We start from the raw sequence: 40,637 nt of genomic DNA, 5'->3' as shown, positions 1-40,637 counted from the left end.
CGGAAGTTAAGCTTCCCAGCGCCGATGGTACTGCACTCGGGAGGGTGTGGGAGAGTAGGTCACCGCCGGACAATTTTTGTTCGGGAAGGGCTCCACGTTTACGCGTGGAGCCCTTTCTGCGTTTACGGGGTTATAAGGGCTTTGCTGGAGACTCACCGCCTGCTCTGGTCGCCCGGACACGGCGTGCGGTTGCGCCACGGCTCAGTAGCGAGCCTTTCTGGAGCAGTGTGACGGCGTCGAGCGGTGAAACAGCCGTGGCCGTTCTCGCCGTACACCGTCTCGCCGGGGACAACGGTGATGGCATAACGACCTCCACCGACGACATCGCGCGGCACGAACTGAACGGCAGCCACTACGACTTCGGCCGCTGGAGCCACGATGACGCGGTGTACTGGAACGGCAGCGTGACCGCCACGTCCAACAGCGGCCACGCCGGTGGCAGCTTCGGCTGCAAGACCGGCACGTTCGACTGCTCCGGGCCCGGAAAACCGGCCAACGCCTACGCGCGCGACACGATGTCGGGCCGCGCCCGCGTCCCCGTCCAGATCGGCTGCGCCGTACTCCGCCCGCGTTTCCGTCCGGATCGGCTGCGCCGTACTCTGACCGCACGACTGTGCGGGGCCGGCCTGGTACGTCCAGGCCGGCCCCGTGGCATGTACCGCTCTGTCCGGCCATGCTCGACAGATCAGATCCGTCTGCTCACCCGCTAATCGCGCCGCGGATCCGTGCGTACACCTCGATCTCGATGCGCATCCGGGGATCGGAGAGGCCGCACACGAGCATCGTCGCCGCCGGGCGGATCTCGCCGAAGTGGCGGCGCAGGGTCGGCCAGCACGGCTCGAAGTCCTCCCGATCGGGCAGCAGGTAGCGGACCCGGACGACATCGGCGAACGTACATCCTGCTTCGGTCAGCGCCGTCCCGATGTTGCGCAGGCACTGTTCGGCCTGTTCGACCACGTCGGCGGAGATCGTCATGGTCGCGTAGTCGAACCCGGTGGTCCCCGAGACGTGGACCCAGTCGCCGTCCACCACGGCCCGGGCATATCCGATCTGCTCCTCGAAAGTGGAGCCGCTCAAGATCGCGCGTCGTTCTGTCATAGGTGGAACGGTAGGCAAGCTGCGATGATATGTCTAAGACGCTTCTTCGGATGATGTGATATCTCTGCACGTATGGAACGTCCTCAGCTCGCGCTGCATCAGCTCTACGCGTTCGCCGTTCTGGCCGAGGAACTGCACTTCGGGCGGGCCGCCATCCGGCTGGGTGTCGCGCAGCCGCCGCTGAGCCAGCAGATCAGGCGGCTGGAGGAGAGGGTCGGGCATCCGCTGTTCGAGCGAAATCCCGGAGGGGTCGTCCTGACGTCGGCGGGTCACGAACTGTTGCCCGCCGCCCGGCGTGCGCTCGGCGAGATCGCGGATGGGCTGGAGGCGGCGCGACGTGTCGGTGGGGGAGAGGCCGGTCGTATCCGGGTCGGGTTCGCGGCGTCGCTCGCGCTGACGATCCTGCCGGGAATGCTGCGGGCCTACCGTGATCGCTATCCCGAGGTCGAGATGGATATCAGGGAGATGACGACGGCCCCCCAGACGGCCGCGCTCCTGGAGCGTTCGATCGACGTCGGGCTCCTGCGGGAACCGCCTGACGATCCGGGGCTGGCCGCCGAGCCGGTGTTTTCGGAGGAGTTCGTGGCGGTTCTGCCGGTTGGTCATGTTCTCGCCGGTCGGCGGGTCGTTCCGGTCGCGGAGTTGGCGGCGGAGCCGTTCGTGCTGCTGAACCGGGCGGCGGGGCCGACCGTGCACGATCGGATCGTTGGTCTGTGCCGGTCGGCGGGGTTCGAGCCGCGCATCGGTCAGCACGCGGTGGAGTGGGCGACGGTCTCCGCGCTGGTCGAGGCGGGGCTCGGGGTGTCCCTCGCCCCGGCGAGCGTGCGCCGGATCCGGCTCAAGGGGGTGGCCTATCGCCGGATCGAGCCGGACAACGCCCGCACCACGGTCGCGATGTGCTGGCGGCTGGGTGATGAGAACCCGCTGGTCGCGCGCTTTCTGGAGGTTGGTCGCAGGCTTTCCGGAGGAGGGCAGGGCCGCCCACGCACGTCCTTGGCGCCCGGCAGCGCGCTGGCGGACCGCGCCGCAGGCTGATCAAGCTGGGACAAAGCCGCCCACCGGCGACCAGATCTGGCCGGGGTGGGCGGCAACGACGGCTACTTCGGCAGTACCAGCAGTGCGTCGCCGACCCCGCGCTCCACGCCGTCGGACGGCCGGTTGACGAGCTTGTTGCCCACCACCATCGCGGTGGACCCGCCGCCGTCCAGGTTGACCGCCTGCTTGGCGCCCAGCCAGCGCATGAACTGGGCCGCCTCGATGAAGCTGGCTCCCACCGTCACACCGGGCTGCCGGCCGTCGATGGTCGCCAGGATCAGGCTGCCGTTGCGCGTGGTGCCCAGCAGCGTGCGCGGGTGGCGGCGGAGGATCATGTTCACGGAGTCCTGGCCGTCAAGCTTGGCGGTGATCTTAGCGTGCCCGTTCCTGACCAGGCCGACATTGCCCCCGATCACCCCCAGGTCGGGCGTCAGCTTGAGCGCCTTGCCGGTCCGTACGTCCACGACCTTGGTGTCGACCTTGACGGTCACGCCTTCGGCCGCGTGCGCGTTCAGCCACTCGGCGGCGACCCCGGCGACACCGTGCAGGACCCGCGTCCCCGCCGCCACCGCGGCGCCCGGCGCGCGCAGCGCGACGACCTTGCCATTGGCGTCGAGCACGGCGTCGGCGCCGTTGTCCGCGGGCGTCTTGGCGCCGTACTCCTCGGTGTAGAGGACCAGCTCGTCCGCAGCCGCGGTGCGGTTGACGCCGTTGACCGTCAGCTTCTGGCCGTCCTGGGCGATCGCGGTGACGGTCGACTTGAGTTCGGTGATGCGGGCCGTACGACCCTTGAGGACGACGGCGGAGCGGCCCGGCACGGCCTCGCTGAGCAGCTTGCCGCCGACCACCGAGATGCCGACCGGCTCACCGCGCAGGTTCTTGGCGGTGTGGATGTTGAAGAAGCCGCCGTTCACGGCCGCGAGCGCCTGGCCGGCCTTGGCCATCGAGGAGACGGTCTCGCGCTTGGCGACGCTGGTGCCGAGGGTGGCGGCGTACGAGCCGCGGAACGTCTTGGCGTCGATCATGACCACCTTGACGTCCCAGGGGCCGGTGGTCTTCATGCCGTCGTCGCCGAGGTAGTCGACCTTGACCTTCAGCCCGGCGTCCTTGAGCTTCTTGGCCGTCTCGGCGGCCTTGTCCTTCTCCTCTAGCTTCCACAGCCCGACCCGCACCATGTAGACGATCTGGGCGTCGGCGTCGGCGACCTTCGGGCGCACGACCTTCTGCAGGCTGGCCGTCTCGCCCGTGGCCTCGACCTCGGCGACCTTCGCCTCGGCCGTCTGCTGCATGCCGTAGTCGCGGCCGCTCGGCATCAGGACCGTGACGGTGTAGCCGTCGGTCGACGTACCCGATTTCACGTCCCAGAAGTCGATGCCCGGCGCCACGCTGGTCATCGTCTTGGTGGGTACGGCCGGCACGCCCAGGGGGAACTTGGCTGAGGGGAACGTCACCGAAACCCGCTCGGCGGCTGCGACGGGTACGGCCGTCCCAGTAAGGACCGTGGCCATCGAAAGGCCAATGGCGAGGGTGCGTCGAGACATGAAAACTCCAGAGGGCGGACAAAGGAACCGCCCTATCCTGGCGAGATCATGGTCGTGGAGGCAGGCAAACACGCTAAACGGCCTGAGAGGTTACAAGATTGACATCCCTCAGGGGGTTTTCCTGCGCGCACTGTGGGGGCGGCGTTACGGTGCGGTAGGCCGCGAGCTGAGCGGCATACCAGTCCGAGAGGCAGCCGTTATGGGGCTGAGCATCCTCATTGTGATCATCGCGAGCGTGGTCCTGGGGTTCATCCTGGGCGCGTTCGTCACCCGCCCCCGCGGGTGGGTGATGTACGCCCGCCCCGAGGATCGGTCCCGCGCCGACGTGACGCGCGATCCTCACGAGTGAGTACGAGTCGAGTACGAGTCGGCGAAAGCCGCACAGCTTCTGGGGTTCTGTGCGGCTTGCGCCTATGATGAGTGGCATGACACGCGTCAGCATGTGGTGGCGGCCGACAGACGGCCGCTGATCTCCGCATGCGCGGGCCGTCCTCAGGACGGGCCCGGCGCGGGTTCTTCTTCAGGGCGGCATGACCTGAAGAAAGGAACCCGTGATGAACCACGTCGTGCTCACCGGAGACCGCCCGACCGGGCCGCTCCACCTGGGCCACTACTTCGGCACGCTGGCCAACCGCGTCGCCTTGCAGGACGTCCACCCGATGTACGTGCTGGTCGCCGACTACCAGGTGATCACCGACCGGGACCTGCCCGGCGCGATCCAGCGGAACATCGCCTCCCTGCTCCTCGACTACCTGGCCATCGGGCTGGACCCCGCGAAGGTGACGATCTTCCAGCACAGCGCGATCCCCGAGCTCAACCAGCTGCTGCTGCCGTTCCTCAGCCTGGTGTCGGTGGCCGAGCTGGGCCGTAACCCGACCGTCAAGGACGAGATCGCGCACAGTACGCAGCAGGCGGTCAACGGCCTGATGTTCACCTATCCGGTGCACCAGGCGGCCGACATCCTGTTCTGCAAGGGCACGCTGGTGCCGGTCGGCAAGGACCAGCTCCCGCATGTTGAGATGACGCGGCTGGTGGCGCGGCGCTTCAACGAGCGCTACGGTCCCGTTTTCCCGGTGCCGGAGGCCATGATGGGTGCCCAGCCGCTGCTCAAGGGCCTCGACGGTGGCAAGATGAGCAAGAGCCGGGGCAACGCCGTAGCCCTGTCCGCTACCGAGGACGAGACGGCCGCGCTGATCCGCGGGGCCCGCACCGACGCGGAGCGGCTCATCACCTTCGACGAGACGAACCGGCCTGAGGTGTCGAACCTGCTCACGCTGGCCGGCCTCTGCCTCGGCCGCCGGCCCGAGTCCATCGCCGACGAGATCGGGAACGGCGGCGCCTCCACGCTGAAACGGCTGGTCACCGAGGCGGTCAACGAGTTCCTGCGACCGATCAGGAAGCGCCGCCGCGAGTACTCGGAGGCCGACGCCAGGCAGGTGCTGAGTGACGGCAACGAGCGCGCCCGCGAGCGGGCGATCGTCACCCTCGGGGAGGTGCGGGCCGCGATGGGCTTCTAATGGGGAGCTCTGGCGATGGCGAGCTCCGTGGCCGGGGATCTCAGCGGGCGGCGGTGGCGCGGCCTGGTGAAGCCCGCCTCCTTGAGCAGGCGGGCCACCTCCTTGTAGCCACGGATCCTGCCGCCGCCCGCCACCAGGTAGTTGAGATGGAGCAGATCGACGAGGGTCCGGCTGGCCCGCCCGGGCATGACGCTGTCGCCGAACTGGTCGCCGATCGCGATCGTGCCGCCGGGGTTGAGCGCCTTGGCCAGCCGCCCCAGCAGGGTGACCACCTCCTGGTCGTCCAGGCAGTGCATGACGTTGAACAGCAGCACCACGTCGTACCCACTGCCCAGATCCTCGTCGAGGAACGAGCCGGCCCGCAGCGTCAGCCGGGGGTGGGCGGCGGCCGATTCGAGGGCCTGAGGCAGGTCGATCACGGTGCCCCGCAGCTCCGGGTGGCGTCGCAGCAGTTCCACGCTGTAGCGGGCGTGGCCGCCGCCCACGTCGAGCATCCGCGTCGCGCCCGCGGGGACGGGGATGGCGCCCGCGGCGGCGGGGGCCTGGCGGCCGGCCACGGCGGCGGTCCACGCCTGGAACGAGCGCGACAGCTCCGGTTCGCTCTCGGTCAGCGCGTACAGCGAGGTCATCGGCGACCCGTCACGTACGGTCCTTTCGAGCTGCGGCCAGATCACGCAGGCGGTGCGCTCCCAGAAGTACAGCCCCTCGGCCAGGCAGGCGGGGGAGCCGGTGGTGAGCCAGATCCGCGCCGTGCGGGTCAGCCGGTAGCGGCCGCCTCGCGCGCGCAGGTAGCCGAGCCCGGTCAGGCCGCGCAGCAGCACGTCCGTCGCGTGCCGGTCCAGGCCGAGCGAGCCGGCGAGATCGGCGGCGGTCGCGGGGCCGCCGCGCAGGGCGTCGAAGAGGCCGAGCCGCATCCCCGCGATCAGCGCGTGCAGGCCCATGACGCCGAAGTAGTCGAGCATCGGGGGCAGGATCGACAGGCGGTGCGCCGCCGCTTCCAGGGAATTGCCGAATAGGGGCACATCGCGACGGTAAGCCCCGAGGGGCGGAAATGTTACCTGTGCTCCCTGCGGAACGACTCCAGCGCCAGCAGCGCCACGTGCAAGGACAGGCACGACTCGACGTCGTCCAGGTCGGTGTCGAGGATGCGTTCGAGGCGGCGCAGCCGGTCGTAGAAGGCGGGCCGCGACAGGTGGGCCTTCTGGGCGGCCACGGCCTTGTTGCGGCCCGCGTCCAGGTAGATGCGCAGGATGCGGGTCAGGTCGCCGCCCCGCTGAGCGTCGTGCGCCAGTAGCGGTCCGAGCTCCCGCTCGGCGAACGTCTGCAGCCTGGCGTCGTCGCGCAGCAGGTGGAGCAGCCCGCGCAGCCGCAGGTCGGGCAGCCGGTAGAAGGCCCGGCCGTCGGGCTGGCGGACCGCCACGTCGGCCACCTGCTCGGCTTCGAGGAAGCTGCGCCGTACGTCCCTGATCGACTCCACCACCGAGCCCGAGGCCAGGACGAACGCGGCGCCGGGCTTCCACAGCATGCGCAGCCGCTCGGCGAGCGCGGTCAGCGCGGCCTCGGCGCCCGAGCGTGGCGGCAGGGGGAGCAGGACGCCGACCCGGTCCTGGTCGAGCGCGCCCACCAGGGCGGGCAGCCGGGCGTCGCGGCAGGCGGCGGCGGTGGCCTCGGCCAGCTCGCCGAGCTGCGCCTGCCCGTCGAGTGCCTGCTCGATGGGGTCGGTCGGGCGGATGACGACGCTGACCAGCTTGCGCCCGGTGAGCGGCACGCCCACGGCACGGGCGCGGGCGGCGGCCTCGTCCGGATCGGCGTAGGCGTGCGTGAGGATGCCGGTGATGATCGTGCCGTGCGCCTGGCGTTCCAGGGACTCCTGGTGGCGTTCGAGCAGACGGCCCAGGGCGAGCGTGGTGGCGGCGCGCTCGGCGAGCACCAGGTCACGGGGCGACGGCGGGCTGTCGCAGAGCAGGATCAACCTGCCCCAATCCTGCCCGCGCGCGCCGACCGTGGTGACCAGCCAGCCGGAGGCGGCGTCGTAGGCGGTCCGCTCGGCCGGCGCGACCGCGCGCGACCTGGTCTCCCATCCGGCCAGCAGCGCGCCGGTGTCGCGGCCCGCGGACTCGCAGGCGAGCACCTGGTGGGCGAGGTTCTCCAGCAGGACCGGGCGGTTCGACAGCCGGGCCACCTGGGCGAGCACCTCGGCGGGCGACGCGCCCTCGACGGAGAGCTCGGTGAAGACCTCGTGCAGCTGCTCGGAGGCCCGCAGCTCCTCCAGCTGGATGTCGATGATCCGCGCGTGCACGGACTCGGTGATCTGCACGAACGGCGTCTCGCGGGTCAGCACGATCAGCGGCAGGCCGTGCTCCTCGGCCGACTTGACGACCGCGCTGGGCAGCTCGCGGACGAACCTGCGGCCCAGCTCGACGATCAGCCCGGAGGCGCCGACGGCCGAGAGCTCGCCGATGTAGTCGGCGAGCTTCTGGGGGTCCTCGGGCAGGGCCACCCCGGTGGTGAGCACCAGCTCTCCGCCGCGCAGCAGGTGGGCGAGGTCGGCGATCTCGCCGACGTGCACCCACCGCACCTTGGTGTCCAGCCGGTCGCCGCCCGCGACCACGCGCGGACTCCCGCGACGGACGGTGTCCAGCGCGAGGACGTCGGCGATGGTGGGCAGCACGCGCCCGAGCCTAGCCGATCAGCCTGTAAGATCGGATAGGCACCCATTTACAGACTGCTCATCACGAGCCCAGTTCGTCCTCTCTGAACTCCCGGATGGGCTGCTGCACCCGCAATTCCACTCGCCGGATCTTGCCGGAGATGGTCTTCGGCAACTCGCCGAACTCCAGCCTGCGCACCCGCTTGTACGGAGCCAGCTCGCGCCGCGAGTGCTCGAAGATCGAGCGGGCCGTCGCCTCGTCCGCCTCGAACCCGGGCGCCAGCGTCACATAGGCCTTGGGCACCGCCAGGCGCACCGGATCGGGCGCGGGCACCACGGCCGCCTCCGCCACGGCCTCGTGCTCCAGAAGTACGCTCTCCAGCTCGAACGGCGAGATGCGGTAGTCGGAGGCCTTGAAGACGTCGTCGGTCCGGCCGACGTAGGTGATGTAGCCGTCGGCGTCACGGGTCGCGACGTCGCCCGTGTGATAGTGCCCACCCCTCATCGCTTCACTAGATCCACCGACATATCCGGACATGAGGCCGAGGGGGCGGTCGGCCAGCGGCAGGCAGATCTCCCCGTCGTCGCCCGCCTCGCCGGTGATCGGGTCGAGCAGCACGATCTCGTAGCCGGGCAGCGGCCGGCCCATCGATCCCGGCTTGACCGGCTCGCCGGGCACGTTGCCCACCTGGGCGGTGGTCTCGGTCTGGCCGTAGCCGTCCCTGATCGTCAGCCCCCACGCCTTGGCGACCTGGTCGATGATCTCCGGATTGAGCGGCTCGCCCGCGGCGACGGCCGTGCGCAGCGGCAGCCGCCACGCCGCCAGGTCCTCCTGGATGAGCATCCGCCACACGGTCGGCGGCGCGCAGAACGTGGTGACCCGCTCGTCGCGCAGCACCTCCAGCAGCGCCACGGCGGAGAAGCGCTGGTAGTCGTGGATCAGCACGGTGGCACCCGCGTTCCACGGCGCGAACACGTTGCTCCACGCGTGCTTGGCCCAGCCGGGCGAGGAGACGTTGAGGTGCACGTCGCCGGGCCTGAGCCCGATCCAGAACATGGTCGACAGGTGGCCCGCCGGATAGGAGGCATGCGTGTGCTCGACCAGCTTGGGCTGCGAGGTCGTACCCGAGGTGAAGTAGAGCAGCAGCGTGTCGCCGGCCCTGGTCGGGCCGTCGGGGGTGAAGTGCTCGGCCGCCTCGCGGGACTCGGCGTAGGGCAGCCAGCCGTACGCGTCGCCGACCGCGATCCTGGTGTAGCCGCCGTCGTCGAACTTGCCCGAGTCGGAGGCGTTCGCGATCACGTGTGAGACGCCGCCGCGTTCGACGCGCTCGACGATGTCCTTGGCGGTCAGCAGCGTGGTCGCCGGGATGATGACCGCGCCCAGCTTCATGGCCGCCAGCAGCGACTCCCACAGCTCGGCCTGGTTGCCCAGCATGAGCAGGATGCGATCGCCACGTTGTACGCCCTGCTCGCGCAGCCAGTTCGCGACCTGGTTGGACCGCGCGGACAGCTCGGCGAACGTGTAGGAGACCCTGCCGACGATCTTCAGTGCGACCGCGTCGGGGGTCTCGGCGGCCAGCACGCCGTCGAACCAGTCGAGCGCCCAGTTGAAGTCCGTCAGCTCCGGCCAGCGGAACTCGCGGCGGGCCGTCGGATAGTCGGCTCCGAGAAGGAGATCGCGTGCGGCGCGGAAATCGCTCATGCCCCGGATCCTGCTACGTCCCCAGCCGTCTCTCAAGACCGTCGAGCACCGACACGAGGCCGAAGTCGAAGCTCACCTCGCGCATCACCTGCGGATTGTCGTAATCGATGGCGTTGATCCGCTCCACGAGCTCGGGGTAGCCCGCGGCGGCCTTGGCGACGAACTCGCGCAGGCGGTCCTGGTCGTAGTCGTGGTCCTTCGCCGCGGAGTCCCAGGCGACCTGGGGGATCGTCATGCCGAACACATAGGCGGTGAGCGTCGAGTTGGCGTAGTCGATGTCCAGCCCGGTGAATCCGGCCAGCCTGAACGCCTTGTGCATCTGGTCGGTGACCCGGAGCGCGTTGGGGCCCAGCGCGGGCATGCGGCCGATGAGGTCGGCCGACCACGGATGCCGCAGGATCACCTGGCGCATGCTGTGGGACATGACCGAGCAGGTCTCCCGCCAGCCCATCACCTCGGCGTCGGGGACCATCATCTCGCCCCAGACCTCGTCGTAGACCAGCTCCAGCAGCTCGTCCTTGTGGGCCACGTACCAGTAGAGGCTGGTCGCCCCCGCGCTGAGCTTCGCGCCGAGCTTGCGCATGCTCAGCCCGGCCAGGCCCTCGGCGTCGAGCAGCTCCACGGCGGCCATGACGATCTCCTCGCGGCTGCGGCCGGGGCTGGCCGCCTTGCGCGGTTCGCGGAACCACACGGAGTTGTACTGCCTGCTGGTCACACCTCTAGGATAAATCCACTCGCACGCTGTACGAGTCCTGTCGTACAGTGTGCGAGTGGAATCGAACACTGTGCGAGACCCCCGCCGCTGGTGGATTCTCGTCGTACTCTGCCTGTCGCTTCTGGTGCTGGTCGTGGACAACACCGTCCTCAACCTGGCCATCCCCAAGCTGATCAAGGATCTGGGCGCGAGCCCGGGTGACATCCAGTGGATCATCGACGCGTACGTGCTGGCCTTCGCCGGGCTGTTACTGACCGCCGGGAGCCTGTCCGACCGGTTCGGGCGCAGGCGCTTCCTGATCGTCGGGCTGGCGTTCTTCGGCGGCGCGTCGCTGCTGGCCGTGCTCTCGACCGAGCCGTGGCAGCTCATCGGCGCGCGGGCCCTCATGGGCGTCGGCGGGTCGGTCCTGATGCCGTCCACGCTGTCCATCCTGATGACCGTCTTCGACGAGGGCGAGCGGCGCAAGGCCATGGCCGCGTGGAGCGCCGTCGCCATGGTGGGCGTGATCGCGGGGCCCACGCTGGGCGGCTTCCTGCTCGACCACTACTGGTGGGGCTCGGTCTTCCTGCTGAACATCCCCATCGCGGCCGTCGCGATCATCGCCGCCGTCACACTGATGCCCGAGACCCGCAGCGCCGGGCGGAAGATCGACCCCGTGGGCGTCCTGCTGTCGATCGTCGGACTGACGGCGGCCGTGTACGTCATCATCGAGCGCGAGTGGAACCCGGTCGGCATCGCGATCGCCGTGGTCTTCCTCGGCGCCTTCGTCATCTGGGAGCGGCGCTCGGAGCACCCGATGCTGCCGCTGGAGCTGTTCAGGAACCGCAACTTCAGCGGGGCGTCGTTCTCCATCCTGCTGATGTCGTTCGGGGCCGGCGCCGTGATGCTGATGCTGACCCAGTACCTGCAGTTCGTGCTGGGGTACGGGCCCATGCGGGCGGGCTTGGCGCTGCTGCCGTACGCGGTCGCGGCGGCGGTTTTCAACGGGCTCGGCGCCGCGCTCGGGCAGAAGGTCAGCAATCGGACGCTGATCGCCGCGGGGCTGGTGGTCATGGCCGGTGGGTTCGTCGTCCTCGCCACGACCTCCGGTTACCTGCCGCTGCTCACCGGTCTGCTGGTCATGGGGGTGGGCGGCGGTCTCGCGGGGCCTGCGGCCTACGCGTCGCTGATGGGGGCCATCCCCATGGAGCACGCGGGCGTCGGCTCCGCGCTGAACGACACCGTGCAGCAGGTCGGCATGGCCATGAGCATCGCCATCCTGGGCAGCGTGCTGGCCGGGGTGTTCACCTCGGCGATGCCCGCCGACGCGCCCGAGGCGGCCAGGGAGTCGATCGGCGGTGCCTTCAAGCTGGGCATCGTGGAGCCGGCCCGCGCGGCCTTCACCGACGCGATGCACTTCGGCTGCTGGGTCGGGGCCGGGTTCTGCGTGGCGGCCGCGCTGCTCGCGCTCGCGGTGCTGCGACCGCCCGCTCCTGTGGAGACCACCGAGCCCGCCCGGGTCTAGCGGACGCGGGGGTCGCGCATGGCCTCCAGGCTGTCCAGTTTGTGGGTCCGCTCGTCGTGGCCGACCTGCCGCAGCAGGTCGGCCACCGACCGGTAGCGGCCGTACTCGGCGGCGTAGGTGCCCGGGTCGGGGATGAAGTCAAGGTCCGGGTTCTCCGCCACGAACGTCATGTACTCGTGCTCCGCGTGGTCCTCGAACTCCGCGTTCAACCGGTAACTCCAGTCGGGCCTGACCAGGAACAACACCCACGACACGTGGTAGTAGAAGAACGCGATCAGCCACGGCGCCGCCTTGTGCAGCACCCAGTTCTGCCTGAGGCCGTGCCGCTGGACGAGGTCCTGCATGATCAGCAGGTGCCACTGCTCGTTGTCCTGGTCGGCGCGGGCCTCCACGATGCGCTCGAAGACCCGCCTGGCCAGGCCCGAGCGGCCCGCGTGGCGGTGCACGGCCCAGTAGCCCATCCGCTCCCACGCCTGGTAAGGCACGCGGGCGATGATCTCCAGCATGGCGAACTTGGTGAACGAGCCCTGCTTGCCGTACATGAGGTCGACGGGCTTGAACATCATCCTGGCCAGCAGGCTGTACGTCATGCGCGGGGTGTCGAGGGTGTCCCGCTGGGCCTGGAGCAACTGGTCGCGGCCGAGCTTCGGCGGGCCCGGATGGACGTCGGGCCGGTGGTCGACGGTGATGGTCATGTCCGCTCTCCTTGAGTCGTTCCTGGTGATGACTCGATGGTGGGGGAGCGGGGGGTGGCCGGTCGTCGGCCGCCGGTGGGCAATCGCCGTGCTTCCCGTGGCGTACCGACCAAGGCGGCCGTACGCCCGCAGGCGCACGGGAGATCCCCTAGGGTATGTGACACCATGTAAGGGGATTTTGTGTCATGCCAACAGGTTGGAGGCGGGTGGCGCGATGACAAACCGGGATACTCGTAGCATGTCGGAGCTTCTCGCCCGCCACCGGGCAGTGATCCCCAACTGGGTGGCACTCAACTACAACGAGCCCATCGAGATCGTCAGCGGCAAGGGCAACCGCGTCGTCGACGCCGATGGCAAGAGCTATCTGGACTTCTTCGCGGGCATCCTCACCAACATGATCGGGTACGACGTGCCCGAGGTGCGCGAGGCCGTCGAACGCCAGCTCGCCACGGGAGTCGTCCACACCAGCACGGTCTACCTGCTGCGCGGCCAGATCGAGCTGGCCGAGAAGATCGCCAGGCTCTCCGGCATCCCCGATGCCAAGGTCTTCTTCACCAACTCCGGCACCGAGGCGAACGAGACCGCGCTGCTGCTGGCCACGTGCGCGCGCAAGAGCGACCAGGTGCTCGCCATGCGGCAGAGCTACCACGGCCGCAGCTTCGGCGCGATCAGCGTCACGTCCAACCGGTCGTGGAAGAACAACTCGCTCTCCCCGCTGAACGTGCACTTCCTGCACGGCGCCGACCGGCAGCTCACCCAGTTCAAGGGTCTTTCGGACGCCGACTACATCGCGGCCTGCGTCGACGACCTGCGCCATGTGCTGGCCACGGCCGTCTCCAACGACGTGGCGGCGCTGATCGCCGAGCCGATCCAGGGCGTGGGAGGGTTCACGATGGCCCCCGACGGGCTGTTCGCCGCCTACAAGGAGGTCCTCGACGAGCAGGGCATCCTGTTCATCTCCGACGAGGTGCAGACCGGCTGGGGCCGCACCGGCAGTGCGTTCTTCGGCATCCAGAACCATGGCGTGACGCCCGACATGATGACCTTCGCCAAGGGGCTGGGCAACGGGTTCGCGGTCGGCGGCGTCGTGGCCCGTGGCGACCTCATGGACAGTCTGCCCGCCGTGGGCCTGGCCACGTTCGGCGGCAACCCGATCTCCATGGCCGCCGCCAACGCCACGCTCGACTACGTGCTCGACCACGATCTCCAGGCCAACGCCGCCAGGACCGGCAAGATCATCATCGACGGCCTGCGGGCGGCGGCCGAGCGGCTGCCGATCATGCGGGACGTACGCGGCAAGGGCCTGATGTTCGCCATCGAGCTGGAGAGCCCCGCGCAGGCCGCGCGGTTCATGGAGGAGAGCAAGAAGGCGGGCCTGCTCGCGGGCAAGGGCGGCCTGTACGGCACCGCCATCCGCATGGCCCCGCCGCTCACCCTCACGGTGGACGAGGCCACCGAGGGCTTGGGCATCATCGTGCACGCACTGGAAGTCATCAACGCAGAGGCAACGCAGTGAAGTCTGTCAAGCACTGGATCAACGGAGCTCTCGCGGACGGCGACAGCCGGACACAGGAGATCTTCGACCCGGCGACCGGCGAGGTCAGTGGGCACGTCGCGCTGGCGTCGGCCGCCGACGTCGACGCGGCCGTGGCCGCCGCCGTGGCGGCCTTCCCCGCCTGGCGCGACGCGTCGCTGACCAAGCGGGCGCAGGTGCTGTTCCGCTTCCGCGAGCTGATGTACGCCCACCGCGACGAACTGGCCGCGCTCATCTCGGCCGAGCACGGGAAGGTGCACTCCGACGCGCTCGGCGAGGTCGCCCGGGGCCTGGAGGTCGTGGAGTTCGCCTGCGGGATCCCGCACCTGCTCAAGGGCGGCTTCTCCGAGGGCGTCTCGACCCGGGTCGACTCCTACTCGCTGCGCCAGCCGCTCGGTGTGGTGGTGGGCATCACGCCGTTCAACTTCCCGGCCATGGTGCCGATGTGGATGTACCCGATCGCGATCGCCTGCGGCAACACGTTCGTGCTCAAGCCGTCGGAGAAGGACCCGTCCGCGTCGCTGCTCATGGCGCGGCTCTGGCAGGAGGCGGGGCTGCCCGACGGCGTCTTCAACGTCGTACAGGGCGACAAGGTCGCCGTCGACCGGCTGCTGGAGCACCCCGACGTGCGCGGTGTCTCCTTCGTCGGCTCGACCCCCATCGCCAGGTACGTCTACGAGACCGGCACGAGCCACGGCAAGCGGGTGCAGGCGCTCGGCGGAGCCAAGAACCACATGCTCGTGCTGCCCGACGCCGACCTCGACCTGGTCGCCGACTCGGCCGTGTCGGCGGGCTTCGGCTCGGCCGGTGAGCGGTGCATGGCGATCTCCGTCGTGCTGGCCGTCGATCCGGTGGGCGACGAGCTCGTCCAGAAGATCGTCGAGCGCGTCGACAAGCTGGTGATCGGCCCGGGTGACGACCCCAAGTCCGAGATGGGGCCGCTCGTCACCGAGGCGCACCGCGACAAGGTCGCCTCCTACCTCGACCTCGGCGTCGAGGAGGGCGCCAAGCTCGTCGTGGACGGGCGCGAGACGACCCTGCTCGGCGGCGGCAAGGCGCTGGAGTCGCCCGGCTTCTGGCTCGGCCCGACCGTGCTCGACCACGTGCCCGCGGGCTCGCGGGTGCACACCGAGGAGATCTTCGGGCCGGTCCTGACGATCGTCCGCGTCGGCTCGTACGAGGAGGGGCTGGCGCTCATCAACGGCGGCGCGTACGGCAACGGCACCGCGATCTTCACCAACGACGGCGGCGCCGCCCGGCGCTTCCAGAACGAGGTCGAGGTCGGCATGATCGGCATCAACGTGCCGATCCCGGTGCCGATGGCGTTCTACAGCTTCGGCGGGTGGAAGTCGTCGCTGTTCGGCGACACGCACGTGCACGGCACCGAGGGCGTCCACTTCTACACCAGGGGCAAGGTCGTCACCTCGCGCTGGCTCGACCCGTCGCACGGCGGCGTGAACCTGGGCTTCCCCACGAACGGGTAACCGACGTCCACCAGGCGTCCCTCTCTCCGTGTGCCCGATAAACTCCAGCACACGGATGAGAGGGGCAACGTGGATCGCCGTATACCTGCCATGGCACTGGCCGTGACGGCTCTGGTCGCCAGCATGGGCGCGGCGGGCCCGACACCGAAGAAGACGCCCAGTTCGAGCCCCACCCCCACCCCTTCGGCGAGCCCGACGCAGGGCGACGGCACGCTGCAGATCCTCACCTACCGCGGCTACGCCGAATACGGCGGCACCAGCCCGAGGGTCAACTGGGTGGGCGACTTCGAGAAGACGACCGGCTGCCGCATCGCCCGCCTCGACACCGTGCAGACCGCCGACGACATGGCCCGCGCCGTCGCCGCGCGCCCCTACGACGTGATCTCGGCGGGACCGGTGCTGGCGGCCTCGATGATCAAGGCCAAGCAGGTGCAGCCCATCGACCCGGCCAAGGTCACCGGCTACGACGACCTCACCAAGCGCTTCCGCGACATGACCAAGGTGTCGAGCAAGATTTACGGCGTGCCCTACCTCTGGGGCTACCACGAGTTCCTCTACGACTCGACCAGGGTCAAGAGCGCCGACCTCAAGAAGGTCTTCCAGTCCGACCACGTGGCGCTCAAGGACAGCCCGCTGACCATCGCCGACGCGGCGCTCACCGACAGCGGTGTGGACGACCCCTTCGAGCTGACCGAGAGCCAGCTCGACCGGGCGGTGGCGCTGCTGGGTGAGCACAAGGACCGCACTTACTGGAAGAACCCGCTCGACCTGGTCAAAGGCTTCGCCACGGGCTCGCTCGACTACGCCCAGGCGACTCCGTACTATCGCCTGCTCCTGCAGAAGGCGGGAAAGCCGATCAAGGCGGTCACCGCGCGCAAGATGACCGGATGGCTCGACTCCTGGATGCTCGGCGCCAACCTCCCCAACACCGACTGCGCCTACCGCTGGCTGAGCTGGATGGCGGCGGCGCCGGCCCAGCGTGACGCGGCCGCCTGGGTCGGGCAGGCCCCGGCCAACCCCAAGGCGTGCAAGGGGCGGGCCAAGCAGATGTGCGACGCGTACGGGGCCGACAAGCCGAAATGGCTCGACCGGGTCGCCTTCGCCGTCCGGCCGCCGGGGGATTGCGAGGGTTCTGATGGGGAATGCACTGATTACGACCTCGCTTGGACCAAACGGTGGGGTGCACTGGTGAACTGAGCGGGGGATGTCAGCCCATACGTGACCTGAGCCGCGGGCGCGCCCCGTCCCCCCGCTGGGCCGCGCCTGCAGAGACGCCCCGGGCCTTCCCCCCGCTCCGGGGCGTCTCGCTGTTCCCGGTCGGCTGATCGTGATTTTGACTGAATGGCCAATCAGCGAAAATTCGACTGAATGACCAGTCAGTGAGTAAGGTCGCACCATGAGAATCCTTCTGGTCGGGGCCGGCGGCGTCGGCTCCGCTGTCGTGTCCATCGCCGCGCGCCGAGATTTCTTCGAACACATCGTGGTCGCCGACTCCCAACAGGGCCGGGCGGCGCGGGCCGTCGACGGCGTGGACGATCCACGGTTCACCGCCATCGGGCTCGACGCCGCCGATCGGGCGGGGGTCGAGGCGGCGCTCCGGGAGCACCGGTGCGACGTGCTGTTCAACGCCGTCGATCCGCGGTTCACGATGCCGCTGTTCGAGGCGGCGCTGGCGGCCGGGGCCGACTACCTGGACATGGCGATGTCGCTGTCCAGGCCGCACTCCAGCCGGCCGTACGAGCAGCCCGGGGTGAAGCTGGGCGACGAGCAGTTCGCCCGCGACGGCGAGTGGCAGGCGCGGGACCGGCTGGCGCTCGTCGGGATGGGCGTGGAGCCGGGACTGGCCGACGTGTTCGCCCGCTACGCCGCCGACCACCTGTTCGACGGCATCGACGAGATCGGCGTCAGGGACGGCTCGAACCTCGTCGTGGACGGCTACGACTTCGCGCCGACGTTCTCCATCTGGACGACGATCGAGGAGTGCCTGAACCCGCCCGTCGTCTGGGAGGACGGAGGGTGGCACACGACCGAGCCGTTCAGCGAGCCCGAGGTGTTCGACTTCCCCGAGGGCATCGGGCCCGTGGAGTGTGTGAACGTCGAGCACGAGGAGGTGCTGCTCGTGCCCCGCTGGATCCCGGCCAGGCGGGTGACGTTCAAGTACGGGCTCGGCGAGGAGTTCATCGGCGTGCTCAAGACCCTGCGCAAGCTCGGGCTGGACAGCGCCGACAAGATCAGGGTGGGCGGTGCCGACGTGGCGCCCCGCGACCTGGTGGCGGCGAGCCTGCCCGACCCGGCCACCCTCGGTGACCGGATGCGCGGCAAGACCTGCGCGGGTACGTGGGTGAAGGGCACCGGCAAGGACGGCGCTCCTCGCGAGGTCTACCTTTATCACGTGGTCGACAACGCCTGGTCGATGCGCGAGTACGGCTCACAGGCCGTCGTCTGGCAGACCGCCGTGCACCCCGTCGTCGCGCTGGAGCTGCTGGCGAGCGGTGTCTGGAAGGGCACGGGGGTGCTCGGGCCCGAGGCGTTCGACGCGGTCCCGTTCCTCGACCTGCTGACCGAGTACGGCTCGCCCTGGCGGATCCGCGAGGCCGCCGCCTAGGACGAGCGGCCCCGCGAGCCCGCCGCCTAGGACGAGCGGCCCCGCGAGCCCGCCGCCTTCAGCCGCGGACCCGCCGTTTTCATCCGCGGGCGTTCAGCGCGAGGGGAAGGCGACCACCGTGGCCAGGGGCGCGGGAATGAGCGCTTCGGCGCAGTCGGCGCAGGCCATCACGGGCGCGTCGTCGGGGAAGCGCCCGACGCGCACCCGCGGCCTCGGCCACCTCTTGTGGCAGACGACGCACGCGTCTCCGTCGAGCTGCGCGCAGCTCAGGCCATCAGGGTCGAACGTCAACATGTCCTGTGCCGTTCCTGTCGGACCCCAGTTCATCACGCTCCCAGCTGCGGTGGGCCAGTCGTCTACCGGATCCGTTATAACCCCGGTCGCGCTCCTGATCGTCAAGTGGAGCGTCAAGCCCGGGTGAATTCTCTACCCGCTCCACGCCCCGTACACCTACAAAAACGGGCATCCAGCCGCAAGCTGGATGCCCGGTTCGTACGCTTTTCCTACAGGCTGGCGAACGCCTTCTCCAGGATGCCGAGACCCTCCTCAAGCAGGTGCTCGGGCATGACCAGCGGCGGCAGGAAACGCAGCACATTGCCGTATGTGCCCGCGGTCAGCACCAGCAGGCCCTCCGCGTGACAGCGCCGGACGACCTCGGCGAGCGCGGCCGGGTTCGGCTCCTTCGTGCCCGGCTCGACCAGTTCGACCGCGATCATCGCGCCACGGCCGCGCACGTCGCCGATCACGTCGAAGCGCTCGCGCATCGCGTGGAGGCGGGGGAGCATGATCTCGCCGATGCGGCGGGCCTTGGCGACCAGGTCCTCCTCGGCGATGGTCTCCAGCACGCCCAGCGCGGCCGCGCAGGCGACCGGGTTGCCGCCGTACGTGCCGCCGAGACCGCCGGGGTGCACCTTGTCCATGATCTCCGCGCGGCCGGTGACGGCGGCGAGCGGAAGGCCGCCCGCGATGCCCTTGGCGGTGGTGATGAGGTCGGGCACGACGCCCTCGTCCTCGCAGGCGAACAGGTGGCCGGTGCGGGCGAAGCCGGTCTGCACCTCGTCGGCGACGAACACGATGCCGTTCGCCCGGCAGAACTCGGCGATCCTCGGCAGGAAGCCCTTGGCCGGCTCGATGAACCCGCCCTCGCCGGCGATCGGCTCGATCACCACGGCGGCGACGTTCTCCGCGCCGACCTGCTTGTTGATCATGTCGATGGCCTGCGCGGCGGCCTCCTTGGCGCAGTTCTCCGGGCCCGTCGGCCAGCGGTACGGGTAGGCCAGCGGGACCCGGTACACCTCCGGCGCGAACGGGCCGAAGCCCTGCTTGTAGGGCATGTTCTTGGCCGTCAGCGTCATGGTCAGCAGCGTGCGGCCGTGATAGCCGTGGTCGAACACGACGACCGCCGGGCGGCCCGTGGCGTGGCGCGCGATCTTGACGGCGTTCTCGACGGCCTCGGCACCGGTGTTCAGCAGGACCGTGCGCTTCTCGTGGTCGCCGGGGGTCAGTTCGTTGAGCTTCTCGCAGACCTGCACGTACGACTCGTACGGGGCGACCATGAAACAGGTGTGGGTGAACTCGGCGACCTGCTTCTGGACCCGCTCGACCACCTTGGGGGCGGCGTTGCCGACACTGGTCACGGCGATGCCGGAGCCGAAGTCGATCAGCGAGTTGCCGTCGGCGTCCTCGATGACGCCACCGCCGGCGCGGGTCACGAACACCGGCAGCACGGTGCCGATGCCCGGCGGCACGGCGGCCTGCTTACGGGCCAGCAACTCCTGCGATTTCGGGCCTGGGATCGCGGTGACGAGACGACGCTCCTGCGGAATGCTCATACTTCTGACGGTACGCCGGGCACCGACCTGGCCCGATGTGTCGATATGGCACACTGGGGAGGCCCGTCTTTGCCGGAATGGACAACTCGTATGGCGCCTTCGCTGCGGACCGTGGTGCGACGGACAGGGCTGCGGCCGCTGGTCGGGACCTTGGACTCGGTCGTGCGCTGGGTGGCCGTCAGCGAGCTGGAGGATCCCACGCCCTACCTGGAGGGCGACGAGCTGCTGCTGACCACCGGTATGCGCCTGGAAGGCGACTTTTCGCAATATGTCGCCCGCCTCGTGGCGCGTGGTGTGGCCGGGCTCGCCCTCGGTGTCGGGCTCTCCCACGAAGAGATGCCGCCCGCCCTGCTGGAGGCGGCCACCGCGGCCGGGCTGCCGCTGCTGGAGGTGCCGCGCGAGACGCCGTTCATCGCGGTCGGCAAGGCGGTCAGCGAGTTGCTCGCCGCCGAACAGTACGAGGAGATCACCCGCGCCTTCGCCGCCCAGGGCCGCCTCACGCGGGCCGCGCTGCGGCCCGAGGGCCCGCAGGCGGTCATCGACCGGCTGGCCAAGGAGGTCGGCGGCTGGGCCGCGCTGCTGGACGAGAACGCCGAGGTACGGCACGCCACCCACGGCTCCAGGGCCGAGGGGGTGGCCCGCGAACTGGCCCGCCTGCGCGGCGAGAACGGGGTCTGGCGGGAAGGCACTTCGAGTGGGCGGCAGGGCGCTCCGAGCGGGCGGGAAGGCGCTTCGGGCGGGCGGCAGGGCGCTACGAGCGGGCGGCTGCCTGCGAGTCTGGCGCTCTCCGGGCCGGACGAGCACGTCGTCGTGCAGCCGCTGGGTGGCGGGCCGCGGCCACGCGGGTTCTTCGCCGTCGGGGCGTCACGGGCGTTCTCGCCCGTCACGCAGACGGTGATCAACGCGGCCGGGTCGCTGCTCACGCTGGCCGTCGAGCAGGGTGGCGCCCAGCGGGAGGCCGAGCGCCGGGTGCGCTCGGCCGTTCTGGGACTGCTGCTGGCCGGTGCGAAGGAGCGGGCAGGCGAGGAGCGGGCGCGTGCGGTGCTGGCGCCGCTCGGCGAGCGGCTGCCGGAGGAGCCGGTGGTGGTGCTGGCGATGGCGGGCGACGCGCTCGAAGCGACGGAACCCCACGCCTTCACCGCCCGCCTCACCGCCCCCGCCCCAGACGCCGCCGACCCAGACGCCGCCACCACCGGCCTCGCCGAAGGCGGCCAGCACGCGTTGACCGCCCGCTTCGCCGAAGCCGACTCGCCCAGCCCCGCCGACCGGCGGGGTGTCGCTGAGCGGTCGAAAGGCCCTGGGGCGGCCGTGGCGGTGCTCGTGGGGGTAGAGGAGGCCGAGAAGGTGGCGGCGCTCGTTGGGGGGACCGTTGGGATGAGCGCGCCCGGTGTGTACGGCGAGTTGCCCGGTGCGCTCGACCAGGCCCGGCGGGCATTCGAGAGCGGCCGTGACGGCCTCGTCAGGTTCGCCGACCTCGCCGGGCAGGGGCTGCTGGGTCTGCTCGACCCGGCCACCGCCCAGGCGTTCGCGTCGGCGCTGCTCGCGCCCCTCACCAAGTACGGCTCGCGGCCCGACCTGATCGAGTCGCTGCGCGCCTATCTCGGCAGCAACGGGCACTGGGACGCGGCGGCCCAGCGGCTCGGCATCCACCGCCACACGCTCCGCTACCGCATGAAGCGGGTCACCGAGCTGCTGGGTCGTGATCTGGACGATCCCGGAGTGCGCGCCGAGCTCTGGATCGCGCTGGCGGCTACGGCTTCGGCTTCGGCTTGTGCACCAGATAGCAGCAGATCGTCGCCATCGTGACCGCCTCGTAGGTGCGGCCGTCACGCAGGTGACCGGCGCGCTCCAGGCTGATCGCGCCCTGGGCGGCGGCCCACAGCGCGTCGGCGATCTTGCGGGGCTGGGTCGGGATGAGGTACCCGGCCGAGATGCAGTCGGCGATCACCCGGTCGAGGATGTTGAGCGCCGCGCGGGCCAAGGTCCTGGCCCGCTCGCTGGGTTCGAACCCGGGGATCGCCCGCTCGAACATCAGGCTGTAGTAGCCGGGCTCGGCCAGGCACGCCTGCCGGTAGGCGGGGCCGAGCGCGGTGAGGTTCTCGAGCGCGTCGCGCCGGTGCGGGACCGCGTCCAGAAACCTCCGGAAACGCTCGAATCCCTCCAGGTAGAGAGCCTCCGCCAGTCCTTCCCTGTTGCCGAACATGGTGTAGATGACGGTGGTCGTGCAGCCGGCCTCCGTGGCGATTCTGCGCATGGTGAGGCTCTCTGGACCATCGCTCATTAGGAGGTTCACCGCGACGTCGAGGAGCCGCGAACGCAGTTCGTCGTGGGTGGCCCGCTCACCGAGCAAGTAGGCCCCTTGGAGCCCGAGCGGCGCCGAGGAGGTCATGGGGCCACGCCTTTCTGCTGGGGGGCCCGCCGCGCTGAGGGACCCGCACACGATGACTTAGCCAGACGAGAGAACGTTCAAACCGCTCTGCATGGTAAACATCCCGAATTAGGTCTACTTCTGTTACATCGTGGGTAGGCAAGGGAGGTTGTACTTAACGGTGAGGTCTGTCGGGAGTCTTGTGCACGCTGGTGTACGTCCCCGATCTCCGAAGTGGCATAACGTCGTGAACATGGACGTGCGTACCTTCTGGCTCGCGGGCCGCCCCGCCACCGGCGACTCCGAGCTCACCGTGACCAATCCCCACGACGGTCGCGAGGTCGGCCGCTGTTCCGTGCCGACCGACGGCCAGATCGAGGAGGCCGTCGCGGCCGCTCACGCGGTCGCCGGGCAGGCCGCCGCGCTCCCCGTGCACGTGCGCGCCGAAGCGCTGGCCCACGTCTCGCGCCGCCTCTCGGAGCGGGCCGACGAGATCGCTCACCTGATCACCGCCGAGAACGGCAAGCCGATCTTCTGGGCGCGCGGTGAGGTCTCGCGGGCGATCGCCACGTTCCGCTTCGCCGCCGAGGAGACGCGCCGCTGGTCCGGCGACGTACAGCGGCTGGACACCGAGCCCGCCGCCGCCGGCCGTCTGGCGTACGTGTCCCGCGTGCCGTACGGTCCGGTGCTCGCGATCACGCCGTTCAACTTCCCGCTGAACCTGGTGGCCCACAAGGTGGCGCCCGCCATCGCGGTAGGCGCGCCCGTCATCGTCAAGCCCGCGCCGGCCACGCCGCTCACCTCGCTCCTGCTCGGCGAGATCCTGGCCGAGACCGACCTGCCCGCCGGGATGTTCTCCGTGCTGCCGGTCGAGAACGAGCGCGCCTCCGGCCTGGTGCTCGACCCGAGGCTGCCGGTGGTGTCGTTCACCGGTTCCGCGCCGGTCGGCTACGCGATCGCCGACCAGATCCCGCGCAAGCACGTGACGCTGGAGCTCGGTGGCAACGCCGCGGCGGTGGTGCTGGCCGACGCCGACCTCGACTGGGCGGCCCAGCGGGTGGCTCTGTTCTCCAACTACCAGGCCGGTCAGAGCTGCATCGCGGTGCAGCGGGTGATCGTCGAGCGGCCCGTCTATGACGCGTTCGTCGAGCGCCTGCTCCCGGCCGTCGACGGGCTCGTGACCGGTGACCCGGCCGACGAGAAGACGCAGGTCGGGCCGCTGGTCTCGGTGCACGCCGCCGAACGCGTCGAGCAGTGGGTACGGGAGGCGGTGGACGCGGGCGCCCGCGTGCTGACGGGCGGCACCCGCGAGGGCGCCACGATCGCGCCGACCGTGCTGGCCGACGTGCCCCACGACGCGAAGGTCCTCCTTGAGGAGGTCTTCGGTCCTGTCCTGGTCCTGCAGCCCGCCGCGTCGATCGACGAGGCGTACGCGATGGTCAACGACTCCAAGTACGGGCTGCAGGCCGGCGTGTTCACGCGGTCGCTGGACGCGGCCTTCCGGGCCAACCGGGAACTGGAGGTGGGCGGCGTGATCATCGGCGACGTCCCGTCGTACCGGGCCGACCAGATGCCGTACGGCGGCGTGAAGGACTCCGGCATCGGACGTGAGGGCCTTCACTCGGCGATGACGGACTTCACGTACGAGAAGGTCATGGTGTTGACCGGACTGTCGCTTTAGCTCTACGCCCGCTGGGCGGTGTCGAAGAGGGCCTTGGCGGCGTCACCGAAGTACGGGCCGTACATGGTGCGCTGGTCGTCGCTGTACTTGAAGCTGCTCAACGACGTGATCTCGCCGACGCCCGTGGCCGGGTCGAAGCCGGACAGCCACGGGCCGCCGCTGGAGCCCGCCGTCATGTCGCAGCCGAGGCCCTGGTCGCGGGTCTGCTTGTAAGGGTCGCCGTGCAGGCGGCCCGCGCAGTAGACCAGGTGCTCGCCGTTGTAGGGCGGGTCGGCCGGGTAGCCGAAGCCGAACGTCTGGCCGCCACGCGGGACGTTGAAGGCGATCCGCTGGGCACCCACCACGTCGGTGACGTGCTGGCTGTCCGCGGTCGTCAGGGCCACCATGCCCATGTCGTAGCTGTCGTCGGCGGCGTTCGCCCACGGGCCGGTGACGAACATGCGGCGGGCCGCGTACTGGCCGTACGGGTGCCCGCCGCCCGTGCGGTAGCCGGGCACGAACTGCCAGTTGGCCGCCCACTCGCCGGTGCCGTCCTTGACGCAGTGACCGGCCGTGACCACGAGGTCCCTGCTGGCGCTCTGGACCGTGCTCGCGGAGCAGACGAAGTCGATCCCGCTGACGGTCAGGAAGACGCGGCCGGTGGTGCGGGTCACCGCCCCGCCGGTCAGCCAGCGGGAGCCGGACGTGGTGGTCTGGGGCCTGGCCGACTGGAGGCGCGGGGTGGGGATCTTGGCCTTGCCGCCGGTCAGGCCGGGGGCCGCGGTGATCCCCGTCTTGTCGGTGAGCTTGTTGAGCAGGCCGTTGCCCTTGGTGACGATGCCGAGCATGTCGATCGGCAGGGCGTCGGCCATCCGGGCCGGTGTCCAGTAGTCGAGCACGCGCCGCTGCTCAGCGGGGGTGCGGGCGGCCACGTGCTCGACCACCTCCATCCGCTTGGCCGTGTGGACGACCGGCTTGGTGATGGCATGGGCGGAGTGATGGTGCTGGACGGGCATGGCGCCGATGAGCGCGGGGCCCATCAGTCCCGCGACGAGCGGCACACCTGTCAGCAAGGGGGTGCTCAGGGTCATGACCCCCGAGTGTGCACCACAAGATGTGTCCTTGTGACTACTTTCGGTGAATACCCTCAGAGGGCGCTGGTGCTCTGGGCGGCTTGGTAGACGGCTTTGGCCTCTGACCCGAAATAGGGGCCGAACATCAAGTTCGGGGCGAAGCTGTATGTGAAACTGTTGATGGAGTTCAGATTGCCGAGGCTGGTCGTCGCGTTGAAATTCTGGAACCACGGACCGCCACTCGAACCGCCGGTCAAACCCTGATCTTCGGACATCAGGAAATCGTGGCCGCCGATCGGGGCGCCGGTGGGCGGGACCGTGCCGGGGCTGCTCGTGGCCGGGCCGGCTCCCTTCTTGGGCGCGGGGGCGGTGAGCGGCTGGGCGGTCTCCATCTTCTGCGGTGCATGACGTACCTCCCGAAATCTCGGATCTGAGCTCGGAAGGTAGCGGCCTCAATATCCCCATTTCTCGGGACCTGCGAATGTGGATATGGCGATATTTGGGCATTGATGGACTCGAAGATCTGGCGCCATATTCGTTGCTGGATTTTGGGACGGCGGAGCCGCGTGTCCGGTCGCCTCCGGCAGCGGGGACAATGGACGGGTGCATGCAGACACCCTCCGCTCCGTCGTCGTCCTCGGCTCCACCGGCTCGATCGGCACCCAGGCGCTCGACGTCATCGGCGCCGACCCGGGCAGGTTCAGGGTCGCCGGGCTCGCGGCCGGTGGCGGGAAGGTCGAGCTGCTGGCCGAGCAGGCGGCCTCGTACGGCGCCGAGGTGGTGGCCGTGGCCGACGCCGCCGCCGTGCCCGCGCTGAAAGAGGCACTCGCGGCGCGCGGCGCGAGCCCGGTGGTGCTCGCGGGCCCCGAAGGGGTCGCGGAGGTGGCGGCGTGGCCGTGCGACACCGTGCTCAACGGCATCACCGGCGCGCTCGGCCTGACCTCCACGCTGGTCGCGCTGGAGGCGGGCAGGACGCTCGCCCTGGCCAACAAGGAGTCGCTGATCATCGGCGGGCCGCTGGTCAAGCGGCTGGCCGCGCCGGGGCAGATCCTGCCCGTCGACTCCGAGCACTCGGCCGTGCAGCAGTGCCTGTGGGCCTCCGGGCCCGACGGTCACCGCCCCGAGGCGGTCAGGCGGCTGGTCATCACCGCGAGCGGCGGGCCGTTCAGGGGTCGCGAGCGCGCCGAGATGCTGGACGTCACGCCCGAGATGGCCCTGGCGCACCCCACCTGGTCGATGGGGCCCATGATCACCATCAACTCGGCCACCCTGGTCAACAAGGGGCTGGAGGTGATCGAGGCGCACCTGCTGTTCGACATCGGTTTCGACAGGATCGAGGTCGTGGTGCATCCTCAGTCGATCATCCACTCCATGGTCGAGTACATCGACGGCTCCACCATCGCCCAGGCCAGCCCGCCCGACATGCGGCTGCCCATCGCGCTCGCGCTCGGCCACCCCGGGCGGATCGCGGGCGCCGCCCACGCCATCGACTGGACGCGGGCCCACACCTGGACCTTCGAGCCGCTCGACGACAAGGCGTTCCCCTCCGTCGCGCTGGCCAGGCACGTCGGCACCGAGGGCGGCACCGCGCCGGCCGTCTACAACGCGGCCAACGAGGCGTGCCTGGAGGCGTTCATCGGCGGCGGGCTGCCGTTCCTGGGGATCGTCGACACGGTCGCCAAGGTCGTCGAGGAGCACCGGGTGACCCCCGCGGACTCGGTCGAGGAGGTGCTGGCCGCCGACGCCTGGGCACGTGCCCGCGCGACGGAGCTCGTACGGAGCATGGCCGCCGGATGAGACCTGGGACGGAGCTCACAGCCCGGCAGTCCCACGGGCTACCTACACTGGATACCGTTACCGAAACTCAAGGGTTGAAATGTCTCCTGTAGCACTCGGCATCCCCGCGGTCCGCCCCAAGCCCCTCGCCGAACGCCGGCACTCCCGCCAGATCATGGTCGGCAGTGTCCCGGTCGGCGGCGACGCGCCGGTCTCCGTGCAGTCGATGACCACCACGGTGACCGCCGACATCAACTCCACCTTGCAGCAGATCGCCGAGCTTACCGCCGCCGGGTGCCAGATCGTCCGGGTGGCCGTGCCGTCTCAGGACGACGCCGACGCGCTGCCGGCCATCGCCCGCAAGTCGCAGATCCCGGTCATCGCCGACATCCACTTCCAGCCGAAGTATGTCTTCGCGGCCATCGAGGCAGGCTGCGCGGCCGTGCGCGTCAACCCCGGCAATATCAAGAAATTTGATGACAAGGTGGGCGAGATCGCGCGGGCTGCGGCCGATCACGGCGTGCCGATCCGCATCGGCGTCAACGCCGGCTCGCTCGACCCTCGGCTGCTGCAGAAGTACGGCAAGGCGACCCCCGAGGCGCTGGCCGAGTCGGCGCTGTGGGAGTGCTCGCTGTTCGAGGAGCACGGGTTCCGCGACATCAAGATCTCGGTCAAGCACAACGACCCGGTCGTCATGATCAACGCGTACCGGCTGCTGGCCGGGAAGTGCGACTACCCGCTGCACCTGGGCGTCACCGAGGCCGGGCCGGCCTTCCAGGGCACGATCAAGTCGGCGGTCGCGTTCGGGGCACTGCTGGCGGAGGGCATCGGCGACACCATCCGCGTCTCGCTGTCGGCGCCGCCGGTCGAGGAGGTCAAGGTCGGCGCGCAGATCCTGGAGTCGCTGGGGCTGCGGGAGCGCGGGCTGGAGATCGTCTCGTGCCCGTCGTGCGGCCGGGCGCAGGTGGACGTCTACACGCTGGCGGAGCAGGTGCAGGCGGGCCTCGAAGGGCTGAAGGTGCCGCTGCGGGTGGCCGTGATGGGGTGTGTGGTGAACGGCCCCGGCGAGGCTCGCGAGGCGGACCTGGGCGTCGCGTCGGGCAACGGCAAGGGGCAGATCTTCGTGAAGGGGGAGGTCGTGAAGACGGTCCCCGAGTCACAGATCGTCGAGACGCTCATCGACGAAGCTCTGCGCATCGCCGACGAAATGGGCATAGCGCTCGACGGCGAGCCGGAGGTCGTCGTCGGCTAATTACGGACATATTTTACGGCTCAGCCCGGTCGGCCCCAGACGCCGACCGGGCTGAGCCCTGTCCAGGGGCACGCTCCTCCGGTGGAGGTGGTGCGGCGCCGTGACGTGCGCATTCTTGGCCGGTGGCGGGGAAAACCCCGAAGCCTTGGCGGCCATGCGTTACGGCATGCAATTGGGCGATTACAGAATGGTAAGCATTTAGCCATACCCTGCGTCACGACTCGGTTACTTGCGGGAGCATCGGTCCTCCTACGAAGGGGAGGCCGTGTGAAGCGGGTCATAAGGGTTGTCGTCGGGTTGGCGATGCTGGTGCCGGTGCTGGGAGCCGGTGGGGCCGGGCCTGCGGGGGCCACCGGGAGCGCGGTCGGGTCGCCGCTGGAGTGGGGAGCCTGCCCGGTGGCGGCGAAGACGGAGGAGGCCGGTTCCGGGGCGGTCGCCAGCAGGTCCGCGCCCGCCGTGAGCGGCGTCGAGTGCGCCACCGTACGGGTGCCGCTCGACTACCACGAGCCGCTGGGGCAGTCCATCACGCTGGCGCTCAACCGGATCAAGGCCAAGGTGCCGCGCGACGGCAACCACCTGGGCAGCCTGCTGGTGAACCCGGGCGGGCCCGGTGCCTCGGGGCGGTCGCTGGCCGAGTACGTGTCGGCGGCGCTCTCGCAGAAGGTCGCCGACCGCTACGACATCATCGGCTTCGACCCGCGCGGCGTGGGCAACAGCGAGCCCTCGATGCACTGCGTCGACGCCGCCACCTACTACGCCCCGCCCAGGCCGGACGCGGTGCCGAAGACCCAGGAAGACGAGAAGGTGCTGCTCGGCCGGGCCACCGACTACGCCAACCGGTGCGGTGACCTGTGGGCGTGGCTGCTGCCCTACCTGACCACCGAGAACACCGCCAGGGACATGGACAGCATCCGCGCGGCACTCGGCGAGCCGCAGATCAGCTTCCTCGGCTACTCCTACGGCACCTACATCGGCGCCGTCTACGCCACGCTCTTCCCCGACCGGGTCAAGCACCTCGTCATGGACAGCACGGTCGACCCGGCCGGCATCTGGTACAAAGCCAACCTGGCCCAGGACAAGGCCTTCGAGCGCAGGCACCACGAGTTCCTCGCCTGGACCGCCAAGAACAACGCCGTGTACAAGCTCGGCGGCTCGGCCACGCAGACCTCGTTCGCCTGGAACGCGATGCGCTCCCGGCTGCACGACCGCCCGGCCGGCGGAGTGGTCGGCCCGAGCGAACTCGACGACACCTTCACCGTGGGCGGCTACACCGATCGGATCTGGCCCGAGCTCGCCGCCGCCTGGTCCAAGTACGTGCGGCAGGGCGACCCGAAGGGGCTGGTCGACGTCTTCAACAAGTACGGCAAGCAGGACGCCGACGACGAGAACGGCTACGCCATCTACCTGAGCGTGCAGTGCCGCGACGTCCAATGGCCCAGGTCCTGGACCAAGTGGCGGACGGACATGACCCGGATGCACAAGCAGGCGCCGTTCCTGACCTGGCCCAACGCCTGGTACAACGCGCCGTGCGCGTTCTGGAGCGTGCCCGGAGGCACCCCGGTCACGATCCGTGCGTCCCGGAAGCTGCCGTCGATTTTGATGATCCAGTCGAAGGACGACGCCGCGACGCCGTACCAGGGTGCCCTGAACATGCGCAAGCTGTTCCCGAGCGCCCGCATGGTCGTCGACGCGGGCGGCAACCACGGCGCCTCGCTGGCCGGGAACCAGTGCGTGGACCGCCACCTGGTCGCCTACCTGCTCGACGGCACGGTGCCGCGGCGCGGAGCCGAGTGTCAGAAACTGGCGCCACCCAAGCCAACGGCGCATATGGCGGCCGCTGGTCTACTTGGTCACGAAAGGCTCACCGAGCTCCTGTCCAGATGAGCTATTCGGTGGTCGTTCGCGTAGTCTGACCATGTGATGCTGCGTACATCGGCGTCGCGTGTGCTCGATGACAGCGACCGGGACGAGGCCCTCGCCTTGCTCGACCTCGACCCGGTCGCCAACGTCTTCGTCTCCTCCCGGGTGCGGACCGTCGGACTCAATCCGGCGCGCCTGGGTGGGCAGATGTGGGGGTTCGGGGCGCGCGGCGGGCTCGTCTCGCTCTGCTACGCCGGGGCAAACATGGTGCCGGTCAACGCCGGTCCCGAAGCCGTGCACGCGTTCGCCGACCGCGCTCGCAAGCAGGGCCGTCGCTGCTCGTCCATCGTGGGTCCCGCCGACGCGGTCTCACTGCTGTGGGAGCGGCTGGAGCCGTACTGGGGCCGGGCGCGCACGATCCGCTGGGCGCAGCCGGTCATGGCCACCTCGCGCAGGTCGCCCGTCCCCGCCGATCCGCTGGTCCGGCGGGTACGCCCGGACCAGTTCGAAACCCTGCTGCCGGCCTGCGTCGCGATGTTCACCGAGGAGGTGGGGGTCTCGCCCAACCTCGGCGACGGCGGCGCCCTCTACCGGACCAGGGTGGCCGAGCTGATCCGCATCGGCAGGTCGTACGCGCGCATCGACGACGGGCGCGTGGTGTTCAAGGCGGAGGTCGGCGCGGTCACCCCGCACGTCTGCCAGATCCAGGGCGTGTGGGTCGACCCCGCGCTACGCGGCCAGGGGCACGCGGTGGCCGGCATGGCGGCGGTCGTGGACGCCGCCCTGGACTGCTTCGCCCCCGTGGTCTCGCTGTACGTCAACGACTTCAACCACTCGGCGCGGGCGGTCTACCGGAAGGTGGGCTTCCACGAGGTCGACACGTTCATGTCTGTGCTGTTCTAGCGGCTTCGGTCAGACCAGGACCAGTTTGTCGAAGAGCCGGGCCAGCTCGGTGTCGGGGTTGGCGGTGAGGCCGGCGTGGACCGGGCCGGTCTGCACGATCGTGCTGCGCGGTGCCGTCAGCCAGCGGAACCTCCCGCCGAGCGACTCCCCGGTCAGCGGTCCCGCCTCGTCGCCGCAGGCCAGCTCGTACGCGCCGAGCGCCTGCCGGACACCGTCGACGTCCGCGGCCGGGTCGAGCGCGCGCAACCGGTCGGCGTCGAGGGCGACCCGTGCGCAGAGGTAGCCGCGCGGCTGGCAGTAGAGCAGCACGCCCACGTTGATCAGCTCGCCGCGCTCGACCCGTGGCACCACGCGGATCACCGCGTACTCGTAGACATCCCGGCTCATCGGTCGCCTCCCCGCCAGAACTCGCCGACGGACCCCGGCCCCGCGGATCTGCCGGTCGGCGTGTCGGGCTGTCTCAGCCACTCATGCGGTCCCTGCGCGCGGCGGAGCAGGTGGTCGACATAGGCATCGCGTACGGCCTGCGCCGAGTCGAAGCCCGGCTCGTCGTCGAGCCATTCGTCGGGCACCAGGGCGGTCACGGTTTCGAGGAGCTCGGGAGTGATCTTCGCGGACAGCTCGGCCGCCGCGCTCTCAAGGTCGATGGCGAACGGCGCCAGCACATGATCCCCCACGTCGAATGGCCGTCGCGGGTCCGCCGTCGGCCAGTTGTGGTGGAACCAGAGCGCCGCGCCATGGTCGATCAGCCACATGTCACGGTGCCAGATGAGCAGGTTGGGGTTGCGCCAGCTGCGGTCGACGTTGTGGATCAGGCCGTCGAACCAGACCACCCGCGAGGCGAACATCCAGTCAGGTGTCCACGCCAGCGGCTCGAACCCGAGGGCGCCGGGCAGGAAGTCGATCGCCAGATTGAGGCCGGTGCTGGCCTTGAGCAGGTCCTGCACCTCCTCATCGGGCTCCCGGATGCCGATCTGCGGGTCGAGGTCGATCAGCTTGAGCTCGGGAGTGCGGAGTCCGAGCCGTCTGGCCAGCTCACCCGAGATGATCTCCGCCACGAGGACCCTGCGGCCCTGGCCCGCGCCCCGGAACTTCACCACGTATGTCCCGAGATCATCGGCCTCGACGACGCCCGGTAGTGATCCGCCTTCGCGCAGCGGCGTCACATAGCGGGTCGCCGCGATCTCATCAAGCACGACACGAGGTTATCGCCCGTTGAGACCACTTTCGCGCTAGCCCGCCGCCCCGACCGGCGCGAACAGCGTTGCGCCGATGGGTCAGGAGCGGGCCCGGACGGCGGCCAGGATGATGCGCCGGATCAGGCCGCTGCCCAGGCGGATGAAGATCCAATAGCGACGGAAGGCGCGGCGGGCGTCGGGGCTGGTGGCGAGCACCCTGGTCTCGGTGACCAGGCGGATGCGCCCCGGCCCCGCGTCGTCCAGCAGGAAGCTGAACGTCCCCTTCGCGTAGCCGGGCCGGTCGAAGGCGCGGAAGTCGTCCGCGTCATCGATCGCCGGGGTGTGCTCGGCGCGGCCCAGGCGCCACCACTGCCCGATCGTGCCCAGGACGATCTCCCGCATCGGGTCCTCGGCCAGCGGCGTGAAGGTGGGCCTGTCCTGTTTCTGCTGGTCGGAGGGGGAGCGGGAGAACAGGCGGCGGACGGCGAACAGCGGCTTGGCCAGGCGGATGTCCTGCGGGCCGAGGTGGGTGAGCGCATGCCAGACGCGGTCGCGGGAGGCGTTGATCACGATCGAGTGCCGCTCCGCCGCGTCCGGGCGGGAGATGAAGTCGTCGACCAGTGTCGGCATGGGGGGCTCCTCGGTCTCCATACGGTTGCGTATGGAAGCGACTATACGCCGCCGTATGGCAGGCTGTCAGTGCGGGGCGAAGGTTCCGCGCGGGGTTAGGTCCCGTGCGGGGCAAGGGTTCGCGAGAGGCAAGGGGCGTGCGGTCGCGGTGGACGGCCGGCCCTGGGTGGGGCGCGGTCGAGCGAGGGAGGGTGTGAGGTGGTGGAGCGGTTGGGACCTGATGACTGGGCGCGGGCCGCGTTGGCGGCGCTCGCGGAGGGCGGGCTGGGCGCCGTGGCGGTGGAGCCGGTCGCGGCACGGCTCGGCGTCTCCAAGGGCAGCTTCTACTGGCACTTCGCCAACCGCCGGTCGCTGGTCGAGGCGGCGCTGGCGTGCTGGGAGGACGAGACCGAGCAGGTCATCGCCCGGCTGGAGACGCTCGACGAGCCGGTGGCGCGGATGCGGGCCCTGCTGGACCTGGCCTTCGGTGGCGAGCAGGATGCGGCGATCTCGTTCCGACTGATCAGCGAGGCGGACGATCCGCTGGTCGGTGAGGTGGTGCGGCGGGTGAGTGACCGCCGCTTGAGGTACATGCAGGACGTCCTGCGCGAGCTCGGCCAGCCGGAGGAGGAGGCGCGCAGGCGGGTGCTGGCGGCCTACGGCACCTACCTCGGCCTGGCCGCCCTGATGCGCATCGGAGCGGTGGACGAGGTGCCGGGCGCCCTGGTCGACCTGGCGATGGCCGAACTGGGCCTGCCCGCGGCCGCCCCCTCGTGACGGCCGCCGCCTCCTGGCGACGGCCCCTTCTGGCGACGACTCGTCGCGGCGCCGGGGTCACATCTTCGCGATGACCTCCTGCGCGAACCGTTCCATGGTGGCGACCTTGAGTTCCAGGCTGCCTTCGCCGTACCGCGCCTTCTCCTCGGCGGTGGCGAGCCACCACGGGGCGGCCATCGTCCCGGTGACGCCCTTGGCGGCGAAGTGCCGGAACGTGTCGGCGTCCGGCAGCACGGCCAGCGGCGCGATGATCTCGAACGGCCCGGTCCTGCCGTACTCGTCCAGCAGCTGCCGTAACGAGTCGAGCACGGTGTCGAGCTGCTCCTCGGTGTAGATGCGATTGCCGATCCAGCCGTCACCCAGCCGGGCCGCCCGGCGCAGCGCCGCCTCGCTGTCGCCGCCCACCAGGACCGGGATCGGCTCGGCGGGCGTGGGCGAGATGGACAGCTCGGGCAGCCCGTCGATGGTGACGTTCCGGCCGCTCCAGAGGTCCCGTAGCGCCGGGATCATCTCGTTGAGCCGCCGCCCGCGGGTGTGGAAGTCCTGGCCGGTGGCGGCGAACTCCTCCGCGCACCACCCGACGCCCACCCCGAACGTGACGCGGTCCCGCGACAGCACCGCCGCCGTGGACACCTGCTTGGCCACGGTGAACAGATCGCGGGCCGGAGCGATGTAGACGTTCGGCGCGAAGCGCAGCGTGTTGGTCACCGCGGACATCGCGCCGATCGTCACCCACACGTCCGGCCAGTGCGTCTCGGCGGTCCAGCGTGGCTTGCCCGACTTCGAGTAGGGGTACGGCGTCGCGAAGTCGGCGTAGAAGAGGTGGTCCGACAACGTGAGCGTGTCGAACCCGCACTTCTCAGCCGCCCTGGCCAGATCGACGAACTGATCGGTGTCCGCGAACGAGGCGCCAAGCCAGAATTTCACCGAATACCTGCAGTGCGGAGGCCCGGCCCTTCGGGGCAGGGAGGAAGCGTGGGGTGGGCGGGCACGTCGGTCTCCTTGTTTTGTCGGTGGTGGTTGTTAGATTCCTGTGCGTGTCCCGTTACCGGCTGCAACCAACGCCTGCCCAAGAGGCGGCGCTGGCCGTGCATTGCGGACACGCTCGGTTTGTGTGGAACCTGGCTGTGGAACAGCACGCCCACTGGAAGCCGGGGCGGAAGAGCGCGCCAGGGCTTCTTGAGCAGTGCCGCCAGTTGACCGAGGCCCGAGCCGAATGCGCGTGGTTGCGGGCGGGGTCGATCATCGTGCAGCAACAGGCGCTGAGAGACTTCGCGCAGGCTATGGCCAACTTCTTCGGTAAGACGCATCGCCGGCCGACCTGGCGCAGGCGTGGCCGCAGCGAAGGGTTTCGGATCGTCGGGGTCAAGCCGGGTGATGTGCGGCGGTTGTCCCGTAAAGTCGGCGAGGTCAAGGTCCCCAAGGTGGGGTGGGTGCGGTTGCGCTGGTCGCGTGCCGTCCCGGTTGGAGTGAAGTCGTACCGGGTCACCTGTGATCGTGCGGGGCGCTGGCATGTGGCGTTCGCCGCGGTGCCGGAGCCGATCGGCGCGCCGGGCACGGATGCGGTGGTCGGCGTGGATCGCGGGGTGACCGTCTCGGCTGCCCTGTCCACCGGCGAGTTGCTGATCGCACCCACCCTCAAGGACAGCGAGAAAGCCCGTCTGCTGCGCCTGCAACGCAGGCTGGCGCGGGCGCGGCGCGGCTCGAAGCGGCGCAGCAGGGTGAAGTCCGCGATCGCCAAGTTGACGGCGCGGGGGATCGATCGGCGCAAGGACTGGGTGGAAAAGATCTCGACCACATTGGCTCGCCGCTTCGACGTGATCGCTGTGGAGGATCTCAACATCCGGGGGATGACCCGCTCGGCCAAGGGCACCCCCCAAACCCCGGGCAGGAATGTGCGTCAGAAGGCGGCCCTCAATCGTGGCATCCTGGCGGCCGGGTGGGGTCGGCTGGTAGAGCGACTGGAGCATAAGGCGCCCGGTCGTGTCGTGAAGATCAACCCCGCGTATACGAGTCAGCGTTGCTCGGCGTGTGGGATCGCAGATCGGCGGGCGCGTGAGAGCCAAGCCGCCTACCGCTGCCGATCCTGCGGATATGCCGGTAACGCCGATGTGAACGCGGCCCGCAACATCGCACACGCGGCAGGGCATGCCGTGTCCGCACGGGGAGGCCCGCCGCTGGGCGAGCCGGCGAACCGTGAACCTCAACGAGACCTCCTCCCCGTGGGGTAGTCGCAGTTGGAATCCCCTGCCTTTCGGCGAGGGAGGATGTCAATGGAACTCCGGGATGACCTTGGTGGCGAACAGTTCCAGGTTCCGCTTGACCGTGTCCAGGGGGAGCACGCCCTGCTGTCCCTGCATGTAGAGGCCGAACCATTCCAGGTCGGGCATCCGGTCGAGCATCCGCTGGATGCCGCGCTTGACGTCGTCGGGGGTGCCGAACAGTGCCATCTCCACGTCGTTCATCCGCTTGGCGTCGCCCTTCTCGGGGGAGATGGGCTTGTGTTTCTCGTCTTCCTTCTTCCGCAGCACTTCCAGATAGCCGAACGGGCCGAAGAAGGCGGCGAAGTCCTTGGGGATGCTCCGGCCGAAGGTGTTGATCGCCTCCTCGGTCGTCTCCGCGATGCCGACGATCTTGAGGATGCCGGTGTGCTCGCCCAGTTTGTAGTCGCGGCCCTGCCTGGCGGACTCCTCCTGGTAGAGCTTGGCCTTGGCGGCGTGGTCGTCGGGGTTCGGGGTGAACATCCACGGCAGGATGTTCTCCTGCGCGGCCCTGATGACCGAGCGGTCGGAGATCGTGAACGGCTGCCACAGCTCCGGATGCGGGTTCTGGTACGGCCTCGGGCAGACCGAGACGGCCTGCACCTTGTCGTCGTCCGAGATCTCACCGGGGGCGCCGAACGTCTTCGTCCACTCCAGGGCCGGCCAGCCCTCGATGCCGTCGAACGGGTAGGGGATCTCGTAGTCCAGTACGTCGGACTTGTAGCGGATCGTCTCCTGGGTCCAGGCCATCTTCATGATCTTCAGGACCTCGCCGAAGACGTCGAAGTTCCGCGTGTCGGAGGCCGAGCCGTCGGAACGGGCGGCCGCCGCGTGCCAGCGCTGGCCCAGCACGTTCATCCACCGGTTCTGGTAGCCCCTGGCCACGCCCAGCCGGAGCCGCCCCTTGCAGAACTGGTCGAGGAGCGCCACGTCCTCCGCCGCCCGGATGGGGTCCCAGGCGGGCAGCACCATGCCGAGCGGCGCGAGCAGGATGCGTTCGGTCCTGGCCGCGAGGTCGGTGAGGAACATCAGCGGGTTGACCGAGAACTCCATGCCTTCCGAGTGGAAGTGGTGCTCGGTCATCATCAGCGCGTCGAAGCCGATCTGGTCGGCGTGGACGGCGATCTCCCGTACCTCGTGCAGCAGCTTCTGGTACGACTCCGTGTCACGCCCGATGGGCCGCTTGGCCTTGGCGTTCTCCTCGGCCGCGTATCCGGAGCCTGGAATCTGCGGATTCAGGAAGATGGAAAACTTCACCAGGAGACCTCTTTCCGCGGGGCGCTTCTCTGTCCGGCAAGCTACTCTAGAAATCTTAGCCGAGCAATCGCTTGGTTGACGTCAAGGAGAGTCGTATGCGGCTTGGTGTCACCATGTTCACCACGGATCTGGGCATGCCGGTCGTGGACCTGGCCAAGGCTGCCGAGGAGCGCGGATTCCACTCCCTCTACGTGCCGGAGCACACCCACATCCCGATCTCGCGGCGCACGCCGCACCCGATGGGGCTGGAGGAACTGCCCGAGGAGTACAAGCGGACGCTCGACCCGCTCGTCGCGCTCTCGTTCGCCGCCGCCGCCACCGAGCGGCTGGTCGTCGGCACCGGCATTCTGCTCGCCGCCCAGCGCGACCCCATCGTGACCGCCAAGGCGATCGCCACCCTCGACCACCTCTGCGGCGGGCGCGTGGTGGTCGGCGTCGGCTTCGGCTGGAACGTGGAGGAGATCGAGAACCACGGCGTGGAGTACGGCAGGCGGCGCGTGGTCGCGCGGGCCAACGTGCTGGCCATGCGGAAGCTGTGGCGGGACGAAGTGGCCGGTTTCGAGGGGTTCGAGCCGTCGTGGTCCTGGCCCAAGCCGATCTCCGCGCCGCCCGTCTACATCGGCGGCGCGGCGGGCCCGAAGCTGTTCGCGCACGTCGCCGAGTACGCCGACGGCTGGATCCCGATCGGCGGCAAGGGCGTCAAGGCCGCGCTGCCCGCCTTACGCGAGGCCTGCGAGAAGGCGGAGCGGCCGATGGCCAAGGTCATCCCGTTCGGGACGCTGCCGACCAGGGAGAAGCTCGACTACTACGCCGAGCTGGGCATCGAGGAGTCGGTGGCCAACCTGCCCAGCGGCTCGGCCGACGAGATCCTGCCGCTGCTCGACGAGTACGCCCGGCTGATCTGAGACTGCCGTAATCTCGGAGGCCTCCCAGGCAGGGTCGAGGCGATGCGGCGAGCGCGGGTGTGGCAGGTGGTCGTGGCCGGTGCCGGGCTGGTCATGGGGGTGGCCGGGTTCGTGCTCTGGCTGCGGGGGGCGCAGAGCCCCGGGCTGGCGGGAGAGTGGACGGGGTCGGCCGGCACGGCGTCGATCCGCGCCGGGATGGCCGGGACGGGGCCGGTCTTCCCGGTGGCGATGGAGTTGGCCGACGATGACTCGGCCCTGCGGTGGGGTGCGGGACTGCGGTGTTCGGGGCGGCTCAGCCCGACCAGGAGCCGGCTCGTGTTCACCCTCGACCGGGTCAAGGGCGAAGGGTGCGTTCCGGGGATGCTGCGGGTGTTCCCGACGCCGGAGCTCGACCAAGTGGCTATCAAGATGACACGTCAGGGTGACACGGACATCACCTATTCAGGCACGCTCTCGCGACATTCTTGACGGGATGTGTCACGGTCAGGCGGCATTGCGGCGGCCACCGTTGACTCTCCCGCGTCCGTTGCCTTCAGTGGACTTGGAAACGGTGGGTGGCGGCGAGGGGAGGCAGCCCCGTGCCAACGGCACAGCCACTCAGAACGGGGGATCCGCGGCGGCTCGGCGCCTACGAGCTGTCCGGGCGTCTGGGTGAGGGCGGCCAGGGCGTGGTGTACCTCGGGACGAGGGTCGAGGACGTATACGCGGTCAAGCTGCTGCACGGACCCGTGGGGGACGAGAAACTGGCGTTCCTGCGGGAGGTGGAGCTGGCCAAGCATGTGGCGCGGTTCTGCACGGCCCAGGTGGTGGACGCCGGGTTCGACGAGGGCCGGCCGTACATCGTGAGCGAGTACGTCGACGGGCCGTCGCTGCAGCGCGAGGTGGCGATCACCGGGCCGCGCCGGGGCGCGGCGCTCGAACGGCTCGCCGTGAGCACGATCACCGCGCTGGCGGCGATCCACCGCGCGGGCATCGTGCACCGCGACTTCAAGCCACAGAACGTGCTGCTCGGCCCGGACGGGCCACGCGTGATCGACTTCGGGCTGGCCAGGGCGTTGGACGCGGCGGCAACGGTGAGCGGGCGAGGAGTCGGCACGCCCGCGTACATGGCGCCGGAGCAGATCACCGCGTCGGCTCTCACGGGGGCGGCGGACGTCTTCTCCTGGGGCGCCACGATGTGCTTCGCGGCCAACGCGTCGGCGCCGTTCGGTCAGGACTCGGTGGCGCCGGTGCTGCACCGCATCCTGACCGCGCCGCCGGAGCTGGGGCGGCTGGACGGGCGGCTGCGGGAGCTGGTGATCGCGTGCCTGGACAAGGACGCCAGGAACCGGCCCGCCAGCCGGGAACTGCTGCTCGCGTTGCTCGGCGACAACGACTTCGTGCCGCCGGAGGTGCTGCGCTCGCCGCCGCCGCACATCCTGCGGGCGATGCCGGCTCCGTCGGTGGCGCACGGGGCGGCGAACCGCCCGGCGTACCCGATGGCCGAGCCCGAGGCGACGGGGGCGCCGGCCGGTTACCGCCTGCGCGGCGGCTCGCCGGACGACGGCACCTCCTGGCCGCCGATCGTCCCGCGGCAGGATTCCGGGGAGCCGGGCGTGCCTCGGCAGGATTCCGGGGAGCCGGGCGTGCCTCGGCAGGATTCCGGGGAGCCGGGCGTGCCTCGGCAGGATTCCAAGGAGTCGGGAGTCCTGCGGCAGGGTTCTGGGGGGCCGGGCGTGCGGCGGCAGGGCTTTGGGGAGCCGGGTGTGCGGCGGGACAGTGCCGAGGACGTCGGCTCGCCCTACGATGGCGTCGGCTCCTCTGACGGCGGTGCTCCGGGACTCTGGGATGAGCCGGGCAGGCGCACGCGTCAGGCCGTGGGCCGGGCGGCGCTCGCGGTCACCGCCGCGCTCCTGGTGAGCGGCGCCGTGCTGGTCGCCGTACTGCTGCCGACGGTCAAAGACGAGAGTCAGGTGCGTCCGCAGGCGGTCGAGCGGCCGTCCGTCGTGACGACCGGGCCGCCCTCGACCGCGACCGCGCCCGAACTCGGCCAACCGGCGACCAGGCGGGGAGAGCGGGCACTGGGCGGCCATCTGCCGGCCACGCAGTCGCCACCCGCCGGGCTCGCCGGGGTGCGGGTGCCGGCCCTGGCCGGCATGGAGCGGTCGACGGCGATCAAGGCGATCAAGCGGGCGGGGTTCGCGGTGGGGGCGGTCACCCAGGTCGACTCGCGGCAGAAGATCGGCCAGGTGGTGAGCAGCAGTCCCGCCGGTGGGGTCACGGTGGCGCGGGGGAGCACGGTCTCGCTTCAGGTGTCGGCGGGGCTGGCGGTTCCGGCGGTCGTCGGGCTGGGGAGTAAGCAGGCCGAGGCGGCGCTGGTCGGTGCCGGGCTGGTGGTCGGCGAGACCACGAGCACCTGTTCCGATCGGCCGGACGGACAGGTGCTGTCCAGCCGGCCGGGGGCGGGCACCCGGGTCTCCGGTGGTACGAAAGTGGCGCTGGTCCTCGCCCGTCACGGTGCTGCGGTGCCGGCCGTCGTCGGGGAGTCCAAGGCGGCGGCTGGGGGCGCGCTCCAGGCGGCCGGGTTCACCGTGAGCTTCAAGACGCAGGTGGTCACGGACGAGGAGCAGGTGGACGTGGTGCTGGCGCAGAGCGTGGCGGCCGGGGGCTGCGCCAAGCCGGGCACCACCGTGGTCGTGACCGTCGGCGTCGCGGGCCAGAGCGACCCTGATCCCACCGAGCCCACCCCGACGGTCACCTCGGAAACCCCTCCGCCCCCGGAGTGACGGCTGCAACAGACGCGCCCGTCGTCCGGACAGCCGTGTGGCTAGCTCTCTCTCGCGGGGGTGACGACCACGCCCTCCAGG

38 protein-coding genes (1 of these 38 only partly in view) are annotated in these 40,637 nt (G+C 70.0%); 20 read left to right on the top strand and 18 right to left on the bottom strand.

The window, feature by feature from the left end; all coding sequences use genetic code 11:
• The first annotated feature begins 254 nt into the window (after nucleotides 1-254).
• Complete coding sequence (locus tag AB0B91_RS53445) at nucleotides 255-710, top strand: hypothetical protein (protein ID WP_358338903.1); 456 nt, start codon at nucleotides 255-257, stop codon at nucleotides 708-710.
• On the opposite strand, the gene AB0B91_RS53440 is transcribed toward AB0B91_RS53445, so the two are convergent.
• On the bottom strand, nucleotides 700-1,098 hold the full coding sequence (locus AB0B91_RS53440) for a RidA family protein (RefSeq protein WP_358338900.1): 399 nt from the start codon (nucleotides 1,096-1,098) through the stop codon (nucleotides 700-702). The two genes, AB0B91_RS53445 and AB0B91_RS53440, sit on opposite strands and share 11 nt — an antisense overlap.
• Nucleotides 1,099-1,170: 72 nt before the next feature.
• Here AB0B91_RS53440 and AB0B91_RS53435 point away from each other — a divergent pair, with 72 nt between their 5' ends.
• The gene (locus AB0B91_RS53435) at nucleotides 1,171-2,133 is read left to right on the top strand and encodes a LysR family transcriptional regulator (RefSeq protein ID WP_358338897.1); all 963 of its coding nucleotides are present in this window, start codon (nucleotides 1,171-1,173) and stop codon (nucleotides 2,131-2,133) included.
• 62 nt (nucleotides 2,134-2,195) lie between these two features.
• On the opposite strand, the gene AB0B91_RS53430 is transcribed toward AB0B91_RS53435, so the two are convergent.
• A complete protein-coding gene (locus AB0B91_RS53430; RefSeq protein ID WP_358338895.1) occupies nucleotides 2,196-3,674 on the bottom strand; it encodes a phosphodiester glycosidase family protein in 1,479 nt (492 codons plus the stop codon).
• Nucleotides 3,675-3,873: 199 nt separating this feature from the next.
• Here AB0B91_RS53430 and AB0B91_RS53425 point away from each other — a divergent pair, with 199 nt between their 5' ends.
• Nucleotides 3,874-4,023, top strand: coding sequence for a hypothetical protein (locus AB0B91_RS53425; protein ID WP_219538900.1), 150 nt, complete (start codon nucleotides 3,874-3,876; stop codon nucleotides 4,021-4,023).
• A 205-nt stretch (nucleotides 4,024-4,228) separates the two neighbouring features.
• Nucleotides 4,229-5,191: a tryptophan--tRNA ligase gene (trpS, locus tag AB0B91_RS53420; RefSeq protein WP_358338891.1), complete on the top strand. Its 963-nt coding sequence runs from the start codon at nucleotides 4,229-4,231 to the stop codon at nucleotides 5,189-5,191.
• On the opposite strand, the gene AB0B91_RS53415 is transcribed toward trpS, so the two are convergent.
• The 4 genes from AB0B91_RS53415 to AB0B91_RS53400 form a co-directional block, all read right to left on the bottom strand.
• Nucleotides 5,188-6,213 (bottom strand): methyltransferase, encoded by a 1,026-nt coding sequence (locus AB0B91_RS53415; protein WP_358338888.1) that lies wholly within the window; start codon nucleotides 6,211-6,213, stop codon nucleotides 5,188-5,190. The genes trpS and AB0B91_RS53415 overlap by 4 nt on opposite strands.
• A gap of 32 nt (nucleotides 6,214-6,245) precedes the next feature.
• Nucleotides 6,246-7,862, bottom strand: a complete 1,617-nt coding sequence (locus tag AB0B91_RS53410) for a PucR family transcriptional regulator ligand-binding domain-containing protein (protein WP_358338885.1) — start codon at nucleotides 7,860-7,862, stop codon at nucleotides 6,246-6,248.
• Nucleotides 7,863-7,923: 61 nt separating this feature from the next.
• Complete coding sequence (locus AB0B91_RS53405) at nucleotides 7,924-9,543, bottom strand: AMP-binding protein (protein WP_358338882.1); 1,620 nt, start codon at nucleotides 9,541-9,543, stop codon at nucleotides 7,924-7,926.
• A 13-nt stretch (nucleotides 9,544-9,556) separates the two neighbouring features.
• Nucleotides 9,557-10,258: a TetR/AcrR family transcriptional regulator gene (locus AB0B91_RS53400; RefSeq protein WP_358338879.1), complete on the bottom strand. Its 702-nt coding sequence runs from the start codon at nucleotides 10,256-10,258 to the stop codon at nucleotides 9,557-9,559.
• A gap of 55 nt (nucleotides 10,259-10,313) precedes the next feature.
• Between AB0B91_RS53400 and AB0B91_RS53395 the strand changes: the two genes are divergently transcribed.
• On the top strand, nucleotides 10,314-11,762 hold the full coding sequence (locus tag AB0B91_RS53395) for an MFS transporter (RefSeq protein WP_358338877.1): 1,449 nt from the start codon (nucleotides 10,314-10,316) through the stop codon (nucleotides 11,760-11,762).
• Here AB0B91_RS53395 and AB0B91_RS53390 read toward each other — a convergent pair.
• Complete coding sequence (locus tag AB0B91_RS53390; protein WP_358338874.1) at nucleotides 11,759-12,457, bottom strand: alternative oxidase; 699 nt, start codon at nucleotides 12,455-12,457, stop codon at nucleotides 11,759-11,761. The two genes, AB0B91_RS53395 and AB0B91_RS53390, sit on opposite strands and share 4 nt — an antisense overlap.
• A gap of 238 nt (nucleotides 12,458-12,695) precedes the next feature.
• Between AB0B91_RS53390 and AB0B91_RS53385 the strand changes: the two genes are divergently transcribed.
• The 4 genes from AB0B91_RS53385 (at nucleotide 12,696) to AB0B91_RS53370 (ending at nucleotide 18,080) form a co-directional block, all read left to right on the top strand.
• Complete coding sequence (locus tag AB0B91_RS53385) at nucleotides 12,696-13,973, top strand: aspartate aminotransferase family protein (protein ID WP_358338871.1); 1,278 nt, start codon at nucleotides 12,696-12,698, stop codon at nucleotides 13,971-13,973.
• Nucleotides 13,970-15,475: a CoA-acylating methylmalonate-semialdehyde dehydrogenase gene (locus tag AB0B91_RS53380; RefSeq protein WP_358338868.1), complete on the top strand. Its 1,506-nt coding sequence runs from the start codon at nucleotides 13,970-13,972 to the stop codon at nucleotides 15,473-15,475. The genes AB0B91_RS53385 and AB0B91_RS53380 overlap by 4 nt, the downstream gene beginning before the upstream one ends.
• A gap of 90 nt (nucleotides 15,476-15,565) precedes the next feature.
• Nucleotides 15,566-16,672 (top strand): extracellular solute-binding protein, encoded by a 1,107-nt coding sequence (locus AB0B91_RS53375; RefSeq protein WP_358338865.1) that lies wholly within the window; start codon nucleotides 15,566-15,568, stop codon nucleotides 16,670-16,672.
• A 199-nt stretch (nucleotides 16,673-16,871) separates the two neighbouring features.
• Nucleotides 16,872-18,080, top strand: a complete 1,209-nt coding sequence (locus tag AB0B91_RS53370) for a saccharopine dehydrogenase C-terminal domain-containing protein (RefSeq protein ID WP_358338862.1) — start codon at nucleotides 16,872-16,874, stop codon at nucleotides 18,078-18,080.
• A 93-nt stretch (nucleotides 18,081-18,173) separates the two neighbouring features.
• Here AB0B91_RS53370 and AB0B91_RS53365 read toward each other — a convergent pair whose 3' ends face one another.
• Nucleotides 18,174-18,374, bottom strand: coding sequence for a hypothetical protein (locus tag AB0B91_RS53365; RefSeq protein ID WP_358338859.1), 201 nt, complete (start codon nucleotides 18,372-18,374; stop codon nucleotides 18,174-18,176).
• Between the two features lie 209 nt (nucleotides 18,375-18,583).
• Nucleotides 18,584-19,912, bottom strand: coding sequence for a 4-aminobutyrate--2-oxoglutarate transaminase (gabT, locus tag AB0B91_RS53360; RefSeq protein ID WP_358338856.1), 1,329 nt, complete (start codon nucleotides 19,910-19,912; stop codon nucleotides 18,584-18,586).
• Nucleotides 19,913-20,002: 90 nt separating this feature from the next.
• Between gabT and AB0B91_RS53355 the strand changes: the two genes are divergently transcribed.
• Nucleotides 20,003-21,718, top strand: a complete 1,716-nt coding sequence (locus AB0B91_RS53355) for a PucR family transcriptional regulator (RefSeq protein WP_358338853.1) — start codon at nucleotides 20,003-20,005, stop codon at nucleotides 21,716-21,718.
• On the opposite strand, the gene AB0B91_RS53350 is transcribed toward AB0B91_RS53355, so the two are convergent.
• The gene (locus AB0B91_RS53350) at nucleotides 21,663-22,301 is read right to left on the bottom strand and encodes a TetR/AcrR family transcriptional regulator (protein ID WP_358338849.1); all 639 of its coding nucleotides are present in this window, start codon (nucleotides 22,299-22,301) and stop codon (nucleotides 21,663-21,665) included. The two genes, AB0B91_RS53355 and AB0B91_RS53350, sit on opposite strands and share 56 nt — an antisense overlap.
• A gap of 232 nt (nucleotides 22,302-22,533) precedes the next feature.
• On the opposite strand from AB0B91_RS53350, the gene AB0B91_RS53345 reads away from it, so the two are divergent.
• Nucleotides 22,534-23,961 carry an aldehyde dehydrogenase family protein gene (locus AB0B91_RS53345; RefSeq protein ID WP_358338846.1) on the top strand — a complete coding sequence of 476 codons (1,428 nt, stop codon included), beginning with the start codon at nucleotides 22,534-22,536 and terminating at the stop codon, nucleotides 23,959-23,961.
• A gap of 2 nt (nucleotides 23,962-23,963) precedes the next feature.
• Here AB0B91_RS53345 and AB0B91_RS53340 read toward each other — a convergent pair whose 3' ends face one another.
• Together AB0B91_RS53340 and AB0B91_RS53335 are read right to left on the bottom strand one after the other, a co-directional pair.
• The gene (locus AB0B91_RS53340) at nucleotides 23,964-25,031 is read right to left on the bottom strand and encodes a trypsin-like serine protease (RefSeq protein ID WP_358338843.1); all 1,068 of its coding nucleotides are present in this window, start codon (nucleotides 25,029-25,031) and stop codon (nucleotides 23,964-23,966) included.
• Nucleotides 25,032-25,087: 56 nt separating this feature from the next.
• On the bottom strand, nucleotides 25,088-25,405 hold the full coding sequence (locus AB0B91_RS53335; RefSeq protein ID WP_358338840.1) for a hypothetical protein: 318 nt from the start codon (nucleotides 25,403-25,405) through the stop codon (nucleotides 25,088-25,090).
• Nucleotides 25,406-25,616: 211 nt separating this feature from the next.
• Here AB0B91_RS53335 and dxr point away from each other — a divergent pair, with 211 nt between their 5' ends.
• From dxr to AB0B91_RS53315, 4 genes are all read left to right on the top strand, one after another.
• Complete coding sequence (gene dxr / locus AB0B91_RS53330) at nucleotides 25,617-26,810, top strand: 1-deoxy-D-xylulose-5-phosphate reductoisomerase (protein WP_358338837.1); 1,194 nt, start codon at nucleotides 25,617-25,619, stop codon at nucleotides 26,808-26,810.
• 79 nt (nucleotides 26,811-26,889) lie between these two features.
• On the top strand, nucleotides 26,890-28,041 hold the full coding sequence (gene ispG, locus AB0B91_RS53325) for a flavodoxin-dependent (E)-4-hydroxy-3-methylbut-2-enyl-diphosphate synthase (protein ID WP_358338834.1): 1,152 nt from the start codon (nucleotides 26,890-26,892) through the stop codon (nucleotides 28,039-28,041).
• A 267-nt stretch (nucleotides 28,042-28,308) separates the two neighbouring features.
• Nucleotides 28,309-29,925 (top strand): alpha/beta hydrolase, encoded by a 1,617-nt coding sequence (locus AB0B91_RS53320; RefSeq protein ID WP_358338831.1) that lies wholly within the window; start codon nucleotides 28,309-28,311, stop codon nucleotides 29,923-29,925.
• A gap of 36 nt (nucleotides 29,926-29,961) precedes the next feature.
• Nucleotides 29,962-30,804, top strand: coding sequence for a GNAT family N-acetyltransferase (locus AB0B91_RS53315; RefSeq protein ID WP_358338923.1), 843 nt, complete (start codon nucleotides 29,962-29,964; stop codon nucleotides 30,802-30,804).
• A gap of 9 nt (nucleotides 30,805-30,813) precedes the next feature.
• Here the strand turns inward: AB0B91_RS53315 and AB0B91_RS53310 are convergent, their stop codons facing one another.
• The 3 genes from AB0B91_RS53310 to AB0B91_RS53300 form a co-directional block, all read right to left on the bottom strand.
• The gene (locus tag AB0B91_RS53310) at nucleotides 30,814-31,191 is read right to left on the bottom strand and encodes a DUF3037 domain-containing protein (protein ID WP_358338828.1); all 378 of its coding nucleotides are present in this window, start codon (nucleotides 31,189-31,191) and stop codon (nucleotides 30,814-30,816) included.
• The gene (locus AB0B91_RS53305; RefSeq protein ID WP_358338826.1) at nucleotides 31,188-32,000 is read right to left on the bottom strand and encodes a HipA family kinase; all 813 of its coding nucleotides are present in this window, start codon (nucleotides 31,998-32,000) and stop codon (nucleotides 31,188-31,190) included. The genes AB0B91_RS53310 and AB0B91_RS53305 overlap by 4 nt, the downstream gene beginning before the upstream one ends.
• A gap of 81 nt (nucleotides 32,001-32,081) precedes the next feature.
• Nucleotides 32,082-32,612, bottom strand: coding sequence for a hypothetical protein (locus tag AB0B91_RS53300; protein ID WP_358338823.1), 531 nt, complete (start codon nucleotides 32,610-32,612; stop codon nucleotides 32,082-32,084).
• Nucleotides 32,613-32,810: 198 nt separating this feature from the next.
• Between AB0B91_RS53300 and AB0B91_RS53295 the strand changes: the two genes are divergently transcribed.
• Nucleotides 32,811-33,368 carry a TetR/AcrR family transcriptional regulator gene (locus tag AB0B91_RS53295; RefSeq protein WP_358338820.1) on the top strand — a complete coding sequence of 186 codons (558 nt, stop codon included), beginning with the start codon at nucleotides 32,811-32,813 and terminating at the stop codon, nucleotides 33,366-33,368.
• Nucleotides 33,369-33,425: 57 nt separating this feature from the next.
• Here AB0B91_RS53295 and AB0B91_RS53290 read toward each other — a convergent pair whose 3' ends face one another.
• The gene (locus AB0B91_RS53290) at nucleotides 33,426-34,295 is read right to left on the bottom strand and encodes a TIGR03619 family F420-dependent LLM class oxidoreductase (protein ID WP_358338817.1); all 870 of its coding nucleotides are present in this window, start codon (nucleotides 34,293-34,295) and stop codon (nucleotides 33,426-33,428) included.
• Nucleotides 34,296-34,405: 110 nt separating this feature from the next.
• Between AB0B91_RS53290 and AB0B91_RS53285 the strand changes: the two genes are divergently transcribed.
• A complete protein-coding gene (locus AB0B91_RS53285) occupies nucleotides 34,406-35,599 on the top strand; it encodes a transposase (protein ID WP_358338814.1) in 1,194 nt (397 codons plus the stop codon).
• Nucleotides 35,600-35,638: 39 nt separating this feature from the next.
• On the opposite strand, the gene AB0B91_RS53280 is transcribed toward AB0B91_RS53285, so the two are convergent.
• Nucleotides 35,639-36,886 carry an LLM class flavin-dependent oxidoreductase gene (locus AB0B91_RS53280; RefSeq protein ID WP_358338811.1) on the bottom strand — a complete coding sequence of 416 codons (1,248 nt, stop codon included), beginning with the start codon at nucleotides 36,884-36,886 and terminating at the stop codon, nucleotides 35,639-35,641.
• Between the two features lie 95 nt (nucleotides 36,887-36,981).
• On the opposite strand from AB0B91_RS53280, the gene AB0B91_RS53275 reads away from it, so the two are divergent.
• From AB0B91_RS53275 to AB0B91_RS53265, 3 genes are all read left to right on the top strand, one after another.
• A complete protein-coding gene (locus AB0B91_RS53275; protein WP_358338808.1) occupies nucleotides 36,982-37,791 on the top strand; it encodes a TIGR03619 family F420-dependent LLM class oxidoreductase in 810 nt (269 codons plus the stop codon).
• Between the two features lie 42 nt (nucleotides 37,792-37,833).
• Nucleotides 37,834-38,259, top strand: a complete 426-nt coding sequence (locus AB0B91_RS53270; RefSeq protein ID WP_358338805.1) for a hypothetical protein — start codon at nucleotides 37,834-37,836, stop codon at nucleotides 38,257-38,259.
• A 110-nt stretch (nucleotides 38,260-38,369) separates the two neighbouring features.
• Nucleotides 38,370-40,556, top strand: coding sequence for a PASTA domain-containing protein (locus AB0B91_RS53265; protein WP_358338801.1), 2,187 nt, complete (start codon nucleotides 38,370-38,372; stop codon nucleotides 40,554-40,556).
• A gap of 41 nt (nucleotides 40,557-40,597) precedes the next feature.
• Here the strand turns inward: AB0B91_RS53265 and AB0B91_RS53260 are convergent, their stop codons facing one another.
• Nucleotides 40,598-40,637, bottom strand: the final stretch of a protein-coding gene (locus AB0B91_RS53260) for a Gfo/Idh/MocA family oxidoreductase (RefSeq protein WP_358338798.1). It continues 1,187 nt past the right edge of the window; only the last 40 of its 1,227 coding nucleotides appear in the window; its start codon lies off the right edge, out of view; the stop codon is at nucleotides 40,598-40,600.

It is taken from the genome of Nonomuraea sp. NPDC049141, assembly GCF_040648415.1.
In the GTDB taxonomy this organism is placed as follows: domain Bacteria; phylum Actinomycetota; class Actinomycetes; order Streptosporangiales; family Streptosporangiaceae; genus Nonomuraea.
The sequence above is the reverse complement of the archived record's forward strand: the minus strand, read 5'-3'. Positions and strand labels throughout refer to the sequence as shown.

Bases quoted from the DNA above. Each gene is read 5' to 3' on its own strand.
- AB0B91_RS53335 (WP_358338840.1), bottom strand. From the start codon at position 25,405: ATGGAGACCGCCCAGCCGCTCACCGCCCCCGCGCCCAAGAAGGGAGCC.
- AB0B91_RS53390 (WP_358338874.1), bottom strand. From the start codon at position 12,457: ATGACCATCACCGTCGACCACCGGCCCGACGTCCATCCGGGCCCGCCG.
- AB0B91_RS53405 (WP_358338882.1), bottom strand. From the start codon at position 9,543: ATGAGCGATTTCCGCGCCGCACGCGATCTCCTTCTCGGAGCCGACTAT.
- AB0B91_RS53340 (WP_358338843.1), bottom strand. From the start codon at position 25,031: ATGACCCTGAGCACCCCCTTGCTGACAGGTGTGCCGCTCGTCGCGGGA.
- trpS (WP_358338891.1), top strand. From the start codon at position 4,229: ATGAACCACGTCGTGCTCACCGGAGACCGCCCGACCGGGCCGCTCCAC.
- AB0B91_RS53310 (WP_358338828.1), bottom strand. From the start codon at position 31,191: ATGAGCCGGGATGTCTACGAGTACGCGGTGATCCGCGTGGTGCCACGG.
- AB0B91_RS53345 (WP_358338846.1), top strand. From the start codon at position 22,534: ATGGACGTGCGTACCTTCTGGCTCGCGGGCCGCCCCGCCACCGGCGAC.
- AB0B91_RS53270 (WP_358338805.1), top strand. From the start codon at position 37,834: ATGCGGCGAGCGCGGGTGTGGCAGGTGGTCGTGGCCGGTGCCGGGCTG.
- ispG (WP_358338834.1), top strand. From the start codon at position 26,890: ATGTCTCCTGTAGCACTCGGCATCCCCGCGGTCCGCCCCAAGCCCCTC.
- AB0B91_RS53355 (WP_358338853.1), top strand. From the start codon at position 20,003: ATGGCGCCTTCGCTGCGGACCGTGGTGCGACGGACAGGGCTGCGGCCG.
- AB0B91_RS53275 (WP_358338808.1), top strand. From the start codon at position 36,982: ATGCGGCTTGGTGTCACCATGTTCACCACGGATCTGGGCATGCCGGTC.
- AB0B91_RS53300 (WP_358338823.1), bottom strand. From the start codon at position 32,612: ATGCCGACACTGGTCGACGACTTCATCTCCCGCCCGGACGCGGCGGAG.
- AB0B91_RS53440 (WP_358338900.1), bottom strand. From the start codon at position 1,098: ATGACAGAACGACGCGCGATCTTGAGCGGCTCCACTTTCGAGGAGCAG.
- AB0B91_RS53385 (WP_358338871.1), top strand. From the start codon at position 12,696: ATGTCGGAGCTTCTCGCCCGCCACCGGGCAGTGATCCCCAACTGGGTG.
- AB0B91_RS53365 (WP_358338859.1), bottom strand. From the start codon at position 18,374: ATGTTGACGTTCGACCCTGATGGCCTGAGCTGCGCGCAGCTCGACGGA.
- AB0B91_RS53375 (WP_358338865.1), top strand. From the start codon at position 15,566: ATGGCACTGGCCGTGACGGCTCTGGTCGCCAGCATGGGCGCGGCGGGC.
- gabT (WP_358338856.1), bottom strand. From the start codon at position 19,912: ATGAGCATTCCGCAGGAGCGTCGTCTCGTCACCGCGATCCCAGGCCCG.
- AB0B91_RS53430 (WP_358338895.1), bottom strand. From the start codon at position 3,674: ATGTCTCGACGCACCCTCGCCATTGGCCTTTCGATGGCCACGGTCCTT.
- AB0B91_RS53315 (WP_358338923.1), top strand. From the start codon at position 29,962: ATGCTGCGTACATCGGCGTCGCGTGTGCTCGATGACAGCGACCGGGAC.
- AB0B91_RS53435 (WP_358338897.1), top strand. From the start codon at position 1,171: ATGGAACGTCCTCAGCTCGCGCTGCATCAGCTCTACGCGTTCGCCGTT.
- AB0B91_RS53425 (WP_219538900.1), top strand. From the start codon at position 3,874: ATGGGGCTGAGCATCCTCATTGTGATCATCGCGAGCGTGGTCCTGGGG.
- AB0B91_RS53370 (WP_358338862.1), top strand. From the start codon at position 16,872: ATGAGAATCCTTCTGGTCGGGGCCGGCGGCGTCGGCTCCGCTGTCGTG.
- AB0B91_RS53350 (WP_358338849.1), bottom strand. From the start codon at position 22,301: ATGACCTCCTCGGCGCCGCTCGGGCTCCAAGGGGCCTACTTGCTCGGT.